The sequence below is a fragment of the Vreelandella zhanjiangensis DSM 21076 genome, assembly GCF_000377665.1.
Taxonomy (GTDB): Bacteria; Pseudomonadota; Gammaproteobacteria; order Pseudomonadales; family Halomonadaceae; genus Vreelandella; species Vreelandella zhanjiangensis.
In genome coordinates this window covers 57,672-115,342 of sequence record NZ_KB898651.1, presented here as the reverse complement: position 1 = coordinate 115,342, position 57,671 = coordinate 57,672, and the positions used below count along the sequence as shown (strand labels likewise).

The following is a 57,671-nucleotide window of genomic DNA, read 5'->3' as shown; positions in this document are numbered from 1 at the left end:
GTGATCGCCCGAAGTGAAGGTGAGCAGCTCAGCGAGACGCCTGTTGAAACAGACGAGACTTCCGCCACGGTCATCAGCAAGGCGTGAGCGGCTAACCTACAGGAGTATCCGCGATGAAGGCACAAGAGCAGATCTATCTGAACCGGGCCCTGGCGCTTGCAGAAGAGGCGCTTGAGGCGGGCGATGAGCCCTTTGGCAGTGTACTGGTCAGCGCCGAGGGAGAAATTCTGGCGGAAGACCGCAACCGCATTGCAAGCGGTGATGCCACCCAGCACCCCGAGTTCACGTTGGCGCGTTGGGCGGCCCAGCACATGACACCCGAGGCGCGTGCCAACGCAACGGTTTACACCACCGGCGAGCACTGCCCCATGTGCGCGGCCGCTCATGGTTGGGCCGGGCTTGGGCGCATCGTGTATATCAGTTCATCCGAGCAGTTAGGACGCTGGCTGGAGGATCTGGGTGTGGCACCGTCGCCGATCAAGGCCTTGCCTATCGGTCAGATAGTACCGGCGCTTGAAGTAGAAGGCCCCATCGCCAGTATGGATGAAAAGGTTCATGCCCTGCATCAGCGCCGCCACGCAGTCTAGGCTTTGTGCGAAAGCGGCTTACGCCCACCCAGCGATTTCTCATAACCCCCCCCCCCCGTGATTAAGTACCACACAAACGAAACAACCCGAGCCAATGGCTCGGGTTGTTAATAACGGGGTAAGCGTGGTTAGTGCTTCAAGATGACATAAAACGCGTGAATGACGCCTGGAATAAAACCAAACAGTGTCAAAATGATGTTGAGCCAGAAATGTCCCTTTAGGCCAACTTCAAAAAATACGCCTAGCGGCGGCAAGATAATCGCGAAAATCATCTTGATGGGATCTGTTGCAGTAAGCGCCATAAAGCCTCCTTTGCTTAATCGGTACGTTACTCCTTGCAAGTGTAGACGCAGAGTTCACACTTAGCGAACGCGTCTAGGCTTGTTAGACTTGGTGTTGAGATTGTGGTTCACCCAGTTACGCCGAATTATCAAAAACCGAATGATCAAGAAAACGATTATCAAAAAAAGGGAAGGGAATCCATGTATAAGCTGTTGCCGCCGTCGCTAATGCTGACAGGCCTTGCGGTCTCAAGCCCCCTTTGGGCGCAAAACGAGCCAGCATCGGTGCAGGCATTGCCTACGGTCGAAGTAAGCGCACCGCGTTTGGCACGTGAGCTTTACGCAACGCCGGCGGCGGTTTCCACCGTGGACCAGGAAACCATTGCCCAGGGCCAGCAGCGTGTTCGGCTGGATGAGACGCTGGTCGGTGTGCCCGGGGTTTTCATTCAGAACCGTGACAACTTTGCCCAGGGCCAGCGGATTGCCATTCGGGGCTTTGGTGCTCGCGCCCCGTTTGGGGTGCGCGGGATTACGGTGATGGTCGATGGTATTCCCTATACCTTGCCCGATGGTCAGGCGCAGCTGGACGCCATTGATCTGGATAGCGCCGAGCGTATCGAAGTGATTCGTGGGCCTTCGTCCGTGCTTTACGGCAACGCCGCGGGCGGGGTGATCGATGTGACCACCGCCGATGGTCGCGAAAATCCGGGTACACGCCTGCGTGTAGAGGCGGGCAGCGACGGATATCGCAAGGCATCCCTGCAAACCGGTGGTTCTCAGGGCGACTGGTCGCACAACGTCAGTTTTTCAGCGCTCAATGTGGATGGCTACCGCGATCAAAGCTCAACCGAGAAATACCTGCTCAATGCCAAACTGCGTCGCGAGCTGGGTAGCGAGCGGGCGCTGACGGCGATTGTGAATCTTCTGGAAAACCCTCGTTCGGAAGACCCCGGCGCGCTGAATGCTGGTGAAGTGGCAAGCGGGCGGCATCAGGCTGCGCCGAATTCGCTGGCGCTGGACGCTGGACAGAATGTCGATCAGCAACTTATCGGCTTGCAGTACGAGGATTTGTCCGCAGGGCCAGGTGAGTTCTACCTGAAAGGCTTTATCGCTCGGCGTGATTTTGAACAGCAGTTACCTTACGTGGGTGATAGCCGTTTGGGCTATCAGCGCGACTATATGGGCGCGAGTGCCGAGTATCATCATGAAATCGCCCTAGGCGAGCTGCCGTTAAGCTATGTGGCGGGGGTGGACGTGGCCCGCCAGGATGATGATCGCTTCCGGCGCAACGTTAATGCCCAAGGCGGCGTAGGTGAGCAGGTGGCGGATGAAACCCAAACGGCAACCTCTACCGGGGTGTTTGCTCAGGGTGATTTGGGGCTCACCGAGCAGGTAACGCTTTCCCTGGGTGCGCGCTTTGATCGTGTTGATCTGGATGTGAATGATCGGTACTTGGCTGATGGTGATCAAAGTGGCGAGCGTACCTTTAATGAGTGGAGTGGCTCCGCCGGTCTAAGCTATCGCTATCGCCCTCGGCATCAGGTGTATATCAACACCGGCACTGCGTTTGAAACGCCGACGTTCTCCGAGTTTGCCAACCCAATAGGTGGTGGCTTCAACCCGTCCATTGAGCCGCAAAAAGCCTGGAACCGTGAGGTGGGTACGCGGGGATATATCGAACCGCTGGCCATGGATTACGACCTCGCCCTGTTCTCGGTGCGCGTACGCGATGAGCTGGTGCCTTTTGATGAAGGTGGGCGTACCTTCTACCAGAATGCGGGCGATACCAACCGCGACGGCCTGGAACTTTCCCTTGGCTGGCAGTTAGCGGACCAGTGGCGTTTGAACAGCGCGTTAACCTTGGCTCGCTATGAGTTTGACGAGTTTGCCACGCCCAGTGAGCGCTTTGACGGCAACCGCCTCCCCGGCCTGCCCGAGCAGACTTGGGTTAACCAGTTAACCTGGGAGGGGCTGGCACACCGTTTTGCCACGCTTGAAACTCAGTATGTGGGCGACATGGTGGCCGACAATGCCAATGAAACGGAGATTGACAGCTATTGGCTGGTCAACCTGCGGGTAGGCGATGGCTGGCAACTGGGTGGCGATACGTTGTTAAACGCTTACGTGGGCGTGCGTAATCTGTTTGATGAAGACCACTATGCCAACGTGCGCTTGAACGGCACCTTTGGGCGTTTTTATGAGCCAGCGCCGGGGCGCAGTGTTTATGGCGGTTTGGAAGTGCGCTTTTAAGCTTTCAGAAAATAGTTTCCAGAAAATAAAAGTGGCAATAAAAACGGGCAGCCCTTGGGCTGCCCGTTTTCGTGTCGATCGACTATGTCGGTCGGTAAGCCTTACTCGGGTAAGGCATAACCGATCACGTAGTCACCCATCAAGGTACCAAAGGTGCCGTGACCACCGGCCGTTACCACAACGTACTGACGGCCGTCGGCGCCGGTATAGGTCATAGGCGTGGCCTGGCCACCTGCAGGCAGGCGAGCTTTATAAAGCTCTTCACCGGTGGTGATATCGTAACCCCGCAGGTACTGATCCAGCGTGCCCGACATAAAGGTAACACCGCCTGCGGTGGTCAGCGGGCCACCGAGTGCCGGAACACCCACGGGCAGGCCAATCGGCAAGCCAAGGGGCATGCTGTCGCGGGTGGTGCCGTTACGATGTTTCCAGACGACTTCCGCACTTTGCAGATCGATACCCGCTACATCGCCCCAAGACGGTGCTTGGCAGGGCAGATCAAAAATTGACAGCAGCGGGCCTAGCTCAACAGCATAAGGTGCGCCGGTATTGGGCTGAAGGCCCTGTTCGCTGGCCGAGCCCTGGCCCTCTTCCACTTCGTCACGCGGAATCAAACGTGAAACGAAGGCGAGGTACTTGGCGCCGGTGAACAGTGCCTGGCGTTCAGGATCAACCGCGACGCCGCCCCAGTTCATTACGCCGACGTTACCCGGGTAAATAATGCTGCCTTCCAGCGACGGCGGCGTGTACTGGCCCTCATAGCGCAATGAATTGAACTGAATGCGGCACATCATCTGATCAAAGGGCGATGCGCCCCACATATCGCGCTCGGTAAGCGGCGGTGGCAATAGGTTCAGCGCTGAGCGTGGCTGTGTTTCTGCCGTCCAGTCGCCTTCTACTGCGCCTTGAGGGACGGGGATTTCTTCAATCGGAACAATGGCCTCACCGGTTTCACGGTTGAGCACATACAGGCTGCCCTGCTTGGTCGGCTGAATCACCGCAGGCTGGGTGCCTTCATCGGTTGCAAGATCAATCAGCACGGGCTGGGCCGGCATATCCATGTCCCACAGGTCGTGATGAACAAACTGATAGACCCAAGCCACCTGGCCTGTTTCGAGCTCAAGCGCGACTAAGCCGGCACTGTAGGTTTCATCGTTTTCGGTACGATCCGCGCCGTACTGGTCGGGCGTGGCATTACCCATGGGCAGATAAACCAGGCCTAGCTCTTCATCAACGCTGATCGGCGGCCAGACGTTAGGCGAGTTGCGGGTATAGGTTTCACCCTCTTCGATAGGCGTGGTGTCATCCGGGTTACCGCTATCCCAGTTCCAGACCAGCTCGCCGGTGCGTACGTCAAAGGCTCGGATAACGCCGGATGGCTCATCAGTCGAGCTGTTATCAGTCACGTGACCACCCAGAATTACCAGGTTCTCGGTCACTGTGGCTGGGGAGGTAGAGTAATAGCCGCCTGGATCAAAACTGCCAATATTGCGGGTCAGATCCACCTCACCGTTTTCACCAAACCCTTCGCAGCGTTCGCCGGTATCCGCATTAAGCGCGATCAGGCGAGCATCGGCGGTAGGCAGGTAAAGGCGACGCGGGCACATGACGTCGGTTTGGCTGATAATCGCCGAGGGAGCATTTTCACCCTCATTCGCAGCGGTGGTTTCAAAGCCACCCAGCAGCGAAACATCGATGTCAAAAGCATCGCTGTCGGCAAACAGCGCGGAAGGCTCGTCGGTAGTACCGGTATCTGCGTCAATGGCAGCGTCGGCGCTTTCATCACTGGAGGCGTAGTTGGCTGCATCATAATAGGCCAGGCCGCGGCAGGTCATGTGCGCCCAGCCGGAGAAGTCGTCGGCGCCCTGGGTACTGATTTGTGGATCAAATTCCCAGATCGTTTCACCGGTTTCCGGGGAAAGCGCCATGGCGCGGCTGTGCGACGTGCAGATATACAGACTGTCGTTAACCTTCAGCGGCGTATTCTGGTTGGTGATTTCAGGCGGAGCGTTGGAGCCGGGCTCATCGCCGGTTTGAATGCGCCATACTTCTTCGAGTTCACCGATATTGTCTGGGGTAATCTGGCTAAGCGAGGAGTAGTGTGTGCCTGCATTGGTGCCGCCATAGGCAGGCCAGTCGTCACCGGCTACCTGGGCCGGGTTCACATCGCCACTTGTGCGGTTCTCTGCGAGGGTGCCCTCTATTTGGGCCGGGTCATCCATCAAACTGGCAATGGCCACCACGATGGCGGCGGCAATGCTGGCCGTCAGCGCAAGACTTCCGCCGCGTGAGTGGAGCGGTTTGCGCCACCAGGGCAGCAGCATGATAATACCGATGAGGGCAAGAATGGCGACCCGAGGCACCAGTTGCCACCAATCCAAACCGACTTCCCACAATGCCCAAAGCAGTGTGGCAATTAAAATCAGGGCGTAAAGCCAAAGCGCAGCGCCGCGGCGCATGGCAAGCAGAATGCCGGTAGCTGCAATGCCAATGCCGACAATCAGGTAATAGGCGCTGCCGCCTAAACTAAGCAGCTTGCCGCCGCCAATGGCGAGTGCCAAGCCTGCAATAATAAGCAAAAGGCCTAGCAGCAAGGCAGGCCATTGACCGCGAGTTCGCTTGTTTTCATCCATGAGAGTTCCCCTGTTAGCAACGTATTAAGGGCAAGCGGGCGATGGCGCCGGCTAACCGCTGGCAACGTGCGTTAACCCATCAGTCGGTGCAAACGATGGGTTAAAACACATTAGCTTGACGGTTATTTTAATTATCAATTCGCTTTTGGTCGAACTGATTTGAGAATAAATCCTGCCCAAAAAAAGCAGGGCCGCCCTTCAAGAGGGCGGCCCTGCACGTTACTCAAGCAGCGTAAGCTTAAAAACAGCGGTATCAGTCCGTCAATTTAACCAGCATCTTGCCTGTATTGCCGCCTTGGAACAGTTCCAGAAACGCATCAGGCGTCTGTTCCAGACCCTCTTTAACCGTCTCTTTATAATCGATATCGCCTGCGGCTACCTGCGGTGCCACTTCTTTAAGAAATTCGGGGTAATGCTCCCAGTGATCCGCCACGATGAACCCTTGCATCCTGGCTTTACGCACGACCATCTGCGACAGATTGCTGGGCCCCGGCGTGGGTTTTTCAGCATTATAGGTATCGATCATGCCACACACGGCAATGCGAGCGCCTTCATTTAGCTGGCTTAACGCCGCTTCCAGGCAAATACCGCCGACATTTTCGTAATACACATCGATGCCTTCCGGGCTTGCAAGCTGTATAGCATCGCTGAGCTCTTGGGCACCCCGATCCTTATAGGTAACCGGCTCCACGCCCAGCGATTCAAGCCAGGCAAGCTTGTGCGCGGCGCCGGCAATGCCCACTACATGACAACCTTTAGCCTTGGCCAGCTGAACGACCAATGAGCCAACGGCACCGCTTGCCGCACTTACCAGAACGTTGTCACCGGGGCGGCATTCGGCAATAAGATTAAGGCCGGTCCAGGCCGTCATGCCCGGCATGCCCAGCACTCCAAGATAAGCTTGCTCGGGCACCTTGGCATCAGGCAGTGGATAAACGCCTGCCGACGAGATTTGTGCAATATCGCGCCAGCCGCCCATGTGGCTCACGATGTCGCCCTCTTTCAGGCGCTCATCGTTTGAGGCGATCACTTCACCAATCGCACCGCCTTCCATGGGCTGGCCGAGGCGAAAGGGCGCAACGTAAGTGTGCTGACCGCTCATGCGGCCGCGCATGTAAGGATCCACGGAAAGCCAGCGGTTGCGAATGCGCACTTCGCCCGGATTGAGCTCAGGGAGTTCCTGGGTTTTTAGAGTAAACAGCTCGCGCTCGGGCAGGCCGTTGGGATAGTCGGTAAGCGTAAAATAACGCGATTGCATGGGTGCCTCCTGCAAAGCCATGTCGGATCAATGTACTTGCAGCATAGAGATCATTAACCTGCTTGCAAGTTCGTTATTTTTTTACAGTGTCGTTTTTTTGGCAAAAAAATAGGGCGCTCTCAAGAGAGCGCCCTATACGATATTGCGAACAGCGTGACTAAAACTTCGTTGAGCGCCTAAGGGGTATCACACACTTAGCGGGTGTGTTATCCGTTAATCCAGCAACGTGACCATAACAGGGGCCGTACCTCGGCGCAGCATACCTAACGCACGTGCTGCCCGCTTTGAGAGATCAATAATGCGCCCTTGAACAAACGGGCCACGATCATTAATCAGTACCTCTACTTCTTGCCCGGTATCAGGGCGTGTCACCAGCACTTTCGATCCAAACGGCAGGCTTGGATGAGCGGCCGTTAATGCCTGCTGGTCAAAGGCTTCTCCGCTGGCAGTGAGGGCGCCTTGAAAGCGGTCACTGTAGTAGGAGGCAACGCCTTCCTGTCCATCTATATCTATATCGTTTGCGAACGCGCTATTTGCTGTAATGGCTAAAAGCACTACAGCTAAACAACTCGTTCGGAGTCGTCGTTTAGGGGCTCCCATTGGAGTACCTCAGTTATTCGTGTCGAGAGTCTCGCAAGTTTCAATGAGGTGCCGGGTAGGCGAAGCGATGGTAACGCGCCTGGATAAGCTCGGCAAGCTTTAAGACGTTCGACGCAATTGGCCCCAAAATTACGGTTTTTCTGCTGTTTACGTTATGCCCTTTTATTTCAGCGGTTTAAAGAGACAAGTCAAAATATAAGTAAAGTTATTTTGGTACATTAAAATGATATCGCTCATTGAGCATTTTACTTACCATTGCATCTTAATAAGCACTGCTGAACGACCCATCCTCCCGTCATTGAACAAGGGCGTACTAATGGCTAAATCCTCTCCTTTTGCGTTAATAGCTGTTGCGGCAGGCGGTGCTGTTGTCGGCTTTTTAGTCGCTCAGAGCCTGCCTTCTGAAACGTTTGCATCTGACCCCGTACCGGCATCAGAAACGGCTGAACAAAGCGCGACACCTAGTGCACTGGCTGAGCTTGAAAGCGTGACGCTTGGCGAGCGGATGTCAGGAGAGATCACCTCCAGCGACATGCTTAACGGTAACGATGGCAGCCGCTACGACCGTTACGCAATCAGCCTGCAAGAGGGCGATCTGGTCGAATTTAGCCTGCGTGGCGCCTTGAATGGTGTGGTTGCGATTTATGATGATCAACTGCAGCTGTTAAGCAATGCGCCCACTGCCCGCCATCGTATTGAAGTAGATGGCGATTATATGGTGGTGGTCAGTGGTGCTGATGGACGCAGCTACGGACCCTATACGCTTAACAGCCGGGTGATTGAGCTAAGCGATGATAATGTCCTGACCGTTGATGCTCCTTTGGATAGCTGGCTGGATGGCTCAACAAGTGAATTTACCCTGACCATCGAAGAAGCGGGTATGTATCAGGTCGAAATGCGCTCTGATGAGTTTGATGCCTATCTGGTACTTGAAGGACCTAACGGCTATCGACGTGAAGATGACGATAGCGCCGGTAACCTTGACGCACGCATCTCTGACTTCCTGGCACCCGGCAGTTACACGTTGACCGCCAGCGCCCCTTATGGCGAAAGCGCGGGTCTTTTCACGTTATCCGCTGAGCCGCGCGAACTGCCAGGCGATGGCGAGCTGCGTAACGATGGCACGATTGCATCTAGCGACTCGTTAAACGGCTGGTTCAGTGGCCAAGAGCTTACCTATCAGGTAGAAGTTGAAGAAGCGGGCATGTACCAGATTGATATGGCGTCTGACGATATCGATGCCTATCTGGTACTCGAAGGTCCTAACGGTTATTACCGTGAAGACGATGACAGCGGCGGCAACCTGGATGCACGCATTGCCGATTTTCTTGAGCCGGGTACCTATCAGCTAACCGCACGTACGGCGTACGGCAACGATAGCGGCCTGTTTACCGTCACCATGGAGCCGCGCGAGCTGCCGGAAGGCGTTGAGCTGCGTAACGATGGTACGTTAACGCCGGATGAGACGTTAAGCGGCTGGTTTAACGGTGAGCCGCTGGCTTACCAGCTTGAGCTTGATGAAAGCTCATTGGTAACGGTGGATATGCGCTCCAGCGACTTTGATGCTTACCTGGAGCTTGAAGGCGAAGGCGTAGCTTACAGCGACGACGATGGTGGCACCGGCACCGATGCGCGTCTGCAGCAACAGCTGCTGCCGGGTACGTATACGGTCATCGCACGCGGCTTCAGCGGTATGAACAGCGGGCTTTTTGAGCTGGAAATAAGCGCTGAGCCAACGCAAATGCAGCCTAGTATGTAATTCGTTATAGCTTGAGATGATGACGCCCTTGTCCACTATGTGGGCAAGGGCGTTTACGTTTGGTTAGTCTCAATCTTAACTCGCGGCAAGAAGCCGTAGGACAGGGAGGTAAGGCATGTCAGGTTGGAAAATAAGTGTATTCCCCATCGCCGCATTGCTGTTAAGCGGTTGTCAGTCGGCCGAGACCGATATGAGCAATACCAGTCGCCTGGTATATCAGCCGTTGGAAAAGCAGTACGTGTCACCCGAATGCCAGGGTGAGCATTGCTCAACGGTGCAGATATCGGCATTCACGTTTCCAGATGCCCCGACGCTAACGGATGAGTTGCAAGCGCGTTTACTGACGCTTGCTATGGGCATCACGGATGGAAACGAGACACCAGCACAAGATTGGGATAGCTACGCCCAGGATTTCTTTGTGCGCGCTGACGAGGATCGAGACATACTGCCGCAATTCATGGCCAGCGAAGCGCAGCTGGAAGCGAGTGTTTACGCTCAGCACGATGATCTTTTAGTGCTTGAACTCACAAGCTATGTCTATCACGCCGGGCAGGCGCACGGTCTGCCATCCACGGCATTTATGGTCATTGATGAGCGCCAGCAGAGCGTGGTTGGTTTGAATGACATGCTGATAAGCGGTCAGCAGACAGCGTTTCAAGAAGCATTGGCCCAGGCCCACAAGCGGTGGCTGGCCGAGCTGGGTTATGACGATGAATATGCCAAGAGTTGGCCATTAGGCGAAAACCATAATGTGGCGCCGCTGGAAGATCGCTGGATGGTCAAATATAACGTCTACGAAATTGCCCCTTACGCCGCTGGCCAGCCAGAGCTCACGATACCCTTTGAGGCTTTACAAGGTGTGGCTAAGCCGCGCTATTTAGGCCAGTAAATTTACTCTAAAGCAGCTACGCTGAAAGGACGCTAAAGAGGGCAGGCAGTATCGAGCATGAAAAGGTTGTTTGAACGACTGCCTGGCCCATGAAAATAAATAGGCAGGGATTGCGATGACTCAATTTCAGGAAACACGCCGCTGGGTACGTTTAGTGATTGTTAACGCCGAGGGGGAGCTGCTGCTATTTGCCGGTCACGAAAAGCCTCAAGTGCCGCGCTGGTCAGTGGCTGGCGATGCTCTTCTACCCGACGAGGATTACCCCGCTGCGGCCATGCGCATTCTGGAGCAGAAAACCGGACTGCGTTGCCCACTTGGCCCGCTGTTACGCGAACATGAAGGTTCTGATCTCTCGGCTACTGATAGCACCCCAGACGTTTCAACTACCCAATGGTTTGAACGCTATTTTCTTGTCCGCTGCCCTGATGCCGTCGACATTGTGATTAATGCAGAGCTTGAAGAGCCAGCCGAAGAAAGCCAGGGCCACCCTCTAGAATATCGCTGGTGGTCCCTGGCTGACTTGTACAACGCTACTGATAATGCGTTTACACCGAGCTGGCTGCCTGAATTGTTGGCCAGCGTGCTGGTGAGCGAACCGCCGTTGTCGCCTTCTTTATCGGCCAGCGTTTAAGCAGCCAATAACCACGAGCAGGGCCGCAGTAGGTAAGCGCCAGTCGAGCACGCTTACCCCAGCGAGCACCAGCAAAAATCCCGCTAAAATGGGGACGCCATAAGCCAGGCTGCCGACTAAGCTGGCATGCCCCCAACGCAAGGCTTTATCCCAGGCCACCATGGCAACCCCGTACGGGCCCAAACCCAGCGCCACGCCTGCCAGCAAGGCTTCACTGCTCGGCAGAACAAGCTGACCTTCCATGCCGATACTGGCAATAGTGGCGATCGCACAGGCAATCAACAGCATGCGGGGAAGAAGAGGCGTAATCGAAACCGGTGCGGCCTGGCTTAGCCATGAGTAGAGCGCCCAGCAGCAGGCTGCCAGCAGGGCAAGCCCATAGCCTAACGTCGCGCCGCCCAGGCCGTTACTGATGGCCTGCGGTATCAGCAGAATAGCCGCGCCTGAAAAAGCGATTAAAGCCCCGGTAATACCTGCCAGGCGTATGCGGCCAAAGCGGCTCCATTGGCTTAACAGCACGAACAGTACCGGCCAGGTGTAGGTAATCAGCGCAGCCTCAGCCGCTGGAGCAAGGCGCATACCGATAAAGTAAGTGCTGACTGCACCGAGTATCAATAGCGGAATACCGACCCAGATACCCAGCTGCCAGTTCAGGCTGCAGCTTGCCACATTGACGCGGCGACTTAACGGTAGGGTGGCAAAGGCTCCCGCCAGCAGCGTCAACGCCGTTAGCTGAAGCGGAGAAGAGGTATGTGCAAGTTCGGCAAGTAGGGGCGCCACACTCCATAGGATGACGGCCACCAACGCGGCGCCAACACTATACCAACGAGGAAACACAATAGGGGAGTGAGTACGTTGCATGAGCGGTCTCCTTGCCTAGAACATGTGCAAAGCAGCATACTCGTCAATAACACATCACAATATCGATCTTTTGTGATTAATTTAATCAACAATGGTGATATATGCGTGCGCCAACGTTAGATCTCACCCTGCTGCGGACGTTGGTAGCGATTGCCGATACCGGTAGCGTCACGGCGGCGGCCAAACGGCTGGACTACACGCAGTCCACCGTGAGCATGCAGCTTCAACGGTTAGAGGCTCAATTGGCGCTCAGCCTGCATGAGCGCGAAGGGCGGCGTATTAGGTTTACCCCCGACGGTGAGCGCCTACTTACCCACGCGCGTCGCCTGCTGGCGCTTAACGACGAAGCGTGGGGCGATATGCAGGCCCAACAGGTGACGGGGGATTTGACCCTGGGCATTCCAGAAGACTACGCCTCGCTGTTGCCGTCGGTGTTTGCTTACTTTCATCAGCTTTATCCGGCCGTTGGGTTAAAGGTAATCTGCGGCACAAGCGCGCACCTGGTCGAGCAGGTTAAAGCCGCCGAGCTTGATCTGGCCCTGGTCACACGCCAGCGCAACTCGCCGGGGGGCGATGTTATCCGTCGTGAGCCGCTGGTCTGGGCAGTGGGGGTTAACCAGCAGCCGCTACTCAGCGACCCGATCCCGCTGGCGCTTTACTCACCAGGCGCTGACGTGTTTCGAGAAGTCGCCGAGCAGGCCCTGCAGGGCGCGGGGCGCAACTGGCGGGTGGCATATACCAGTCAGTCCATGGCGGGGTTGGCGCCTATCGTCATTGCCGGGCTTGCGGTCGTTGTGGTAACGCGCAGTATGTTGACGCCTTCACTACGCCCGCTGGATGAAAGTAGCGGCCTACCGGCCCTGCCCATGATCGAGCTGGCGCTACACCGTGCGCCCCATCGGCCATCAGAGCCCGCCCGGCGCTTGGGCGAGTTGATCCGCGAACAGCTAGCCGCCCCCACTGAGGCGCTATAAGATCAAGCACTAAGCGTTGAATGATTAATCGACTTAATATAGCTAGACTAAACATATCGCTAGACTAAACGCCATATAACGTTGCTGCTAGGAGTGCTCAATGCACGAGCTGGATCACTACATTTATCCACACCGGGTGCTGCATTGGCTGGTGGCGGGCGCTGTACTACTTGCCTTGGCCAGCGGCCTAACCATCGGACTGGTCGGCTATGAGCGTACGGTAACACTGGTGGGCAATACGCTTACTAATCTGCTTTATACCAGCCATAAAACTTTGGGTTTAACGATTTTACTGCTGATGACCCTGCGCATCATTACCCGTGTGGCGTTTGTGGTGCCGGATCATGATCCGCCCTTGAATGCGTTCGAGCGCATTGTCAGCACCAGCGTGCATCATCTGCTTTATCTGGCACTGGTTATTATGCCGCTGCTGGGTTGGGTTGCGACTGCCAGCGGTGGATACCCGGTTGAGTTTTTTCACTGGCATCTGCCCGCACTGATTAGCGAGCGCCCAGCGCTTTCTGACCAACTCTATACATGGCATGGGCGTCTTGGCTGGGCCATTTTGGTATTGATCGTACTGCACGTGGCGGGTGCGTTATTCCACTGGCGGATAAAGCACGACAATGTTTCTAAGCGTATGAGCCTATTTGACTAGGTTTTAAGCGACTAGGTTTTAAGCGACTAGGTTTGACGGGACTAAATTTCAAGCCCAAACCCTCGCAGGGAGCGATGATAGATGGGCCTGCAGATCGCCTTCATTATCGGTTTGGCTGCCGTGCATATCTTCGCCAGCAGGCTTCGAAAGCTGAGTGCTGTGCCCCGCAGCGCCTGGCTTTCGTTAGCGGGGGGCGTCTCTGTTGCCTACGTCTTTATCCATATCTTTCCTGCCCTAAGCGATGCCCACGAAACCATTAACGCCCACGGCCTGCTGGAAGTGCTGGAGCATAACGTCTATATCGTGGCGTTAATTGGCCTGGCGGTGTTTTATGGGCTTGAGCAGGTTGCCACCAAGTACTCGCATAAAGGTCAGCAGGATGAATCGGTTAATTTCCAAAAGCTGAAAAGCGTGTTTTGGATACATATTGGTTCTTTCTCGCTTTATAACGCGCTGATCGGCTACCTGCTGGTTTATCGTAATAATGAGCTTCCTGCGATTATCTTTTTCTTTTTGGCAATGGGCGCGCACTTTCTGGTCAACGATCAGGCGCTGGTGCGTCATCATCGGGATCTCTACTTGAGCAAGGGCCGCTGGGTGCTGTCCGCGGCGGTAATCGTCGGCTGGCTGTTAGGGTTAAGCGTTGATGTGAGCGACCCCATTATCAGCCTGCTTTATGCGTTTGTGGCAGGGGGCATCGTGCTCAACGTTTTAAAAGAGGAGTTACCTGAAGACCGCCATAGCCGCTTCTGGCCCTTTGCGTTAGGTGCGCTTAGCTGTACGGTGCTGCTGGTATTTTCCTAGCGCTTGTTGAAACGTCTAACAAGTGCTGACGCTAGGGCTGAGGCAGGCCTTTGAGTCATCGCAAGCAATATGAGTGGCCCGCCACACGGTGCTGGGCGTTGCACCCTGCTCAAAATCTGCACAGCTATCCACGCGTGTTAACACATACGGTTCGCAGGTGATCAGCAGTTTTCCCTGCTGGCTAGGCGTTTGCCATGCGACGTTGACCTGGCAGGCCGAAGGCGGCTCGATGGGCGTGATGCGACTTACACTTAGCTCACTGACAGGGCCGCAGTCTTTGAGCCAATTGAGTGCTGCGACCTGGGCACACTGCTGTAGGGGCGTAAGGTCTGCGCCGCCGCGATAGCAGGGCAGGAAAGGGCGATTGGCCGCTTCGGCATCCAGCAGGCGAGGCAGGTGTTCTTCACTGATTCGCCCATACTTACGACGCTGGGGAAATACGATAACGCTAGCGGCCAGCCGACAGCCGCCCAGATGAGTACTTTGCCAGACATCGAACGGATGAGCATGCTGCGGCGCCTGCTCGGCAAGCGCTTGATACGTTTTAAAACCAAACTTGGCACAGCACTTATCTTTTTTACCGTGGGTACAACACAGGATCAGTGAGCCCTGTAGCGATGATAAGTACCAATGTTCAAGCGTGGTGCTCTGGCTCAGCGCAGTTAGAAAGCCCAGCAGCTCATCGCGAGGCACGTCATAGATAGCCCCTTCGGGCAGCAAGAAGACCCTATGCTGATGGGATGGCTGGTCGCGACGATGAATGAGATTGATACGCCGCCCATCGTCCGCAATGCTATCCACCACTTCCTGCACTGCCTCTGACATATCGCTTGCGTGACGCATGCCACGCCCCCATTTCTTGCTAGGCCAGCTAATCAGTAAATTGCGTTCGGCGTGAGCGCCGTTGCCCGCCAATGGATCGCCTATGGCAGCACTTTCTACACTGCAAAATAGTGACGCCGCGCTCATAGCGATGCCGTGGCGGTTAACGGGTTATTCGGTAGCCGAGTAGGCGAGGTTGACCCGTGGCCAATGCTGGGTACGCAGACTAACCGCTGGCTGTAAGGGTCACGGATAACGTGAGCATCCAGATCAAAGACCTGCTTCAGGTTATTGCGGGTAAACACGTCTTCGGGCTGGCCGCTGTGAACAATTTCGCCGTTGCACAGCATTACCAACCGATCAGCATAAGCCGCTGCAAGGTTAAGATCGTGCAAAACCACTAGCAGCGTGCGGCCTTTGTCGTGGGCGAGGCGCACCAGTAGCTCAAGCACATCCACCTGGACTTTTAAGTCTAAAAAAGTGGTGGGTTCATCCAGCAGGATCAGCTCGGTTTCCTGCGCGAGCACCATGGCAATCCAACAGCGCTGGCGTTGGCCCCCTGAAAGCGCATCGATAGGGCGGTGGGCAAAGTCGCTGACGTCGGCCGTGTGCATGGCGTCCTGTACAGCGCGTTCGTCTTCCGCGGACCATTGACGAAAACGGCGTTGATAGGGAAAGCGGCCCAGGCTGACAAGCTCACGTACCGTCATGCCGTCAGGTGCCGTTGGACTTTGCGGTAAAATACCGAGTTTGCGCGCCACATCACGGGTGGCGTGCTGGTGGACATCTTGCCCATCCAGAATGACCTGGCCGCGGTCAGGTATCAGGGTGCGTGCAAGTGTTTTCAGAAGGGTCGATTTGCCGCTGCCGTTGGGGCCCAACAAAGCGGTAACGCGACCTGTCTCAACTGTGAAATCGACGTCTTTCAAGACAGATCGGTCAGCATAGCCGGCCGTCAGGTTTATACCGCTAAGCCGCTGTTCGAGCATGGAAATTTGGCGCCTTTTAGTGATAATCATTTGTATCTATGCGACCAAGTGTGGCATTGTCGCAAGCTTTCTGTCTACTCCAACGAGGCCCTCTTCATCAGGGCAGGGTGGGTCATGCGCTTTTTGTACGTAATGTTAGCCCTGCTTGGTGGTTTACTGACCAACGCTGCCACTGGCGATGAGCCCGCGCGGCGGGTGGTGCATCCGTTCGGAGAAACCCTTATCGAAGGCCAGCCTGGGCGGGTTGTATCGCTGTATCAAGGCGCAACTGATACTGCATTAGCCTTGGGCATTACACCCATCGGGGTCGTGGAATCCTGGGTCGAGCGACCTATGTATCACTATTTGCGCGATGCGCTGCCCGAAACGGTGCGCTATCTAGGCCTTGAAACCCAGCCTGACCTTGAAGGTGTAGCTGGCCTTCGGCCTGATCTGATAATCGGCGCCGACTATCGCCATGAGCTTGTTTATCCGCTGTTATCGCGGATGGCGCCAACCGTGATTGTAAATACTGGGCGCGATTTTAAAGCCCTGCTCACCCTGGTAGGGGCTGCAACCGACCGCGAAGACGCCGCACAACAGCTACTCACCCAATGGCATGCCCGGGTGGTGGATTTTAAGCGCCAGATCTCAGCCAAGCTGGGCGATGCCTGGCCCCAGCGAGTGGCGATTGTCAGCGTGAGAGCTGATCACGTACGGCTTTATTACCATGGCTTTGCGGCCAGTATTCTTGCCGAGCTCGGGTTCAGCCTATCTGACAAGCAAGGAGTGGATAGCTGGGGGATCAAGCTTAGCAGCCGCGAAGGCATACCCGCACTTGAGGCCGACGTCATGTTTATGTTCCTACAGGGCGCTGAGGAGCCGGTCGCGTATACCCTGGCGCAGTGGTCACAGCATCCTTTATGGCAAAACCTTACCGCCGTGCGCAATGATCAGGTGTTCAAAGTCGACCCCGTGACTTGGAATATGGGCGGTGGGGTTATCGCGGCAAATTATTTGCTTGATGAGCTTTACGCCCATTACCAGCTAGATCCTTTCCATCCTGAGGAGGGCGTAAGTGTTAATTACCCGTAGCGCTAAAAGTTGGGGGTTGCTGGTAAGCGCCACCCTGCTGCTGGTGACTTTCTGGCTGAGCCTTGCAATAGGCCAGACCGAGATGGAGTGGTCAGCTGTTTTCAACGCACTGACAGCTTACCAGCCGGGCAATATCGATCATCTTATTGTGCGTACCGAGCGTTTATCGCGCACGATCATCGCGGCGTTAGTGGGAGCAAGCCTTGCCGTGGCTGGCGCGTTAATGCAGACCTTGACCCGCAATGCGCTAGCCGCCCCCAGCGTACTGGGCATCAACGCCGGGGCCATGCTATTGCTGGTGGTGGCAAGCACTTGGTGGGGCTTGAGGTCGCCGTTTGCCTTGGTGTGGGTGGCCTTCCTAGGTGCTGGGGGGGCGGCATTTCTGGTGTATCTATTGGGGCGTAGCCCTGGGCGGGGGCTTTCTTCGGTACGCGTGGTTCTTGCCGGTGTGGCCATGACGGCGCTGTTTGTTTCACTCGCCCAGGGTGTGTTGATTGCCCATCAGGATCAGTTTGAAAGCCTGCTATTTTGGTTAGCAGGCTCGGTCGCCGGGCGCGAACTAAACGCTGTTATCCCACTGTTACCGCTGTTTGGCGCGGCATTGTTGCTCTGCGCTTTGCTGTGCCGTTCCCTTAACCTGCTGGCGCTGGATGATGAAGTCGCCACCGGCCTGGGGCAGCGCACCGGAGCCATTAAGCTTTTAGCCGGGAGCGCGGTGATCGTGCTGGCCGGTGGAGCGGTGGCTATCGCCGGTATGATTGGTTTTGTAGGGCTGCTTGTGCCACATATGGTGCGAGGGATTTTTGGCCGTGATCATCACTGGGTATTGCCGGGCTGCGCCGTATTGGGCGCAAGCCTGTTGATGTTGGCTGACACCGTCGCGCGGTTGTTGATGCCCCCACAGGAGGTACCTGTGGGGATCATGACCGCGCTACTCGGGACCCCGTTCTTTCTCTACCTGGCTCGGCGTCGGAGCCTTGGCTTATGACCGCACTTGCGCGCCTTTTCTCCTTGAAGCACAGCGGCGCACATCAATCGCGCCGCGTAGTGGCAATACTTAGCGTTCTACTCCTGGCAAGTCTGGTGCTTTCGGTATCGCTGGGCAGTCAGCCCACGGCTTTTATGGATGTACTGCACGGGTTGATACGCCCCCAACACAGTGATATCCGGCTCATACTGTATGAGCTGCGCCTGCCAAGAGCGTTATTGGCCATATTGGTCGGGGCAGCCTTGGCAGTCTCTGGGCTGATACTCCAGAAACTGGTGCGCAACCCCTTGGCTTCTCCAGATGTAATCGGGATCAGTAGCGGTGCATCGGTGGCGGCGGTGCTGGTGTTGACGTTGGGGGCGGGCGTGATCAGCGAGCGTTGGCTACCGCTTGCTGCCATGGCCGGGGCGGCACTCGTTGCGCTAGGTATCGTCACGCTTGCCTGGTCGCGCGGGGTAACGCCGACACGCCTGGTGCTGATGGGCATTGGAATTGCGGCGGCCTTGGGCGCCGTTACCACGCTATTGTTGATCTTAAGTACCGATACCTCGGCCATGCATGCGTATATCTGGATGACCGGCAGCCTGTATGCGACGCAGTGGTCATCGGTAATCGGCATGCTGCCTTGGGTCGCTTTGGGCTTGCCGCTGGCCTTCGTGATGGCGCGCCAGCTGGATGTATTATCGCTAGGAGATGAACTGGCGATTGGCCTGGGTTCACAGGTCACGGTAAGTCGTTTAAAACTGCTGGGCTTAAGCGTGATGTTAACTGGGGCGGCAATTGCCTATTCGGGAGGGCTAAGCTTTATCGGCCTGATAGCGCCGCACATCGCACGGCGTCTGGTGGCTAATCGCACAGCCTCATTGCTGCCGGTCACCGCGCTCGTCGGCGCCTTGTTGCTGCTGCATGCGGACTTGATCGGCCGACTTGCCTTTTTACCCCGCGACCTACCGGCGGGCATCTTTGTGGCCGGTATCGGAGCGCCATTTTTAATCTATCTGCTTTATCGCTGGCAGCGTCATTAATTCAAGCCATGTGCCTATGGGCAGCGCATAAAAAAAAGCGGCCCCAAAAAGGCCGCCAATCGATCGCTAGAAGGAAGGCGAGAAAGATAGGGTGGTTAAAAATCGACGCTATAGCCCAGCGTAAAAGTACGTCCGCGGCCAGTGAAATAGTAGTCGTCACTGACGCGCGCCGCCTGGGAATAATACGTCAGGTACTGCCGGTCAAACATGTTTTCGATACCGAAGCTCGCTCGGCCCAAGGGCAGTTGGTAAGTGAGAGCGGCATCCACCAGGCTGTAGCCATCGAATTCAAGCTCAGGGTCGTCAACGCTGCGGTTAAAGTAATGCGTGCCTTGCAAATGGCTTGATAGCTGCTTGTTCCAGATCGCCGACCAGGAGAGCTTGAGCGTACTGGGCGCGATATTGATTCCGGTCAGTTCGGTGTCGACCTGGCCATCGCCGGTAGTATCCGATTTGCCCTCGGCGTAGGTGTAGCTGGCGTTTAACGTATGGGCATCGGTAACCTGCATATCGCCGCTGATCTCAATGCCGCTGATTTCGGTTTTCTCCCGGCTGCCTACCCACACGCCGTTATCCTGGGTTAACCGCTCGCCGTAATCAGAGTTGGATTCGTAATAACTAAGCTCAAGCCCATAGCGCTCCCAATCAAACCGGGCACCGATTTCACGATTGTCGGTAACGATAGGCTCCAGCTGTAACAGGCTATCCACAGACTGGTTGGGGGTTGAAATACTGCGCAGCACGCGGCCAACGTCAGGCATGCCAAAGCCTTCCGAGTAATTAGCGTATAGCTGTGCCCAGTCGTTGACCTGAAAGACCAGACCCGCATTAAACAGCGTTTCATCGAAGGAGGGTTTTCCGCCTTCAACGCTTACCAGATCCTGAGTCACGTCGCTGCGGTCAAGCGTTGCAAAACTATCCACATCCAGTTGTGCATGCTCATGGCGAACGCCGGTTTGCAGCAATAGCCGATCCGTCAGATCCAGGTCGGTCTGCAAAAAGGCGGCAATGTTATTGAATTCGCTGTCCGGCACGTAGGTGCGGCCAGTATGGGTCAGCATCTGGCGTGTCTGGTCTTGAAGTAAATCCACCCCGGTGGTGAGCGTTAAGCGGTCATCCCACAGCCCGCCCCGGCTAAGCGTGAACTTGGCGCCCAGCTTGTCTGACTCGTTGCGCGTTTGATCATACAGCGTTTCGCCATTTTCACCGGGGTAGGGAAAGGTAGTGATGGTGTCGAACTGAGCCCGAAACTGCTGACTGTAAAGCTGGGCATCAAGAGTATTGCCGTACCAGTCGCTATGTGAGTAAGCCGCGCTAACCGTGGTGACTTCGTTATAGCCAGGCTCGCCCAGCGGTGTACCGCGCCTTGCGGTGGTAGGGATTCCTGCGCTACGGTCGCCCGCAACTGGCACGTAGTCATTATGGCCTTCAAGCTCGAAGCGATTGACCGAGAGTTCGATATTTTGATTATCGCCTAGCCAGTAGCCGACTTTCGCCAGCACGTCATAGCTGCGTGAGTTTTGCAGCTCGCCCGGGTAGGCAACGCCAATAAGCTCGTTGTTACCGTCGAAGAATACACCGCGCTCGTGGCGCGTAACCGCTGCCAGATAATCCCAGTTACCCTGCTGGCCGCTGAGCCGATAATCAATCTGATGACCAAATCCTTCCGACTCGAAGCGATCATCCGTAGTTAGACGAATGCCGGCATGCTGATTGAAGGAGCCGCTCTCTGCCCGGCGTGTCACGTAGTTAATAATGCCGCCTGTTGCTCCCAGGCCATGCTCGGCACTGGCACCATGGATAACCTCGATACGCTCGACCATGCTCAGGTCGATGGTATAGCTGTCTCGGGCGCTGTCGCGCAGCGGGTTGGATTGCGGTACACCGTCGATTAGAAACAGCGGTGAACGGCCTCGAAAGGTTTCTCCGGCATTGGAAAGCTTTTGGCGACTGGGCGAATAGGACGGAATCAAATTACTCAGTACTTGCCCCGGATCCTGAGTGATGGCTAGCTGCTGCTCGATCTGTTCACGAGTAATGATGGTGACTTTTTGTGCTGTTTCACCTGCGATGCTCTGATTACGTGTTGCCGATACCACTAACTCGGATAGTTCGTGGGTAGGCGGCTCCTGAGTGGATGAGTGGGCTGGCTGCGCCTGTTGGGCATTGGCTAACGCAGGCCATAAAAGCAGCGGTAGCAGGCGGGCGGGAGTAAACGTGGAGCGAATAAGCATGGCAATCGGGCCCTTACTGAGTAGCGTTTTTTTCGTTTTAATAAAGAGCAAATAGTAGTCTTTCAAGTCAATGGTAATGTTTATCATTGCCATATGTAAATGACGTTATTTTTTAGTGATCCGCAAGGGTAGTGGAAAATGTAAATGAAAATCACTTTGCGCATTGACTTGGCGGGGTAGTCCGTCACAATTCGCTGCCTATATCTCAGTCGGGAAGCGCTAATGGAGTTGCTGCAGGTTGTCTTTCGTCACTACCGATGGCCGTTTTTAGGTGCCATTGGTTTAAGCCTTTTGAGCGCGGGCTTGGGGGTCGGGGTTATTGCCTTTATCAATCAGCGACTAATTGAGGTAGGCAGCCCCATGTCGGCGCTACCCCAGTTTTTGGGATTGTTGGTGGTATTGCTGGTGGTGACCCTGGCGACCCAGTTAGCCCTTACCTTGCTGGGCCACCATTTCGTTTATGATCTGCGCTCAAGACTTGTCAAACGCATTCTGGATACGGATATCGAACGTCTTGAGCAGCTAGGTAATTCAACGCTGCTGGCGAGCCTTTCAAGCGATGTTCGTAATATCACCATCGGGTTTGTGCGCCTGCCTGAGCTTGTTCAGGGGGTAGTGCTAACCCTTGCCTCGGTTGCGTATTTGGCGTGGCTTTCACCGGAAATGGTGGTGATTACCATCGTGTGGATTGCTTTCACCATGGGTGTGGGCTGGGTGTTGGTATCTAAGGTATATCGCCACTTTAATCTTGTACGCGAAACTGAAGATCGTCTCTATAAAGACTATCAATCGGCGATTGAAGGACGCAAAGAGCTGGCCTTGAACCGCGACCGGGCGAAGCGGTTTTTTGATGACAGCTACACCGCTAATGCGCGGGACTACCGCTACCATATTATCCGGGCCGATACGTATCACTTGAGCGCCGGCAACTGGTCCAACATCATGATGTTGGGGGCCATTGGTGTGGTGTTCTTTATGGCTAACGGGCTTGGCTGGGCCACACCGGCTGTGGCGGCCACGTTTGCATTAACCCTGCTGTTTTTACGCACTCCGCTTATTCAGGCGGTAGGTGCCTGGCCGACTCTGATTAGCGCCCAGGTAGCGTTTGATAAGCTTGCAAGCCTCAAGCTTGCCGATTATCAGCCGGGTTTTGAGGTCGATGATGCCTTTGCATCATGGCAGCGTCTGGAACTTGTCGATGTGACCTACCACTACCCCTCTGGTGAGCAGGGCGAAGGGTTTCATGTCGGGCCGGTCAATTTAACCCTGACGCGTGGCGAACAGATCTTTCTGATTGGCGGCAACGGTAGTGGAAAATCTACCTTTGCGCGGCTGTTAACCGGGCTGTACCGTCCGCAAAGCGGGCAGATCAAGGTCGATGGGCAAGTGCTTACGCCTGCGCAGTGGCACGCCTTTCGGGCGCGATTTGCCAGTGTGTTTACCGATTTCCATCAGTTTGATCTGGCCATGAAAGCTGGCGGTGAAAAAGCCGACCCTGCACTTATCGACACGTGGTTAAACCGCTTGCAGATGCAGCAAAAGTTACAGTGGGAGGGCGACCGAGTCGTTAATACCCAGCTTTCCCAGGGCCAGCGCAAGCGCCTGGCGCTTCTATTAGCTATTGCTGAAGAGCGGGACATTTTATTGCTGGATGAGTGGGCCGCTGATCAGGACCCGCAGTTCAGGCGGCTATTTTATCGCGAACTGCTGCCCCATCTGCGTGATATGGGCAAAACGGTGTTTGCGATTAGCCACGATGACAGCTACTTCGTTCACGCGGATCGTTTGCTGGAAATGTCGCAAGGGCAGCTACGCGAGCTAACCGGCGAGCAGCGCGACGTGGCGAGCCAGGATGCCGTCGCCCAGATAAATCTTTAAACCCTATTCGTTTACGTTGACCGCTTGCGAGCCACGCGGTCACAGCCTTCCAGCGGACAGTTACTGCAGACGCTGAACTCATCCAGCAAGTAGCGCAGGCAGCAAAGCTTGCGCACTTGCTTCACCTCATCACTGCCTTTAGGTGTAAACGTGCGCACCGGCTGAAACAAAGGATTACGCTGCCCGTTAAGGTGGCGCGATTCCAGAAGAGCCCGTGCGGCAGTGAGCGCCGCTTGATTGACCTCCGGATGCTCTGCCAAAGCATTGATGTAGAAATTCAGATAGCCACCGGCATTGCTCCAGAATACCCGTGGGGCCGCGCCGGAGATGGCGGCCAGTCGTTCAATAAGCGGCGCCCAGTGTTGATCAATCAATTTGGCAAAGCGCTTACCCGGGTCTTGCGTATCCAACGGCACGCCTTCATCAGGGAGCCAAAGCTGCTTTGTACATCCCTGCTCATTAACGATCACATGTGCATTATCGAGCCCGACCGGTAAATCGCGGTTGAGGAGAAGTTGCGCCGCAAGGGTAGGCACGGTTAGCGCAACAAAGTGCCATTTCGACCACAGCGACGTGATCGCACGCTTATCGCCGCCTGGGTAGCGTGAGGCATAAAGCGAAATGTCTTGTTCTAACAGCGCAGGGTTGCGCCAGCGAGCAGCTTTAATCGCGCCTGCGGGTATTTCTGTGCCAATCAGCGGAGGTGTAAAAGGCGCCAAGGGCCCCGAGCCCTGGTAACAGTCGGCCAACGAGGGTAGGGCAGCAGCAGTCTGACGTAACGCAAGAGACATAACCGGACTCCAACACTGGGCACTGAGAAGCGTATATGTGGCGCAGTCTAAACGATAATACATATCAGTAAAACATCGAAACGATATTGAATGCGTCTATATATCAAATGAAAATGAGTTTGTTTTGTTGTAGCCTTTGCGCTCCTGCTCCGCTATCAGTCCTGTTTGCTCTTAAAAAATATAAGGAACTCGCATGTCGCTGCCGTCCCCCGCTTGGCGCTCGCTTACGTTTGTAATATTGGGCGCATTGCAGTTACCTAACACTGTCTGGGCGCAAGCGCCCAACGACGCCGCGCTTGAAACCGTTACTGTTATTGGTGAAGCAACGGCGCATGGCAATGCGCCGACTTCAGCGTTTGCCGGTGGGCAAGTAGCGGCTGGCGCACGCATTGGCACCTGGGGGCAGCGTGCGGCTGCAGATATACCCTTCAATGTGATCGGTTTTACCTCAGAGTTAATCGACAATCAGCAGGCAAAAACGCTGGCGGATGTGCTGATCAATGATGCTTCGGTACAAAGTGGTTTTGGTTATGGCAACTTCGCTGAAAAGTTTCAGATTCGCGGCTTTGAGCTTGATGGTGATGACATCTCTTATGGCGGTCTCTACGGCGTATTGCCGCGCCAAGTGGTTGCCACCAACCTTGCCGAGCGCGTGGAGCTGTTTAAAGGCGCCAATGCTTTTGCCAATGGCGTGTCGCCAAGTGGTTCAGGCGTTGGCGGGGCGATCAATATTGAGCCCAAACGCGCCGCAGATGAACCGCTCACCCAGCTGACTACCGCGGTGACCGACAGCGGCTATGTGGAAAGTGGCGTAGAGCTTGGACGGCGTTTTGGCGCCGAGCATCAGTTCGGCATGCGTGCCAGTATCGAGCGAGGCCGGGGGTACAGCGCAATTGATAATGAAGAGCAGCGTGCAACGTCGGCCGTTGTGGGGCTGGATTATCGCGGTGAGCGTGGTCGTGCTTCGCTGGATATTGGCCACCAAGCCCATACCGTCCAAAGCGGTCGTTCGGTGGTTCACGTAGGCGCTGGTATGGACAGTGTTCCCAATGCCCCTTCGGCAAGTACCAACTATGCACCCCAATGGGCCAATACACAGCTTAAGACCAACTTTGCCATGCTGCGCGGTGAGTACGACATGACCGACAGCTGGACGGCCTATGCAGCATTGGGTGGCAGCAATACCCGGGAAAACGGAACCTATGGATCGCCCACCGTCAATGGCGCGGATGGTGCCGCCACTGTCGGCCAGATGAGCGTGCCGTATCGCGCTGAGGGTGTCGGCGGGCAGGCTGGTTTACGCGGGGCCTTCAATACGGGAGTCGTCAGCCACCAGCTGGACCTGGGCTATTCAAGCATCTATCGCACCACTCGGTCGGCCTATGCAATAGCCTCCTCATCCTTGACGAATATCTACCAACCAGCCGACGTGGCTTTGCGGGAGCCTGGGTTGATAGGGGGTAACTTGGATAACCCGAATTTGCGCAGCCGCACGCGCAACAGCGGCGTATCGCTTTCCGATACCCTGGGGTTTCTGGATGATCGCCTACTGTTGACCCTGGGGGCACGCTATCAGGATGTCGAGGTTACCAACTATAGCTATCAAGGCGAGTTCGACAACCGGTTCAGCGATACACGTCTTTCACCGGTATACGGTATCGTGGTGAAGCCGACGGACTCTCTATCGCTCTATGCCAATCATATTGAAGCGCTACAGCCGGGTGATACGGCACCCACCACGACGGTGAATGCCGGGCAGAATATTGGTTTGATTGAAGCGGAGCAGAACGAAGTCGGTGCCAAGCTCGATTTGGGCAACCTGGGCGGCAGTTTGAGCCTGTTTCAGATCGAGCAGCCCAATGCCTTTGTTGACGCTGAAACCGGTATTTACGCCTACTATGGCGAGCAGCGTAACCGCGGCGTGGAGCTAAGTGTTTACGGCGAGCCGATGGATGGTTGGCGCCTGTTGAGCAGCGCGATGTGGATTAATCCTGAGCTCACCCACACTAACGATGGCACGAACCAGGGTAACGACGCGGTGGGCGTTCCCAACTATCGGCTAGTGGTCGGCAGCGAGTGGGATATTCCCCAGGCGCCAGGCTGGACACTCAGCGGTCGAGCAGTGCGTAACGGCAGCCAGTACCTGGACGCGGCCAACCAGCTGGAAGTCGATGCCTGGACCCGCTGGGATCTTGGCGTTCGTTACGCCATGCCGCTCAATGCGAATACCCTAACCCTGCGCGCCAACATCGAAAACCTCACCGATGAAAACTACTGGGCCTCGGCGACCGGTGGTTACCTGACCCAGGGCGAGCCGCGTACGGTCAAGCTTTCCGCTACACTGGATTTTTAAGCGGGATTTAATCGGTTAACAGCGCTTCACTGAGTAACTCAGCGAAGCGTTTGGCTGATGGAAACCCACCAAAACTCCATACGGCAGGTAGCTGAATAACGCGGTTCTCTTGCACTGCGGGCAGATGTTGCCACAGTGCATTGTCAGAAAAGTCATTATTCATGCTGTTAGGGAGCGGCTCGACTACTACCAGGGTGGCATCGGGATAGCTCAGCAGTTCCTCTAACGCCACCGTCGAAAAGCCCCACTGATTGGTTGGATGCTCCCAGACACTAGCCAGCCCCAAGCGCTCCAGCACCGCCTGAAACAGGCTGTTTTCACCAAATACACGCAGATGCCGCGCGTCGATAAACTGTACGACGAGCAGCGGTGGCTGCCCTGTTAACTGGGCTTTTTGGTGTTCCAGATAGGTTTCGACGGCGTCAATCAGGGTTACTGCTGATGCATTATCGCCGTTTAAGGCGGCTAATGTATGGGTGGTACGCGCCAGGCGTTGCCATAAAGGATCGCCTGGCTGATAGGTGACAAGCGCGGTGACGGGGGCAATGGTACTCAACTGGTCGCTTAAACGCATATACAGCGGTGAAAGCAGCACATGGTCGGGTGCCTGTTGAGCCATCAGTTCACGATTGGGTTGGGCGCGCAGGCCGACATCCACAACATTGCCGGGTAACTGGTCAGCACCCACCCAGCGTTGATATTGGGGGATCTCCGCGAGTCCTACCGGTGGATTGCCAAGCGCAATCAGCGTTTCGGCAATCGTCCAGTCCAACGTCACAATATCGGTTGAAGCTGCCACTTGAAAGGAGGTAAGTGCACTAAAGCAGGCCAGCGCTAACTGGCCGCAACGCAGGCGACACATCATTGCGCAACGGCGATGTTGTGCTCTCCGTTAGGATGCTTCATGACCTGCATGGGCAGCCCATAAATAGCTTCCAGAGTGCTATCACGCATCATGTCGTTTGGAGTGCCGTGGGCGAGCAAACGGCCGCTATGCAGGGCCATCAGTTCATCGCAGTAGCGCGAGGCCATGTTGATATCGTGCAGGACGATAATGACCCCAAGTTCTAGCTCATCGCAAAGCTTTCGTATTAGTGCGAGAACTTCCATCTGGTGAGCGATATCCAGCGCAGCAAGTGGCTCATCGAGCAGCAAGAAGCGGCTGCCTTGGGCCAATAGCATGGCGAGCCAGACACGCTGGCGCTCACCGCCAGAAAGCGTATCGACCAGGCGGTCTGCGAACGCCTCGGTGTGGGTAAGAGCGATGGCGCGCTCCACGGCGTCTTTATCTTTTTGCGTATGGCGGCCCAGCAGGCCATGCCAGGGGTAACGGCCGAAGGCGACCAGCTCACGCCCGGTTAAATTTTCGGCGCTGGGCAGATGTTGCGGAAGATAGGCAACCTGGCGCGCAAACTCGCGATTGCCCCAGTCGCTCAGCGGGCGCTGGTCAAAATAAATATCACCCTGGCTGGTAGGCTGCTGCTGGGCCATGAGCTTTATCAAGGTCGACTTGCCAGAGCCGTTATGGCCGATCAGGCCGTAAACCTTACCCTGCTGAAAGGTATGTTCAATGGGCTGCAAAAGGGGCTTGTCATTGATCGCGAAAGTAGCGCCTTTGACCTCGAACATGAAGGACTCCTGACCGTCAGAAGATGGTAAGTATAAAGCGCTGATTGTATCGTTAATGGTTATCATTTAATAGCGATTGATAGGCTCCGCCATGCGGGATAGCATCTTATCCTTGAATCCAAAGTGATGCATCAGCGCCATTGCCACATGCCCAATCCCCAGCGCCAAAAGCAGCCAGGCGAGTGGGCTGTGCACCAGATTGGCGATGTTGATCATCCAGGGGATTTCGCGCTCGGCCGCATTGAAGAGCGGTAGGCCATAGACATCCAGAGCGCCGCCTCTGCCGTACTGACGTAAGATGGCGAGGGTCGGCAGAGCGATCAACAGCGCGTAAAACGTTAAATGCACCGTGTGCGCTAAAGCACCTCTAAGTCCTGCCGCGGGCGAAGGGCGCTGTTGCCGGTTTAAAAACGCCCATCCCGCGCGAAGCAGAGTAATCAATAAAAGCAGAACGCCCAGCGAGCCGTGGGGGCCGATGTTTGAGAGGGTTAAGGTAAACGAAGTTTCCCCATACCCGCGCCAGGCCAGTACCACGCTGAATTGAAGCAGTACAATGGCTGCCGTCAACCAGTGCAAAGTACGGCTGATGAGCCCATAACGGGTAGCGCTATCGAGTAAATAGGAACGAGGGCTCGCCAGTAGGGCAGAGGTGGTTATATGGGGCATTATCGGGTGTCTCGTTTGTTTAGCTGTTTTCTTTACCTAGGCGCCAATAGCCCATGCTCGTCACATACTGTTTGGGCAAACCGCATTCGTTGACTAGATAACGGCGCAACCGACGGGCAACCTTGGTTTCGGCCGCAATCCAGGCATAAAAAGGCGCGCTGTCGTTAACCGCCGCGGGTTCCCAAAGCGGCTCTTCACTATCTTCAATACTGTCTCCAATACTATCTTCAATACTGTCTTCAATATTACCGCTGGCCACTTTGCCGGGTTTTCCGTCGAGTGCTTTAATTTCCTGCGCTAAATCAATGTCGCGTACTGCTCTCAATAAAAGCTCGCCGTACTGGCTGGTTGGGTCGGTGTCTCTGGCAAGCCAATGCATCTTGGCAGCGCTTGGGAGTGCCTGCGCGTCATCACTGCACGGTACTTCAAGCAGCGCCTCAACCTGAGGGTGGTCGGGAATATCATGCAGCGCTTCAAGAATGCCCATCGCCGCGGGTACAGCCGTTTCATCGGCGATGATCAGAATGCGCCGAACGCCCTTCGGCGGCTTCCACTCAAAACCCAGATGCGGGCCGGGGGCGCCAATTACAGGGGCCGTCATCCCCAAACGGTCGCCTGGGCGGGCGTTCATTGCCCAATGGGAAGCCGGGCCATTATCGCCGTGGAGCACGAATTCGACATCCACTTCGGCGCATTCAGCACGTAACGCACGAATAGTGTACGTACGCATTGCAGGACGCTGAGTCTCGGGTAACGCGCGATACGCCTCGTACCAGTCATGGGATTGTTGTTGTACTACGCTAAACAGCGCATCCAGGCTGCTTTCATTACCGGGAAAGAACAGCTTGATACGCTGATCCGGGGCGTAGGTTGCCATTTGGTCAACGTGCGGGCCGGTAAACGTGAACCTGACAATTGAAGGGCTGATTTGGGCGCGTCGCAATAATGTGACGTCAAACAGCAGGTAGCTCGGTTTTGCGGCCATAGCGGGTTGCTCCGATAACGAGGGTACCAATTGTAGTGCTAATCGTTATCATTTAAAATCACGGCTTTCTTATCCCGCTGTTACCGCCCAGACAAAGCTAAGGCTCTGAAATGATCGTGCTGCCTATCGCGTTGCCCATTGCCCACGGTTGGGTAACTATCCGAAATAACTCGTTATGATCAGTACCGCCGTCCTTAGCCAGAAAAAGCGCGGCATGTCGCCTGCCAAAGTTTGCTTGTTACTTAGTTTGCCTTTACTGGTGCTGTTTGCGATGAGCCTAAACGGTCAGGGCGGCATTCTCACCGGGCTTGATGCGCTTTTTGCGCCTGCGTTTGAAAATACCAATGAAGTGTTACTTTACTATGCCTGGTGGCCACGGCTGTGTGTCGCGCTGCTGGCTGGCGGCGGCCTGGCGCTTGCCGGGGTATTGATGCAGCAGGTATTGCGTAACCCGCTGGCCTCGCCAACCACATTGGGCGTGGCATCTGGCGCCAACCTGGCCCTTATGGTGGCAACGCTGATGGCGCCAGGCCTGCTGATCATCGGTCGCGAGTGGGTCGCGTTAATTGGTGGCGGCTTGGCCGTTGGCTTGGTATTTGCGATTACCTGGCGACGTGGGCTTGCCCCCGTTGTAGTGGTACTGGCTGGCCTCGTGGTTAATTTGTACCTGGGCGCACTTTCCACCGCGCTGTTGCTGTTCAACCATGAAACGCTGGCAGGCTTATTGATTTGGGGAGCGGGCTCGCTTGCTCAAAACGGCTGGGACGGCGTCGCCTCTTTATGGCCTCATCTGGCAGTAAGCGCCATAGCGGCGGGGCTGTTGCTACGCCCGTTAGGCGTGTTGGAGCTGGATGATGCCAGTGCCAAGAGTTTAGGTATATCGCTTAAATATCTGCGTTTCGCAGGCCTTGGGTTAGCTGTCTTTATCACCGGTAGCGTGGTGAGTGTGGTCGGAATCATCGGTTTTATTGGCCTTGCGGCGCCTAACATCGTACGTATGGCCGGCGCCCGTCGATTAAGCTCCCGTATCCTGTGGTCCACCCTGCTAGGGGCAGTGTTGCTCGCAACCACTGATCTTCTGCTTCAGCATTTCTCCGGCATGGTGGCCACACTGATTCCTACCGGTGCCGTGACGGGCGCGTTAGGCGCGCCTTTGCTCATGTGGTTAATACCGCGCTTGAAGTTGCAGGGCGACCGGCCACCACGTGCGGCGGGGGTATTCATGAATCGACACCCTGCACCGCATCGCCTGGCCGTAGGGATTATGCTGGCACTTTTCGCGTTTAGCATTTTAGGCCTGCTTTTAGGTCAGGGGGCCGACGGATGGTATTGGATATCGCCCGCTGAATGGGACGTGCTGGAGTGGCGGTTGCCACGCGTTATGGCAGCGGCGGCCAGTGGCTTGATGCTTGCGGTCGCGGGAACCGTACTGCAGCGGCTTTCCGCCAACCCCATGGCAAGCCCCGAAGTCTTGGGCATTAGCGGTGGCTGCGCCATTGCGCTGATTTTAGGGATTTATTTTTTACCCACTCCCAGCAATATTGTCCTGATTGGTATCGGTACATTAGGCGCGATGGCCACACTATTGGTGCTGGTCGCCTTAAATCGTAAAAGCGGTTTTGTACCTGAACGACTTTTACTAAGCGGCGTTGCGATAAGCGCCTTGTTCGATGCGGTGCGCAGCGTGTTATTGGCGGGCGGCGACCCACGTGGGCAGCAGGTTATTGCGTGGCTGGCGGGCTCGACGTACTACGTTGACGTGACGAGTGCCGTGGTGGTCGGCAGTATTGCCGTCGGGTTAGCGCTGATCACGCTACCGTTCAACCGATGGCTGGATATTTTGCCGTTAGGCGCACCAACCGCGCGCTCGCTGGGCATTAATCTAAATCGTGCGCGGCTCGCGCTACTGCTGATGGTCGCTCTGCTAACCGCCTGCGCCACGCTGGTGGTTGGGCCGCTTTCGTTTATCGGGTTGCTGGCGCCGCATATGGCGCGGCTGGTAGGCTTCTCTCGTGCCCGCCAGCACCTGTTAGGTGCGGCGTTGATCGGCATGTTGCTGATGGTAATCGCCGATTGGGTGGGACGTCAGATCATGTTTCCGTATGAGATACCGGCAGGTCTTGTCGCGTCGCTCATTGGCGGGGCTTACTTTATGTGGGGTCTGCGGCGGTTATAAGCCACTCGAACAGGTATAAAACGCGCGGTAGGCGCTTGATCAATAAGTCTTACCGCGTGTTCGACCGTTCCCAAACTCAGTACAAAAGCTCAGTGACAAAGCTCGGCACGTTACTTAACGCTGGCTAAAGTACGCATCCATCACCTCAAGCACTTTATCGATATCGGCATCGTCAATATCACGGTGAACGACAAGGCGCGTGGCATATAAAAGCTCAATTAAAATGCCGTGTTCTTTAAGCCAGGCTGAAAGAGGCGTTACGTGTTCGTCCGGAATGCTGACAAACACCATGTTGGTGGACTGCGAGATAATCTCGATACCCGGTAGCGTTGCCAGACCCTGGGCTAAGCGCGTGGCGCGCTGATGATCTTTTGCCAAGTCATCCATATGATGATCAAGCGCGTATTGGCACGCCGCCGCAATAATTCCTGCCTGGCGCATACCGCCACCCACAACTTTGCGCCAGCGCCGGGCGCTTGCGATAAACGCTTGAGAGCCTACCAGGGCAGAGCCAATGGGTGTCCCCATACCTTTTGAAAAGCATAGCGAGACGCTGTCGAACGGCGTGCAAAGCTGTTCCAGCGGCGCTTGAGACGCCACCGCGGCGTTAAACAGGCGTGCGCCATCCAGATGCGTTGATAAACCGCGCGAACGGGCAAGTTCGGTTGCCTGGCGCACGTAATCTGCAGGCAGCACCTTGCCGCCAATGGTGTTTTCCAGTGTTAACAGGCGCGTACGGGCAAAGTGAAAATCATCGGCTTTAATCGCCGCGCTGATTTTTTCCAGTGGCAGGCTACCGTCACTTGCGTTCTCAATGGGCTGCGGCTGAATGCTTCCCAGTACCGCCGCTCCGCCGCCTTCATAGCGATAAGTGTGGGCGGATTGGCCTACGATATACTCATCACCGCGTTCGCAGTGGGCCATCAGGCCTACCAGATTACTCTGCGTGCCGCTGGGAAACAGTAGCGCCGCCTGTTTGCCAGTGACCGCTGCCAGATTTTCTTGAAATGCATTTACCGTCGGGTCATCACCCCAGACATCGTCGCCTACCTGTGCGCTCATCATGGCTTCCAGCATGGCCGGAGAGGGGCGAGTTACCGTATCGCTACGCAAATCGATCATAAAACTTTCCTTTTATAAATAAGTGATTTCTACGACAAGCAACTATTGTTAAAGCTATCGATACACACTCTGTAAAGGGAATAAGATGGATCTTAAAAGCGGCTATCCGTTTTGGGCAGTAAAGAATGGTCTGTTGACTACTTTCCCACAGCTCACCCGTGACCATCAATGCGATGTAGCAGTGATTGGTGGCGGAATTACCGGTGCATTGATCGCTAACGAATTAAGCCAGCATGGCCATCATGTGGTAGTGCTTGAGCGTCGTGATGTGGGGTGGGGAAGTACGTCTGCAAGCACCGCGTTGTTGCAGTATGAGATCGATACGCATATGACGGAGCTTGCCAAGCAATATGGCGAAACGAATGCAGTCCTTGCCTACCGCGCCTGTGCCGATGCGATTATGGATCTTGAAGCCTTGGCCGCGGGGCTTGGCAACGTGGAGTTTGAGCGTCAAAAGAGCCTCTATTTTGCAAGCAGTGAAGAAGACGTAGCGTCCTTGAAAGAGGAACTGCTGCTGCGCCAGAAAAACGGCTTTGAGGCCAGCTGGCTTGAGCGGGAAGCTATATTAGAACACTATGGCTTTGAAGCGCCTGGGGCTATTTTAACGGAGCTTGCGGCAACCATGGACCCTTATCGAATGACCTATCAGCTGTTTAGCAAGATAGTCACACGGGGCAGCGAGGTGTATGACCGTACCCAGGTTGCGCACATGGCTCAGCACGATCAGCATATAGCGCTTAAGCTGACCAATGGCGCAACGCTCACCTGCCAACAGGTCGTGATTGCCGCAGGCTATGAATCCCAGGCGTGGCTGCCTGAACCCGTAGCGAAAAACCGGAGCAGCTATGCGTTTATTACCGACCCGCTGACGCCTGAAATGCTGGGCGAGCTGCAACGCACGCTAGTCTGGGAATCGGCGCGGCCGTATCTTTATCTGCGCACCACTCAGAATGGCCGTCTGCTGGTGGGTGGGGATGATGATGAGCAGGATATTCCCAAGCGCCGCGATGACCGGGTGTTGGAAAAAGCCCAGGGGCTGGCTGATAAGGTAAGGGCACTCTGGCCGTCATTAACGATTAATCCTACTTTTAGCTGGGCGGGAACCTTTGCAGAAACCAGCGACGGACTGCCTTATTTTGGACCTCACGACGCCCATGGACCCAACGTGCACTTTGCGATGGCTTACGGCGGCAACGGCATCAGCTATAGCATGATTGGCGCAAAACTATTGCGTGCGTTAATCGAGGGGAGGGAGCATCCTCTGGCCGAGCTATTTTCTTTTAAACGTCACATTTAAAATACCCACTGGGCTACTCTATACCTAGTAGCCCCATACAAGCGCCATTACATGACGAGAGTAGTAATAATGAGTCATAGGCTTTTCTTGCGTGCGCTGGAGCGTAGTGACCTGCGCTTTGTGCATGAATTAAATAATAATCAAAGCATCATGTCGTACTGGTTTGAAGAGCCGTACGAATCCTTTGATGAGCTGGAAGAACTTTACAACAAGCATATTCATGACAATGCCGAGCGGCGCTTTGTGGCCGAGGACAGTGCGGGCATCGCGATTGGTTTGGTTGAGTTGATTGAAGTCGACTACATCCATCGCAGCGCGGAATTTCAAATTATTATTACCCCGGATCATCAGGGCAAAGGATTTGCACGCTCGCTGATACGTCAGGCGCTGCACTACTCGTTTACCATTTTGAATGTGCATAAAGTGTACTTAATCGTGGCGGTGGAAAACATCAAAGCGATCCACCTTTATGAAGAGAGCGGGTTTGTTGAGGAAGGGCATTTGGTGCAGGAGTTCTTTATCAATGGCAAATATCGCGATGTAAAGCGCATGTATATTTTGCAGGATGTGTATTTGTCACAATTGGAAGAGTAGTCAGAAGTACATAGTGTCTGAGTCAGTATTGATAAGACTATTATTGGCCGTCAACGCCAGTGCTGACGATAACTTATGCCCCTGTCAGGCAAGTTATTCTGACAGGGGCATAAGCGCTTGGCGATAGTTTAGAGCGAGGATTCGAGACGGTTAGCTCGATCACCGGCGGCAGGGTGGCTGGAGAAGAAACTGCTGCTGTTACCATATTTGGCTTCAAGTTTACGCAGAGCAGTTATTGAAGCTTCAGCATCCATGTCATGCTTTTGTAAAAGCTCAATGGCATAATCATCAGCTTCGTTTTCCTGACGTTGAGAGAACTGGGCATTAATAAGCTTTTCACCCAAATCGCCAAGCTCAGATGTGGATAGAACGGCGGCGGTAGTGCTGCCACTGGATGCTGCGGCTTCACGTGCAGCAGAGGCAGCGTAAGCTACCTGGAAAGCCCGTTTGGAGTGTCCTAGCGCAACATGGCCGATCTCGTGAGCAATAACGTAACGCACTTCATCGTCGTTCATTTCATCCATCAAACCGCTGTAGAGACGGATAGAGCCATTGGGTACCGCAAATGCATTAATTTCGGAAACCTGATAGACGTTAAAGTCAAGCGTATTTCCATCGACAACTTCCCAGCCTTGAGTCAGGTTTTTCAAACGCTCTGCATATTGACTGTTAGTAGCCACAAGCTGATTTTCATTATCAAGTTGGGCAATGGTTTGATCGCCCATTTGCTGTATTTGCTGATCTGACATCATTGCAGCGCCCGCCATATTGGAGCCTGCTGATACCAGACCGCCAAAATCAGCGCCTGATTGGCAGCCGCTAATGGCAAATGTTGCCGCTAAACTTAAAGCACAAAATGTTTTACGTCCTAGAAAAGGTGTTTGCATTGTCAGTTCCTTGGTCAATGTGCACATATACAAGTAAGGTATGCGTTTAAAAGTTACTGCTTTTAATAAGCCTAATTAATATTAGAGTAATTCGTTGCGTAACTCCATACCTGCTGGTAAAAATGGCTCGTAAAATCCTCGGCTTACTAAACAGTATAAATATTAAGTAAGTGTGTTGGATCGTGGTGGTGAAAAATATCAAAGCGATCATCTTTATGAAGAGAGCGGGTTTGTTGAGGAAGGGCATCTAGTGCAGGAGTTCTTTATTAATGGCAAATATCGCGATGTAAAGCGCATGTATATTTTGCAAGAAACCTATTTAAATGAGCATTTAAACGATGAAAGCAATGGTGGGTAGCGGTTACCGGACGTGCTTTGACTAACAGCATCAAAATAATAACGCCTCAACATGTGAGGCGTTAGCTTTAGGCAAACGAGTACAAGTAACAGTGAAGCACTTATCGCTGGCACATATAGGCTGCGATGGCCTCAAACGCCGCACGCTGCTTTAGAGCACGTTGCGCCCATACTTCCATGATGTCGGCGCTTGTTGCCGGAAATTGAGCTGCTGAGTGTTGCATGGCATGCACTCCTTTCGAGTAGTTTATCCAATATTCTTATTTTAAGATTTCTTTTGTGCGTCGCAGCATAGGCTGGCGAAGCTAGATGGTAGGCGTTTTTTAAGCCCAAGGATAGGCCAAAAGGTGTAGGTAAAATGCGATGCCATGTAAGCTATTGCTTACAAAATTAGTCGGCAATTGCTTACATCGTTGAATGAAAAAGCTTTTCATAAAAATCAAGGAAGCCATAAAACCCTTTAGCTCCCTTGATTATTTTTTTACACACTGCTTTTAAAACCAGATATTTAGCCTAGATATTCCTTCAATGCATCCATAGCGGCTCGCTGCCATAACGCTTGAAGCCTCCAGAAACACAAAACATCACCATCGTAGGCAGTAAGACATAGAGGTAAGGCCATTATGTAATCTCCTGATAGGGCACCCTGTAAAGTATAGTGGTTATTTGCTGCGATGCAGCATGTGTCTAAAAGATCGGTCTTAGCGACGTTGCGCATACGTAAAAGGAGCAAAGGCGGCAAAAAGGTATTTCACCCGCTAGGCTTTGTAAGCGAGAAACCTTTTTATCTCTGCGAATGGAGTCGCGTCATGAGCGCCAATGTTGCCGAAATAATGGTTGATACGTTACAAAATGCCGGAGCTAAGCGCTGCTACGGGGTAGTGGGGGATACGCTTAACCACTTCACCGATGCGCTACGCCAAAGCGAGATCGAATGGATCGGGGTACGCCATGAAGAAGTCGGTGGTTTTGCGGCAGGTGGTGAAGCCTATTTAACGCAGGAGTTAGCCCTGTGCGCCGGTTCCTGTGGTCCTGGCAGTCTTCATTTTGTAAACGGATTGTTTGATGCCCATCGCAACGGAGCCCCAGTTGTTTTAATCGCCACGCAAGTGCCACAAGAGGAAACCGGAGGCAGCTTTCCTCAGGAAGTGGATCAGGTGCAGATTTTTAAGCAGTACAGCGTGTTTTGCGAAACCCTCGCTTCTCCTGAGCAGGCTCGGCGTATGACCGCGCTGGCGGCACAGGCAGCGCTCGCCAAAGGCGGCGTTGCCGTGATTATTGTGCCCGGCGATGTCATGACGAAAATCCCAGAAAGTGAGCTTGCTTACCGCACGCATCGGTTTGATTATTCGCTGCGTCCGAGTGCCAATGCGTTTGTGCCAGCAGTTAAGGCGCTGAATAAGGGCGGCAAGATTACGATTTTTGCCGGTGCAGGCTGTAGTGAGGCGCGCGAACAGGTAATTGCGCTGGCTGAAAAGCTGCAGGCGCCTGTTGCCTGGACCTCTCGCGCTAAAGATTTTATCGAGTACGACAACCCCTACCAGGTAGGCATGACCGGCGTTTATGGCCTTGAAGGGGGTTACCGCGCGGTTTCCGAGTGCGATACCTTGCTGATGCTAGGCTGCAGTTTTGCTTTTAAGCAGTTCTATCCCGACAGCGCCACGATTATTCAGGTAGATAGCGACCCCACCCAGATTGGCAAACGTTACCCGGTGGATATTGGTATTGTGGGTAGCGCACGTGATACCTGTGAAGCGCTCTCTCAAGTGGTTAAAAGAAACGACAATTCCCGCTGGCTGGAAAAATGCCGCAAGCATTATGCAAAATCCTTGGAGAAGTCGGCGCATGAAAGCCGCGACGATGCGCTTATTCACCCGCAAGAGCTGACGCTGGCAATTGATCGCTTGGCCGCTGATAACGCGCTGTTTACGGCTGATACGGGAAGTGTGACCGTGTGGATGTTGCGCCACATTCTGGCGTCTGGGCAGCGTCGCACGCTGGCAAGCCTACAGCACGGGACGATGGCCAACGCTTATCCCCAGGCATTAGGCATGCAGCTGGCTTACCCGAACCGCCAGGTAATTGCCATGTGCGGTGACGGTGGGTTAAGTATGCTGATGGGCGACCTGCTGACGCTAGTACAGCGTCGTATTCCGCTCAAAATCGTGGTGTACAACAACCGTTCGCTTAGTTTTGTCGAGCTGGAGCAGAAAGTGGAAGGGTTGCTGGATGCTTATACTGAGCTTGAAAACCCTAACTTTGGCGAGGTCGCAACGGCCATGGGACTTTGGGGGCAGCGCGTCGAGCACGAAGATCAGTTGGACGCCGCTATCGGTCAGTGGTTGGCACAGCCAGGCCCCGCGCTTTTGGACGTTGCCGTCAACCCCATGGAGCTGGTGATGCCGCCCAAGGTGGAGGCCGGGCAGGTAGCATCAACCGCGCTTTATTCGGCCAAGGCCGTATTGAGCGGACGCATGGATGACGTCGTGCACTTGGTAAAAAGCAACTTCTTAAAACGCTAAGTGCTCATGCGCTGTTTTGGTGAACAGTTGCGGTGAATTTCGCGGACAGTTTTGGCGTGCTATGTTGTTTTAGGTGCATCATCTAGCTTTTAAAACATTTTAAACAAAAGCCTTAACAACAATAGAGTTACACCATGGCCTCATCAATCACTTATCGCGACCACTGGGTGGACTCGCCCGGTGGTCGCTTGTTTACACGTAGCTGGGAGCCCCTAGCGCGAGTTTCTGATACGCCAATTATTTTATTGCACGACTCCCTTGGCTGTACCGCCTTATGGCGCAGTTTTCCTGTAGCACTATGCGAAAAGACCCGGCTCCGCGTTATCGCCTATGACCGGCTTGGGTTTGGTCAATCAAGCGCCTGTCTTGAGCCGCCACCGTTGAGCTTTATTGACGATGAGCCCGGCACTGATTTTGCCGCTTTATGTGCAGCGCTTGCGATAGACCGCTTTATTGTATTGGGCCATAGCGTGGGCGGCTGCATGGCCATTCACTGTGCTGGCGCTTATGCGTCACGGTGTCTGGGGCTGATTACGATTGCTGCTCAATCGGCTAACGAGGCGCGTACACGTTCTGGTATCGAACAGGCTAAAGCCGCTTTTAAAGCGCCAGAACAGTTCGCCAAGCTGGAGAAGTATCACGGTCATAAAGCCCGCTGGGTGCTAGATGCCTGGGTTAATACGTGGCTGCATCCAGACTTTATCAACTGGTCATTGGTACCCGCGCTTGAACGCGTGCATTGCCCCACATTGGTATTGCACGGCGAGAAAGATGAATATGGCTCGCACCGCCAGCCGGAACGTATTGCTCGTTATATCCAAGGCCCGGCGCACTGCGAAATACTTAAAAACCTTCACCACACCCCTCACCGCGAAGATGAAGCGCAGGTGATCAGGCTTATCGACTCGTTTATCGAAGAGCTTTCCCGTTAAGGAGATTGGATGCGTCTGCGTATTTTATCCGACCTGCACTTGGAGCACTTTGCGGACAGCCGCCCGTTATCCGATGTAAAGGCCGATGTTGTGATGTTAGCGGGGGATATTCATCATAAAGCTGAAGGCTTAATCTGGGCACGGGCGCAGTTTCCCACGCTGCCAATTCTGTTTGTGCCGGGGAACCATGAGTTCTATGGCACCTGTATGCCGCTGATGCGTGAAGAGCTTAAGCAAGAGGCCAAGCGGCTTGATATCGAACTGCTGGATAACCGCGCCGTCACGCTCAACGGCGTACGCTTTTATGGCACGACCCTATGGACCGATTTTGCGCTTTACGCCAGTGATCCAACGAAAAATCCAGCCCATACCGAGTCCAAAGCGCTGCGCTACATGCCCGATTTTAGAATCATCCAAACTTCACCGGGCACGACGTTGACACCCCAAGCGAGTCAGCAGTTGCACACTGAAGCCCTCGCTTGGCTTGAAGGCGAGCTGTCCAAGCCGTTTGATGGCCCCAGGGTAGTGATCAGTCATCATGCGCCGCTTCACCACTGCATTCCTGATCAGTATTTAGGTGATGCGCTATCCCCAGCCTTTGCCTCTCATCTTCCGCAGTTGATGGGCAAAATGGATCTATGGATACACGGTCATGTTCATGAACCGGTGGATCTTATATATGCCGGTACGCACGTGATTGCCAACCCTGGCGGATATCCGGATGAGTTTAATTCACCGCTTTTTAAGCCGGATTTAATCATCAATATTTGATGCCTACCGATATTAAGTTGGTTCCGGCAAAATTGCTTAGGGGCTATTGTTCTCTATGAAGGTGCACCTTCTAGGGCAAAATATTGTTTTTATTGCTTTAAAAAATTACTGGGTTTTTAAAATATATTTTAGACGCTAGCACTTTGGTCGAAGCTTAAAGATTTTTACTTGCAGGCGTTGCGCGTGTTGATTATTTTCTAATTTGTATGATGTATGACAAATTGCTAGTTTACTACGATTTGACCTATCGCCATGTAATTAAACATGGATGAGAAAGCATGAGGACGTTTCTGTGAAATTTTCCAAACAAGAAGTAATACAAGCAGTTGGAGATGGACTACTGTCATTTCCCATTACCGATTTTGATGAGAACGGAAAATTTGACGAAAAAAGCTACCGCGAGCGCTTAGCGTGGTTTATCAGCCACGATATTTCTGCCGTGTTTGTCGCTGGTGGCACGGGCGAATTTTTCAATTTGACGCTTGAAGAGTATCGCCAGATTGTTCGTGTAGCGGTGGAAGTAGTCGACGGTAAGTTGCCGGTAATCGCAAGCGCTGGATTAAGTGTTGAAGCGGGCAAGGCCTTCGCTGATGCTGCCTCTGAAGCCGGTGCCGATGGTATTTTGTTGATGCCCCCGTACCTGACAGAGTGCCCGCAGGATGGGTTAGTCGAGTATGCACGGCAAATTTGTGATGCCACTGATATCAACGTCATTTACTACAACCGTGGTAACGGCATTCTGAATGCCGAGTCGGTGCAAGCGCTCGCGGATGCCTGTCCGAACCTTATCGGTCTAAAAGATGGTAAGGGCGATATCCAGGCGCTCAACAAAATCATTAAAACAGTCGGTGACCGCTTAGTGTATGTGGGTGGTGTGCCTACGGCTGAGATTTTCGCAGAAGCGTATCTATCAATTGGCGTTAACACCTATTCGTCTGCAGTATTCAATTTTGTACCTGATATGGCGGTTACGTTTTATAAAGCGCTTCGCAAAGGCGATAAAAACGTTGTTAAACAAATAACGAACGATTTCTTTATTCCATTTATCGATTTGCGTGATCAAAAAGCTGGTTACGCAGTTAGTTTGATTAAAGAAGGTGCGGATATTATCGGCCGCCCGGCAGGCAGCGTTCGTGCACCATTGACTATGCCAACCCAAGAGCAACGCCAGCAGTTAGAGCGCCTGGTAGGTGTAGCGCGTTCTTTCTAAAAGCTGAAAAAAACCACAAGTAATAATAAGAGGTTTTAAGTGATGAAAACAAAAACTATCCGTCGCCAAGCGCTGTTTGTCCTAACGGGTGTATCGCTGGTAGCTGCTGCTGTCTCTGCCCAGGCCGATAACTGGCGTGGCTGGAATATCCATCCTGATGGTTATCCCAATACGGTAGCGCTTGAAGCGTTTGCCGAAGCAGTCAAAGAGCAGACAGAAGGACGTGTTACTCCGCGCGTTTACAATAATGCTGTATTGGGTGATCAGTCTGACGCGATTGAGCAAACCCGCAATGGCGCGTTGGATTTCGCCAACTTTAATATGGGCCCCATGGGACCCATCGTTAAGGAAACGAACGTTTTCTCGCTGCCTTTCCTGTTTACCGATGTAGATCATATGCATACGGTGATGGATGGCGAGATTGGCCAGCGTTTTGCTGATGCGTTGGAAGATAAAGGTCTGGTAGTGCTTTCCTGGTTCGATTCAGGTGCCAGAAGCATTTACAACACCAAGCACCCGATTAATACCCCTGAAGATGTTCAAGGCTTAAAGATCCGGGTCATGAATAACGATCTTTATGTCGAGATGATGGAAGCACTTGGCGGCAACGCGACGCCAATGGCGTATGGCGAGGTCTACCAGAGCTTAACGACCGGTGTTCTGGACGGTGCTGAAAATAACTATCCCTCCTTTGAATCCAGCAATCACTACGAAGCGGCAGAATACTACTCGTTAACCGAGCATTTGATTATTCCCGAGTGCTTGTGTGTTGCTAAAGCCAGTTGGGACAAGTTATCCGAAGAAGACCAGGAAATTATTCGTGAAGAAGCAATGAATGCTTCCGTCATGCAGCGAGAGCTATGGGTCGAAAGCTCTCAGGAAAGCCGTCAGATTATCCTGGATCATGGCGTGGAAATTAATGAAGTAGAAGATAAAGCGGCTTTTCAGGCATTGATGGAGCCGATGTATGAAAACTTCATCGCCAATAACCCGGGCACGGGTGAGCTAATCGAGGAAATCAGGGCCGCTCAATAATTTTCTTATGTCTTCCTTTCGGCGGCTTAATGCCGCCGAAAGATTAAAAGGAAATGTGTCGTGAGTATAGAAATTGAAACACCCACCAATAGAAAAAGCACGACAAGAGAAGGCTCTGTAGACCGCGTGTTAGACGGCATGGCTGAACTATGCGTGCTTGTAGCGGGTATCATGCTGGTCGTTCTTATTGCTACTTTTGGTTGGCTGGTCTTTGGGCGTTATGTGCTTAACAACACGCCAACCTGGGTAGAGCAAACCTCCCTCGTATTAGTGGTGTATATCACCTGCTTGGGCGCCGCTGCTGGCGTCAGGTATCACAGCCATCTGAATATCGACTTTGTACGTGAGAGTTTCCCTCCTTTTCTGCGCGGATTACTACACCACATCTCGGATCTTTTCATCCTTGTATTTGGTGGTTTTATGGCGGCTCAGGGTTGGAAGCTGGTCATGACAAACATGGAAAGGGCCATTCCGATGATTGGTCTCTCTGAAAGCTGGCGTGCAGCCCCACTAGTGATTTGTGGCGTGCTGATCATGCTGTTTGCAGGGGCGGATATAGTGCAACGATTACTGTCTCGAAACGCTGAGAGGGCATAAGTCATGGGGCTGATGATACTGTTTGGAATTTTCTTTCTCGGCCTTGTCGCAGGTGCACCGGTCGCTTTTGCCGTTGGGCTGGCCGCTGTCGCTACATTTATGTATGAAGGGTTGCCGCTGTTTGTCGCCTTTCAACGCATCTTATCCGGCATTTCCGTTTTTTCGCTACTAGCAATTCCCTTTTTCATTTTTGCCGGTGAGCTGATGCTTCACGGCGGAATTTCAACCCGACTTGTTCGCTTAGCCTCCGCCATGGTGGGAAGGATGCGCGGCGGGCTGGGGATGGTCAATATTAGCTCTTCGATGCTGTTTGGCGGCATCTCGGGCTCGGCGGTAGCCGATACGTCTGCCCTGGGTTCAATTCTTATCCCAGCGATGAAAGAGAAGGGCTATGACGCGGACTACGCGGTTAACGTCACAGTAACTTCGTCGGTCGCCGGTGTAGTCATCCCGCCCAGCCATAACATGATTCTTTATGCTGTAGCAGCGGGAGGCGGTATTTCCGTTACCCAGCTGTTTATCGCCGGTATCGTTCCCGGCATCCTAATGTGCTTGAGCCTGGCCGTGGCCGCTTATGTTGTGGCCGTTAAACGTGGCTATAAAGGCGAGGCATTTCCCGGCTGGCAAGCCCTGCTATTTAGTCTTGTCGCCTCGCTGCCTGGCTTGATGACGGCCGTCATTATTGTAGGCGGCGTTCTTTCAGGCATCTTGACGGTAACCGAGTCCGGTGCCTTTGGCGCCATCTACGCCATTATTGTGACCGGGCTTGTCTACCGTGAGCTTAAGTGGTCATCCTTCAAGGCTGCGGTTATTCAGTCAGTTAAAACCACATCACTGGTCATGATTTTGGTGGGCTGTGCGTCGGCTTTCTCTTATCTGTTGGCGCTCTATAACGTGCCTGAAATGCTGACTACCGGGCTAATGACGATTTCAGATAAGCCTGTTGTTATCTTTTTGATGCTTAACCTGATTCTACTGGTATTGGGCATGATCATGGATATGGCGGCGTTAATCCTGATCTGCACGCCGATCTTCCTGCCGGTCGCCATGCAGTTTGGCATGGACCCCATCCAGTTCGGCATCATCTTGATGATGAATCTGGGGCTGGGATTATGTACCCCGCCGGTAGGCGCGTGCCTGTTTGTGGGCTGCGTGATCGGGAAAATTAAAATTGAGCATGCAGTCCGCACCATCTGGCCTTTCTTCCTGGCGCTGTTTGTAGCGCTAATGCTGGTGACTTACATCCCGGCAGTTTCATTAACGCTACCTGGCCTTTTTAGATAACGCCATGACAGGAAAACAGCCATGAGAATAGAAGCGGTCAAGACTCATATTCTGGATCACAAGCTTGAAACAGCGTTTGAAAGTGCCTCGATGTCGTTTACGCGCCGCCAGCACTGTTTAGTTGAAATCATTTGTGAAGACGGCACCGTGGGGTGGGGAGAGTGTTTAGGTCCCGCACTGCCCAATGCGGCGGTGGTTCAGGTATACGCTCAGGCACTGCTGGGTGAAAACCCGCTGGAAACCGAAAAACTGTGGCTAAAGCTTTACAACCGTCTACGTGATCAGGGCCAGCGTGGCTTAACCATGACTGCCTTGAGCGGCATCGATATTGCGCTGTGGGACATCAAGGGCAAGCACTTCGGCGTACCTGTTTCCACGCTGCTTGGTGGGAGGTTCCGTGAATCTGTGCGCGCCTATGCCACCGGCTCGTTTTGCCGCGAGGGTGTTGAGCGTGTCAGCGACGTAGCGGCGGAAGTGGCGCGCTATCGTCACGAAGGCTTTCATGCAGTAAAGATCAAGATTGGCTTTGATGTTGAAGAAGACCTGAAAGTGATTGAGGCCGTGCGTGAGTCAATCGGACCGGATGTGCGCCTTATGATTGATGCCAACCACGGCTACGACTACCTGGAAGCCATCGAGGTAGGCCAGCGTGCGGCAGCGTTTGGTATCGACTGGTTTGAAGAACCAGTACTGCCTGAACAGATCGATACCTATGCGGCCGTCCGGGCTGGGCAGCCTATCCCAGTGGCTAGTGGTGAGAACTGGCATGGGCGCTACGCCATGCACGAGCCGTTGGCGCGTAGAGTCGTCGATATCGTACAGCCAGACATTTGCGGCGTGGGTGGCTTTAGCGAAATTCGCCGAGTAGCAGACATGGCTGCCATGCACGGCGTAAGGCTAGTACCCCACGTATGGGGTACAGCGGTGTGTCTGGCGGCTAGCCTTCAGTTTATGGCCGCACTCGCGCCTAACCCACCGCGCCGAAAACCGCTTGAACCGATTATGGAATTTGATCGTACTGAAAACCCGTTTCGTCAGGCGGTAGTACAAACCCCCATTGAGCATCAACACGGCGTGATGAACATTCCCGACGGCCCGGGGCTAGGTATTGAAATTAATCGAGAAGCGCTTGCGGCTTATGCGCTAAAGGAAATATAGCGTGCTTGTCTAACCAATAAGCCATTAATCGTAAAGTCTGTTCTGGCTTTGCCTTCAGCTAATCACGGGCGCTACTAGTCGAAAGATTAATAGCGCTTTATTGTGTATATGAAAGCAGCCATAAATTATGGTTGTTAACCATAATTTAGACTAATGGAGAGGTGCAGAGGATTTTTATTAGTAATAAGCTGTTTTAAACATAATATGTATTACTAATTATAAGGCTGCTTATGAATATTGCCGCAATTAATGCATTAATTAATATAAAAAAATCTTGCAATTATACCGGAAATTCCTGGGTAACTAAAAATAGAGATGTCAGCGTGCCTGTAAAGGTTTTTTTGGACTTTACTAAGTGTACTGGAGAGTAGTATGGGTACCTATATCAAATATATGGTCGGCCTGGTGATGCTATTGCTGACCACCGTGGCATATTCTAATACGCCCAGTGATCAGCTTATTATTGCATTAAAGATGAATAATATATTATCACTGGATCCTGCTGCGGCTACAGGTAATGATATCGCCTTTGTTAATGCCAATCTTTATGACACGCTCATTGAACTAGATCCGCGCGATCCAACTATTATCCTGCCCGCAATCGCAAGCGATTGGGAAGTCGCCGATGATGGCATGTCGATTACGTTTATTCTAAACGACAATATCAATTTCCATTCAGGCAATCCGCTCACTGCAGATGACGTAGTTTGGACACTGGAGCGTGTTCTGAGGCTCAATCTAGCGCTTGCGACAACTTGGAAGGCCTTGGGCTATACCCATGAAAATATTTCTGACCTGGTTAGTCAGGTTGGAGAGTACGAATTGGAACTCAAGTTTCCGCGTGAGCTTGATCCGAAACTGGTTATATATACGCTGGCAACCAGCCCCAGCGCCTTTATTATTGATAAACAACGCGTTCTAGAGCATGAACAGAACGGTGATCTAGGCCACCGCTGGCTAACCACCAACTCTGCAGGAAGTGGTGCTTTCACGCTCGATCAGTGGATTCCCCATGACCGAATCATCATGACCAGAAACAATCAGTACTGGGGCGAGCAGCCCAGCCTAGAGCGCGTGGTCATGCGCAATTTAAAAGAGTCTCAGACGATGCGTCTGATGATTGAGCGTGGCGACATCGATGTGGCCATCGGCATGTCGGTTCCTGATATCCGCTCATTGGAAGGTGCCGAGAATGTGGATATTCAAACTACCCCGCGTGGCACGCTCTATTATGTAGCCGTTAGTATGCACAATGACATTCTGGCCAATAAAGAAGTTAGAAAAGCTATTAGGGGTACCATCAATTATGACGGTATCAACAACAGTATTATGCCTTACTACGGCATTTTTCATCAGCGGCCAATAAAGCTTGGCTTGCCGGCGACTCTACCTGAGCCCATGTATTCGGTATCAACAGAGAAGGCGCGAGAGCTGCTGCGCAGTGCCGGTTACGAAAATGGGTTTACTACTACCATAAGAGCGCTTAATGAATCTCCTTTCATTAACGTTGCTATCAATCTACAAAACAATCTTGAGCGCATAGGTATTAACGCAGAAATCATTAGTGGAACCGGTAATCAGGTATATGGGGCCATGCGTGATCGACGCTTTGATATTATCGTAGGGCGAGGAGGCGGTGGTTTTGCACCGCATCCTGATTCCAATCTTACTCCGCTTCTACTTAATCCAGATAATTCAGATGCTGCAAAGCTTACAAACTTTCAGGGCTGGCGAACCGGCTATCAGAATGATCGTATCAATGAACTCATTACAAGCGCAGTTTCTGAATCTGATAGTGCTATACAAAATAGTCTTTATGAAGAAGTCCAAACTATTTATGACCAAGATGTTGGTGCTCTGTTTCCTTTTTCTCAAATGGTAAATACGGTAGCCGTTAGAAGTGAAGTTGAGGGATATTTGGATGATCCCGCCGCCATGACTCGCTTGAGATCAGTTACCAAAAGAGGTGAGTAACCAAATTTATTTCTACTTAAAAAAACGGAGCATATAATAATGATAAGATCACGCTGGTTAGGCGCGGCTAAAAAGCTAGGCGTTATCTTTATAACCCTGTTTGGCCTTTTAACGATGACGTTTGTTATTGGCCGGTTAATGCCAATTGACCCTGTATTGGCGGTCGTTGGCCCCGATGCCGACTCATCGACTTATGAACAGGTTTTTCTGCAAATGGGACTTGATCGTCCTATCTGGGTTCAATACTTCTATTATCTTCAGGATATGCTTTCAGGTGACTTTGGGTATGCCATTTTAACCGGAAGCCCTGTCGTTAACGATATCATTCGTGTGCTGCCCGCCACTATAGAGCTGGCCTCCGTTGCCATCATATTTGGCGTGGGGCTTGGGGTTCCCTTAGGTGTATATGCGGCAACTCATCGAGGCCGATTAGGCGATCACCTGACTCGAATTATTACGCTGTTCGGGTATTCAACACCGGTGTTCTGGGTGGGGATGGTCGGGTTGATAATCTTTTATGCCTGGCTTAACTGGGCTGGAGCCGCAGGAAGAATCGGGTTTGCCTATGATGGAATGTTCGTAAGCTATACCGGTTTCTATCTGATAGACACGCTGCTTTCTGGAAATATCGACGCCTTTATTAGCGCCCTGCGCCATATTGCCTTGCCCGCCTTGATCCTCGGCTTGAATTCAGTCTCTTTCCTTGGACGAATGACGCGCAGCTTCATGCTGGAACAGCTTTCTCAGGAGTATGTGAAAACGGCGCGCGTGAAAGGCCTTTCCGAGCGCAGCGTTATTTGGAAACACGCGTTTAAAAACATTCTAGTGCAGTTGCTGACAATCGTGGCGCTTGCTTATGGCGGCCTGCTGGAAGGGGCAGTGCTTATTGAAACTGTATTTGCTTGGCCCGGCTTTGGGCAGTATCTAACTGATAGCCTCTTGATGGGTGATATGAATGCCGTCATGGCCTCCGTTCTTTTCATTGGCCTTGTATTTGTTTTCCTGAATCTATTATCAGACGTCCTATACAAGCTGTTTGATCCGAGGACTAAATAATGAGAAATGTCGAAACAATCAAAAATCCTGATTACGGTATGGGGCTTCGGGTTAACGTTGAGCCTACTCGAAAAGCGCTGTTCGTTAAGTCATTCAAAAAGCTTTGTAAAAATCCTCTGAGTGCTTCTGGGGTCGTCATCGTTACCTTGCTGCTTATTCTGGCTATAGCAGCACCGCTGATTGCTACCCACGATCCTCTCCAGCAGGATCTGGCCCGCACGCTATCAGCACCTTCCATCGCACATTGGTTTGGTACGGATGAGTATGGACGAGATATTTTTAGCCGCATTGTGTATGGCTCTCGGGTAACGCTGTACATCATATTTCTGGTGACCATCATTGTCGGGCCTATTGGCTTATTGATAGGCACCATGTCCGGCTATTTTGGTGGCTGGATTGATAGTGCTTTTATGCGCGTCACTGATATTTTTATCTCCTTCCCAAGCCTGGTGTTGGCATTGGCATTCGTCGCGGCGCTTGGGCCAGGGCTTGAGCATGCGGTTATCGCTATAGCACTTACCGCATGGCCACCGGTAGCACGCCTTGCCCGTGCAGAAACGCTTACGTTGAGAAATTCAGACTATGTTGTGGCGGCCCAGCTACAAGGGGCTTCATCGTTTCGCATACTCTTTCATTACATCTCATTGATGTGCCTGCCTTCCCTGATCGTCCGCTTAACCATGAACATGGCAACGGTAATCCTGACCGCAGCAGCACTTGGCTTTTTAGGGTTAGGTGCTCAGCCGCCGCTACCTGAGTGGGGCTCCATGATATCAACAGGGCGTAGTTACATGCTTGAGAGCTGGTGGTTAGTCGCTTTCCCAGGGGCCGCCATCATGCTTGTCAGTCTGGCTTTTAATTTGTTAGGTGACGGCCTGCGTGACCTTCTAGACCCACGGACAGAGTGAGATAAGTCATGGATGTATTAACGGTTGAAAAACTGAATGTCTCTTTCCGTACCGATGAAGGTTTAAAACATGCGGTTCGCGATGTCTCTTTCACGCTGAAAAACGAAAAGTTGGCAATTGTTGGCGAGTCGGGCTCAGGAAAATCGACAGTCGGAAAAGCCATCCTGAAGCTGAACCCGTCGTCTTCGATCGTCACGGCTGACAAGCTGCAGTTTAAAGACTGCAATATTTTAACCTGCAATGATAGGCAGATACGTTCAATACGTGGTCAGCATATCTCGATGATTATGCAGGATCCGAAATTCTCGTTGAATCCAGTCATGACGGTAGGTGATCAAATATCCGAGGCGCTCAGGGTTCACCAGAAAATAACTCGGCACGAAGCTAAGAAAGCTGCCATAAAAATGCTTCATGAAGTGAGTATTTCAGACCCTGAGTATGTATATGGCCAGTATCCTCATGAAATATCTGGAGGCATGGGGCAGCGGGTAATGATTGCCATGATGGTAATACCCGAGCCTGACATCATTATCGCCGATGAGCCGACGTCAGCGTTGGATGTGTCAGTGCAACAGGATGTGCTGAATATATTAAATGAGCTCGTGGAAAGAAAAAATATCAGCCTCATATTTGTCAGCCATGACCTGAATCTGGTGAAAAAGTTTTGTGACCGCGTTTTGGTGATGTATGGAGGAAAAGTGGTTGAATCCATAAAGGCCAATGCTCTTTCTAATGCAACCCACCCGTATACCCGTGGGCTGATGGAGTCACTTCCCAGCCTCAAGCATAGACGTGACGTGCTGCCGGTATTGTCTCGAGACCAGCAATGGCTTGCTTAGGAGAAACGCTATGATTTCTATTGATTCGCTATCATTCAAAATCTCGAGTTTGACAAAATCAAAGCGTATTTTAAGTAATATCAACCTCAATATTGAGCGCGGCGAAGCGTTTGGTTTGGTCGGGGAGTCGGGGTCGGGTAAAACCAGCATTCTTAAATGCCTGGCGGGCCAGTTTCAAGGGTGGGAAGGAACCATTCATGTTCAGGGTAAGTCGATTGCCAAGGCATCCTTAAAAGAACGAAGCAACACCATGCAAATGGTATTTCAGGATCCCTATGGTGCTCTTCATCCGCGGCATACTATTAGAAAGATTCTAAATGAACCGCTGGTAATCAAGGGCCTGCAAAATAAAGAGGAGAGGATCGTTGAGGCTTTGGAGCAGGTGGGGCTTGATGAAACATTTCTATCACGCTATCCCCATCAGATATCCGGCGGTCAGCGGCAGCGCGTGGCGATAGCCAGGGCCATCATACTGGATCCTGATATTATTCTGTTGGATGAGCCTACCTCCGCGCTGGACGTTTCTGTTCAGGCCGAGATACTTAATCTTTTAGCGAATTTACGTGCCCGACACAATTTGACTTATCTCATGGTGTCGCATGACCTTGGGGTTATCGCCCACCTTTGTGATCGCGTTGCGGTGATGAAGGCAGGAGAGGTAGTCGAGGTCGTGACCAGAGAAGAGCTTATGGAGGGGAATATAGCCCATCCATACACGCAAACCCTTTTGCAGCATGCTTTTAGTCGCGAATAAAAACCTGAGTCAATAATCAGTGAAGGCGGAGATTCCGCCTTCACTGGTAGCGTATTATTTCTTAAGTTTTAAACAGTTAGATGTTGAGGTACAGATAAGAGGGCGCGTTATGCTAAAACGTATCATAAGATCGCTGAAGTGCATTATCTAATCTGCTCGTCCAGCCAATCAAAAGCAGCATCCTGCATATCGGCCGTAAAGGTATGCGCCTTGCCTTCCCAGAGCCGGGTAGTCAGCGGGGTATCTGATCCATAGGCATCCCAAACCGCCTGCATTTTGGTCATCGCCGCCTGTACGCCGCTTGCCGGGAAAAGCGGATCCTCTTCACCAACGTAAACCAGCATGGGGTTAGGTGCTGCCAGGGCCGCTACATCAGGAAAATCAAGTAAGCTGAGCAGCCCTGGGTGAAGCATGGTAAATGCCGACTGGCCACGCAATTGATTATTGCCCGGCGCCATCAGACTCTTGCTTTCCGCCATCCACCCGTTAGCTACGGTAGCGCTGATAACCGGCGAAAGCGCTGCCACTTGCCAGGCTCTGAACGCGCCCATGGAAAAGCCAACTGCCGTCACTTTCTCCGGGTCGGTTTCCGGCAGGCTGGCGAGAAACTCCGATGCCCGTACGTCCTCGAGTGCCATCAGCCCAGCCATGGACGACCCCAGATTAAAGAGGTTGGCAGCCAGCGCCTGCTGCGCTTCATAACCGTTGCCTTCTCTGTCCCCCCAGCCAAGTGCATCGGTAGCCAGTACGACGTAGCCGCGTTCGGCCAGCCCATCGCCTGGAAACCGGCCGGAGAAGTACTTATCCGACCACTCGGTGGCCGAGACCAGCCGGTCTGCATCGTACCAGGGGCTGATCCATTTCTCTTTGCCAATATCGAAGCGTGAACCATGGTCATGCAGCATCAGCGCCGAGGGAAAAGGGCCTTCTCCTTTTGGGGTCAATAGCAACGCTGTTATGCGGCTTTCATCGGTGATGTTGAAAGCAATGCGTTGAGCGGTATAAGTGCCACGGTCGACTGCGTCAATGACCTCCGCCTGGTAGGGGCGCATGGCGTCATAGGGGAGTATTAGCGAACTCACCTGTGGAAGCACCCGCTCGCGCCACGCGGCTGGATCGCCGCCGTCATAAGCCAGCGGAAACGTCATTCGATCTTTTAATGCTTCAAAGAAATTTGGCAGATTATCTTCCGTTACGCCTCTATTCTCTACCGCGCCAGCTTGGCCTGCGGCAAGCAGTAGTGCCGCTAACAGTACTCTTTTCATTGCTCTTCCTCTGGCATGACGCCTATCTGCGTCATCCACTGGGTTAACAGGCGCGGCCAACCGGCCACCGGCTTGTTCTGGGCACCCGCGATGCCAAAGCCGTGCCCACCGTCACGGAAGATGTGCAGCTCGGCCTTTACTCCCGCTGCGTGAAGCGCGCTGTAAAACGCCACGGCGTTTGCAGGCGGCACGGAAGGGTCGTCGTCGGCCAGTACCAAAAACGTTTCAGGCACATCAGCGTCTACGTACTCTTCAGGAGAATAGTCGCGCTTTTGTTGCGGCGTAGGGCTATCGCCTAGAAGGGCGGCGCGTGAGCCTGCGTGGACGCCTTCATCCTGCATGGTGACAACCGGGTAAATTAGCGCGACAAAATCTGGCCGTGCCGAGATAGCCTGCTCATCGCTATCGGCCGGATACGCTTCTCTTGCATATCCCGTAGCAAGCGAGGCTCCAAGGTGTCCCGCGGCTGAAAATCCCAGAAAGCCGATCCGGCCAGGGTCCAGGCCCCACTCATCAGCGTGCCCGCGTACCAGGCGCATTGCGCGCTGTGCATCGGCCAGCGGTGCATCAGCGCGATTGTCATGTCCTTCACCGGGTAGGCGATAGGTCAGAAGAAAGCTGGTAACACCTAGCGGTGCCAGTGCCTTGGCAATTTCAATACCTTCCTTATCCAGCACTACCCGCCGATAAGAGCCACCCGGGGCGATAATAATGGATGTACCATTGGGATGTTCTGGGATCCAGGCGGTGATACTGGGATCGGCAATGCCGGTAAGCGCACGATCTGCACGGAATAGGTTGCTTGAGCGCTCTTCCACCACGGGTGCCAGGTCGGGTGGTGTGCCTTCAGGGCGCTCGTCCCACAGAGGCAGCACCGCTTCATGCTGTAGCGTCTCGGCCATGGAGGCTCCTGTATTCATCAAGGCGTACAGGGCCAGCGCTAGCCCGACGGATGTCATTATTGTTCGCTTGTGCATTGTTAACGGCTCGCATCGTCAGCTGTGTGAAAGTAGCTTAAGCACGCAGTCCTTAAACATCTGGCGCATAAAAAAAGAGTGCTTGTGGCCAACGGTCACCTCAAGCACTCAACCCTACCCATGCTTAATCGAATACTAGCTTTTGAATAGCCAGTGCCCGTTCCCGGCGCTCGCTTTCTGTGCTGGCTTGCTGTTGAAGCAGCGCCTTGATCTCGTTGAGTGTTTCTTCGTCGTAGGGCGATGATTCAGCCTGCGAACTTTCATCCTGGATAAACCAGTTGTCATCATTGATATCGCCGTGGACGCTGTCCAGGTAATCGCTTTCGCTCTCCAGGCGCAGCGATACGTTGCCTGCAAGCTTGGCGGACTCCAGCTGGTCGCCGTAAGGGCTCTGGCGAACAATGAAGTTGAAGCGCTTGTTGTCGATGGCCACGTTGTCGATGATGGATAAAGCGCCCGAGTTGAAGTTATCGGTGAAACCATCCATACCATTATTGAATGAAAGGTTGCCCTTCACCGTGTGGGCGACAGGCAGGCCTTCGCCGCCCAGCTTGAAGCCATTGCCCAGGTTGCCGCCGGTCTGCTGGGTGTTGAAGGTCTGGCCATTGTTGAAAGCAATGGAATTGGTAATGGTTACGGCACCGTTGGGGCCATCCTCTACCTTGTTAAATAGATCCCAGCCATCGTCGATATTGTGGTGCGAGATACAGTGATCGAACGAGTTACCCTCACCAATACGCATCTTGGCGGCAAAGCCGTCGGCGTTGATGCCGGAGGCGTCCTCGTTGTTATAGCTTTCGCTATAGCGCACTGTGTTATGACTTGCCCACAGGGCGCGGCCAACATCAGCGGGCGAGGTTATCTGAAAGCCGGTATCCGGTGCGCTGTGGGTCACGATATGCTCGAACACGTTATGGCTGCCATGAATGATCAAGCGCTCGCCATCGACCTCCAGGTGATCCAACTGCCAGTAATGGGCATTATGCGAGACCATGCCGGTAAAACGCACATCGGCATCTTCGCCTGAAAGCCGCTTAAGTGCGTCTGGCGTGCCGCTGGCGGTCAGGGGGATTTCAATGGCGCCATACTCTCCGTCAGCTAGATGAATGGTGCCTCCAGGGGCAACCAGCGAGATAGCCGATTCCAGGTCCAGCGGATTATTGAGGTCGCCTGGCTGCCCCTCACGTCCGTCCGGTGATACGTAAAGGTTGTAGGGGTCAGAAACGCTTATCGGCTCCAGTGTCAGGGTGGTGTGCTGGGCTTGGGTATCCGGCCCTTCAGAGGGCGAAAAAGTAACGTCCAGCTCGGTGGGCTCGTCTATCTCGAGCGGAAAATGAAACAGTTGGCCGGCTTCTACTTCTTGTGCCTCGCCAAGCGTTTCGCCATCCCGGGCGATGCTGAAGGTACCAGCGTAGTTGGCCAGTGCTTGCAGCGTATAATCCGATGTCGTCACGACGCTGGGTGAGGCGAGTGACCACACAAGCGGCGTTTCTAACGCCTGATACGCCGCAGCTTGCTGGGTGTCGGCATCAGACAGCTCGATGGTGATATCGGAAACGTTGAGCCGGGCATTGCGCGAGGCAAAGAAACCCACGTACTGGTTTTCCGGGTCTTGTACCTCGACCAGGTTGGCTGGCGCCTCGCTTAGCTCATGGCGGTAGGTTTCATCACCATCCTCCAGGGTGACGCTGAAATGTTCGTCGCTGCGCGCAAGGCTCATGCGGTAGGTGTGTTCGCTGCCGTGGGGTATACCTTCAGCATAGTCTTCCCGGCTCAGCAGATTGCCCGGATTTCCCCATGGATCCTGAATACCCTCGCGATATACTGCCGTTGCATTTGCCAGTCCATCGTTCTCCCGCGTATGCGAGCGCATCAAGTTCATGACCATGTTGGAGGCGGCGGGAAATTCTTCATGCCCAGCAGGTTGGGGGTTGGCGCGCGGCGCGCCAATCACATCGCGCACGATAATGCCGGCGCCTTCCTGGCGATTGGGCGTCGCCCCGGTTTCCGGCCCTAGCTGCTCTAATGTAAGCGTTGCTGTGAGTACGAAATTCTTGTCGGTTGGCAGGATGGTGTAATAGAAGGTGCCGCCCTCATGGGAGTTTGCGAGCTTCCCGCCCCGGCTTTCGATCGTCACGTGGTCGAGTAGGGCGCCGGAAGTGACCGGCCCACCGTCGTGGGTCACCTCATTGGTGCCTACTTTTTCAGGCAGAATCGTGGATCCAAAGTTCAGATCAGTTGACTGTCCAAAAGTAATACTCTGCCAGATAAGTTCGTGCGCTTCATCGGCAAGCACCAGAGAGGTGCCGAAGGCAGGCGCGATAACCGTTAATGCAAGCGTCGCTATTTTTTTCATGGATGAACCTTATTTTCATTATGATTATTCAAGCGAGTCTGCTACCTGATAAGGCAGAGCAGAAAAAGTAGATAGACATATAATGGCACTAAAGATAATACATAGTATGTTTGATATCAAAAATTGGCTAAAAGTATTACGACCAGCTTAAACAATATAGAGCCAAGCTAGAGGGTTTACTTATAGCATTTCAATCCAATCGGGGCTCTGGCCTACCGCTATACGATTAATTAACTGTAAATAGCCAGTTTCAGGGTTAATCCGATAACTTGCAATATGATGTGAAAATTGGCCTGCTGCTATGAGGTAATTACCGTCAGGTGTAAGAGCAAATCCTCGGGGGCGGTTTTCTGTAAAAAAATGTTTCTCAAACTCAATGCTTCCATCCAGCGCAACCTTGAATAAGTGTAAGGTCGAGGTTGCCTTTTCTGATGCATAAAGGAAGCGACCATCAGGTGTGATATGGATATCAGCTGACTGAAATGCTTCTTGCTGATCAGGCAAATGAGCTGTTTGAATATGGGTTAATCCTAAAGCGTTATAACGTATAGAATTGATGGTGCCGTTTCTTTCGCCAATAATATAAGCAATAGAGAGAGTCGGGTGATAGGCAATGTGTCTGGGCCCGGTTCCCTCGGAGAGCTGTAGCTGATCAATTCTCTGTAGAGGAAGAGAGATTTTTTCATTGGTTTGAGAAAGCGTCCATTTCCATTGATATATAACGTCTTTACCCAGCCCTGTGGCCAGCACGGTCGAGTTGTCAGGGCTCATGGAAAGCATGTGGGCATTGGCAATATCATTGATATGCTGGGCTGTCTTACCTATACAGCGATCTTCCTGCACTGGATAAATAGAAACATGATGGTCAATAAAAGAGGCGCTTAATAGATGGCTATCGTCGACGCTTGTCTGGATATAGGCCAGATTGGTTTCAATAGGCGTATTGCCTATATGCTGTAAGCTGCCATGTTCATCGATATTATAAGAGGCAATAAAAAAAGGATTTCCTCTGGAAACGGCATACAGTGTCTTTCTGTCACGAGATATAGTAAGTGGCATTGCGCCACCAGGTTTCTGCAAGCCGGGTAATTGTTCGTGGGCACAATATGTGAGCTCACCTGTTGATACTGATAGTTGGATAGTGTAAAGCTCACCACTTAATGCACATCCCACATATAATGCTTGCATTTTATCGTTCATTTGTACTCCTCAGGTCATGGGCTTATTAGTCGGTATATAGCTTAAATCCATATCTATATGTCTCATACTGGTATTGCTAGTGTGTCTTAGTATATTCATACCATTGTCTATATTGTTGTCAGCTTGAGATGTCTCTAATATCAAACATATTATGTATTACCTTAAGTATTCATTACAAATGTACACGCATGCTACCTGCGAGGGCACAAAGCACCATGAAAATCGAATCCATATCTGTAGACGTGATCCGCTATGAGACCAAGGTAGGACGAGACAGTGCAGGCCATGCCCATGCCGGTAAACCCAGCGATGCATACATTGCCATGCTTTCTGTCACCGCCGAAGACGGCGCCAAAGGCTACGCTTTCGCACCTCAGGAGTTGATCCGTCCTTACATCGTTGAAAACTACTTCAAGAAGGCAGCCATCGGTAAGCCTGTGCATGCGCGGGAGCTTATCTGGCAGGATCTTTGGTTACGCCAGCGGGGCAGTGGGGCGCAGCTCACAGACCGTGCCATGGCTATTCTTGACCAGGCGCTTTGGGACCTGGCAGGCCGACAGTTGAACGTACCTGTCTATCAGCTGCTGGGCGGCGCGCGGAATAAGGTGAAAGCCTATGCCAGCACCATGTGTGGTGATGAAACGCAAGGCGGTCTCTCCACGCCGGAAGAGTACGCCCAGTTTGCAGAAACCCTGGTTGCGCGCGGCTATCAAGGCATCAAGCTGCATACCTGGATGCCGCCGGTAAGCTTCGCACCCAGTGTCGAGATGGACATTCGCGC

51 protein-coding genes and 1 pseudogene (2 of these 52 cut by a window edge) are annotated in these 57,671 nt (G+C 53.3%); 32 read left to right on the top strand and 20 right to left on the bottom strand.

What is annotated here, in order from left to right; genetic code table 11:
* Positions 1 to 87, top strand: the 3' portion of a protein-coding gene (locus D467_RS0112850) for a dicarboxylate/amino acid:cation symporter (protein ID WP_018917929.1). 1,188 nt of this gene lie to the left of the window's left edge; only the last 87 of its 1,275 coding nucleotides appear in the window; the start codon falls outside the window, past its left edge; it ends in the stop codon at positions 85 to 87.
* Positions 88 to 113: 26 nt separating this feature from the next.
* Positions 114 to 587, top strand: coding sequence for a nucleoside deaminase (locus tag D467_RS0112845; RefSeq protein WP_018917928.1), 474 nt, complete (start codon positions 114 to 116; stop codon positions 585 to 587).
* A 128-nt stretch (positions 588 to 715) separates the two neighbouring features.
* On the opposite strand, the gene D467_RS19720 is transcribed toward D467_RS0112845, so the two are convergent.
* The gene (locus D467_RS19720; protein WP_018917927.1) at positions 716 to 889 is read right to left on the bottom strand and encodes a YqaE/Pmp3 family membrane protein; all 174 of its coding nucleotides are present in this window, start codon (positions 887 to 889) and stop codon (positions 716 to 718) included.
* Between the two features lie 180 nt (positions 890 to 1,069).
* Between D467_RS19720 and D467_RS0112835 the strand changes: the two genes are divergently transcribed.
* Entirely contained in the window at positions 1,070 to 3,118 is a 2,049-nt protein-coding gene (locus tag D467_RS0112835) for a TonB-dependent receptor family protein (protein ID WP_018917926.1), read from the top strand.
* A 101-nt stretch (positions 3,119 to 3,219) separates the two neighbouring features.
* Here the strand turns inward: D467_RS0112835 and D467_RS0112830 are convergent, their stop codons facing one another.
* The 3 genes from D467_RS0112830 to D467_RS0112820 form a co-directional block, all read right to left on the bottom strand.
* Positions 3,220 to 5,751 (bottom strand): glucose/quinate/shikimate family membrane-bound PQQ-dependent dehydrogenase, encoded by a 2,532-nt coding sequence (locus tag D467_RS0112830; RefSeq protein WP_018917925.1) that lies wholly within the window; start codon positions 5,749 to 5,751, stop codon positions 3,220 to 3,222.
* Between the two features lie 253 nt (positions 5,752 to 6,004).
* The gene (locus D467_RS0112825; protein WP_018917924.1) at positions 6,005 to 7,009 is read right to left on the bottom strand and encodes an NADP-dependent oxidoreductase; all 1,005 of its coding nucleotides are present in this window, start codon (positions 7,007 to 7,009) and stop codon (positions 6,005 to 6,007) included.
* Between the two features lie 213 nt (positions 7,010 to 7,222).
* A complete protein-coding gene (locus D467_RS0112820) occupies positions 7,223 to 7,609 on the bottom strand; it encodes a septal ring lytic transglycosylase RlpA family protein (protein WP_026285759.1) in 387 nt (128 codons plus the stop codon).
* A 316-nt stretch (positions 7,610 to 7,925) separates the two neighbouring features.
* Here D467_RS0112820 and D467_RS0112815 point away from each other — a divergent pair, with 316 nt between their 5' ends.
* From D467_RS0112815 to D467_RS0112805, 3 genes are all read left to right on the top strand, one after another.
* Positions 7,926 to 9,368, top strand: a complete 1,443-nt coding sequence (locus tag D467_RS0112815) for a hypothetical protein (RefSeq protein ID WP_018917922.1) — start codon at positions 7,926 to 7,928, stop codon at positions 9,366 to 9,368.
* A 115-nt stretch (positions 9,369 to 9,483) separates the two neighbouring features.
* The gene (locus tag D467_RS0112810) at positions 9,484 to 10,257 is read left to right on the top strand and encodes an RsiV family protein (protein ID WP_018917921.1); all 774 of its coding nucleotides are present in this window, start codon (positions 9,484 to 9,486) and stop codon (positions 10,255 to 10,257) included.
* Positions 10,258 to 10,372: 115 nt separating this feature from the next.
* Positions 10,373 to 10,888 (top strand): NUDIX domain-containing protein, encoded by a 516-nt coding sequence (locus tag D467_RS0112805; protein ID WP_018917920.1) that lies wholly within the window; start codon positions 10,373 to 10,375, stop codon positions 10,886 to 10,888.
* Here the strand turns inward: D467_RS0112805 and D467_RS0112800 are convergent.
* Entirely contained in the window at positions 10,871 to 11,749 is an 879-nt protein-coding gene (locus D467_RS0112800; RefSeq protein ID WP_018917919.1) for a DMT family transporter, read from the bottom strand. The genes D467_RS0112805 and D467_RS0112800 overlap by 18 nt on opposite strands.
* A 101-nt stretch (positions 11,750 to 11,850) precedes the next feature.
* Here D467_RS0112800 and D467_RS0112795 point away from each other — a divergent pair, with 101 nt between their 5' ends.
* From D467_RS0112795 to D467_RS0112785, 3 genes are all read left to right on the top strand, one after another.
* A complete protein-coding gene (locus tag D467_RS0112795; protein WP_018917918.1) occupies positions 11,851 to 12,723 on the top strand; it encodes a LysR substrate-binding domain-containing protein in 873 nt (290 codons plus the stop codon).
* Between the two features lie 100 nt (positions 12,724 to 12,823).
* A complete protein-coding gene (locus tag D467_RS0112790) occupies positions 12,824 to 13,381 on the top strand; it encodes a cytochrome b (protein ID WP_018917917.1) in 558 nt (185 codons plus the stop codon).
* 81 nt (positions 13,382 to 13,462) lie between these two features.
* Complete coding sequence (locus D467_RS0112785; protein ID WP_018917916.1) at positions 13,463 to 14,185, top strand: hypothetical protein; 723 nt, start codon at positions 13,463 to 13,465, stop codon at positions 14,183 to 14,185.
* Positions 14,186 to 14,200: 15 nt separating this feature from the next.
* Here the strand turns inward: D467_RS0112785 and D467_RS0112780 are convergent, their stop codons facing one another.
* Both D467_RS0112780 and D467_RS19205 read right to left on the bottom strand, forming a co-directional pair.
* Complete coding sequence (locus D467_RS0112780) at positions 14,201 to 15,154, bottom strand: ferredoxin family protein (RefSeq protein ID WP_018917915.1); 954 nt, start codon at positions 15,152 to 15,154, stop codon at positions 14,201 to 14,203.
* On the bottom strand, positions 15,151 to 15,996 hold the full coding sequence (locus D467_RS19205) for an ABC transporter ATP-binding protein (protein ID WP_018917914.1): 846 nt from the start codon (positions 15,994 to 15,996) through the stop codon (positions 15,151 to 15,153). The genes D467_RS0112780 and D467_RS19205 overlap by 4 nt, the downstream gene beginning before the upstream one ends.
* 114 nt (positions 15,997 to 16,110) lie before the next feature.
* Between D467_RS19205 and D467_RS0112770 the strand changes: the two genes are divergently transcribed.
* From D467_RS0112770 to D467_RS0112760, 3 genes are read left to right on the top strand one after another with little or no spacing between them, the layout of a single operon-like run.
* Positions 16,111 to 17,070: an ABC transporter substrate-binding protein gene (locus D467_RS0112770; RefSeq protein ID WP_018917913.1), complete on the top strand. Its 960-nt coding sequence runs from the start codon at positions 16,111 to 16,113 to the stop codon at positions 17,068 to 17,070.
* Positions 17,054 to 18,058 carry a FecCD family ABC transporter permease gene (locus D467_RS0112765; RefSeq protein ID WP_018917912.1) on the top strand — a complete coding sequence of 335 codons (1,005 nt, stop codon included), beginning with the start codon at positions 17,054 to 17,056 and terminating at the stop codon, positions 18,056 to 18,058. Before D467_RS0112770 ends, D467_RS0112765 begins: the two co-directional genes overlap by 17 nt.
* Complete coding sequence (locus D467_RS0112760) at positions 18,055 to 19,083, top strand: FecCD family ABC transporter permease (RefSeq protein ID WP_018917911.1); 1,029 nt, start codon at positions 18,055 to 18,057, stop codon at positions 19,081 to 19,083. The genes D467_RS0112765 and D467_RS0112760 overlap by 4 nt, the downstream gene beginning before the upstream one ends.
* A 95-nt stretch (positions 19,084 to 19,178) precedes the next feature.
* On the opposite strand, the gene D467_RS0112755 is transcribed toward D467_RS0112760, so the two are convergent.
* Positions 19,179 to 21,317: a TonB-dependent receptor gene (locus D467_RS0112755; protein ID WP_026285758.1), complete on the bottom strand. Its 2,139-nt coding sequence runs from the start codon at positions 21,315 to 21,317 to the stop codon at positions 19,179 to 19,181.
* Positions 21,318 to 21,539: 222 nt separating this feature from the next.
* On the opposite strand from D467_RS0112755, the gene D467_RS0112750 reads away from it, so the two are divergent.
* Positions 21,540 to 23,195, top strand: coding sequence for a multidrug ABC transporter permease/ATP-binding protein (locus D467_RS0112750; RefSeq protein WP_018917909.1), 1,656 nt, complete (start codon positions 21,540 to 21,542; stop codon positions 23,193 to 23,195).
* Positions 23,196 to 23,206: 11 nt separating this feature from the next.
* On the opposite strand, the gene fhuF is transcribed toward D467_RS0112750, so the two are convergent.
* Positions 23,207 to 23,986 (bottom strand): siderophore-iron reductase FhuF, encoded by a 780-nt coding sequence (gene fhuF / locus D467_RS0112745; RefSeq protein WP_018917908.1) that lies wholly within the window; start codon positions 23,984 to 23,986, stop codon positions 23,207 to 23,209.
* 193 nt (positions 23,987 to 24,179) lie between these two features.
* Here fhuF and D467_RS0112740 point away from each other — a divergent pair, with 193 nt between their 5' ends.
* Positions 24,180 to 26,339, top strand: a complete 2,160-nt coding sequence (locus tag D467_RS0112740; protein ID WP_018917907.1) for a TonB-dependent receptor — start codon at positions 24,180 to 24,182, stop codon at positions 26,337 to 26,339.
* 7 nt (positions 26,340 to 26,346) lie between these two features.
* Here D467_RS0112740 and D467_RS0112735 read toward each other — a convergent pair whose 3' ends face one another.
* From D467_RS0112735 to D467_RS0112720, 4 genes are all read right to left on the bottom strand, one after another.
* Entirely contained in the window at positions 26,347 to 27,204 is an 858-nt protein-coding gene (locus D467_RS0112735; RefSeq protein ID WP_040460479.1) for an ABC transporter substrate-binding protein, read from the bottom strand.
* The gene (locus D467_RS0112730) at positions 27,201 to 27,968 is read right to left on the bottom strand and encodes an ATP-binding cassette domain-containing protein (RefSeq protein ID WP_018917905.1); all 768 of its coding nucleotides are present in this window, start codon (positions 27,966 to 27,968) and stop codon (positions 27,201 to 27,203) included. The genes D467_RS0112735 and D467_RS0112730 overlap by 4 nt, the downstream gene beginning before the upstream one ends.
* A 66-nt stretch (positions 27,969 to 28,034) precedes the next feature.
* Positions 28,035 to 28,634, bottom strand: a complete 600-nt coding sequence (locus D467_RS0112725) for a cytochrome b (RefSeq protein WP_018917904.1) — start codon at positions 28,632 to 28,634, stop codon at positions 28,035 to 28,037.
* A 19-nt stretch (positions 28,635 to 28,653) separates the two neighbouring features.
* Entirely contained in the window at positions 28,654 to 29,619 is a 966-nt protein-coding gene (locus D467_RS0112720) for a siderophore-interacting protein (RefSeq protein ID WP_018917903.1), read from the bottom strand.
* Positions 29,620 to 29,833: 214 nt separating this feature from the next.
* Here D467_RS0112720 and fhuB point away from each other — a divergent pair, with 214 nt between their 5' ends.
* Complete coding sequence (fhuB, locus tag D467_RS0112715) at positions 29,834 to 31,795, top strand: Fe(3+)-hydroxamate ABC transporter permease FhuB (RefSeq protein WP_018917902.1); 1,962 nt, start codon at positions 29,834 to 29,836, stop codon at positions 31,793 to 31,795.
* A gap of 114 nt (positions 31,796 to 31,909) precedes the next feature.
* On the opposite strand, the gene ltaE is transcribed toward fhuB, so the two are convergent.
* Positions 31,910 to 32,917, bottom strand: coding sequence for a low-specificity L-threonine aldolase (gene ltaE, locus D467_RS0112710; RefSeq protein ID WP_018917901.1), 1,008 nt, complete (start codon positions 32,915 to 32,917; stop codon positions 31,910 to 31,912).
* An 85-nt stretch (positions 32,918 to 33,002) separates the two neighbouring features.
* On the opposite strand from ltaE, the gene D467_RS0112705 reads away from it, so the two are divergent.
* Both D467_RS0112705 and speG read left to right on the top strand, forming a co-directional pair.
* Positions 33,003 to 34,214: an NAD(P)/FAD-dependent oxidoreductase gene (locus D467_RS0112705; RefSeq protein ID WP_018917900.1), complete on the top strand. Its 1,212-nt coding sequence runs from the start codon at positions 33,003 to 33,005 to the stop codon at positions 34,212 to 34,214.
* Positions 34,215 to 34,283: 69 nt separating this feature from the next.
* Entirely contained in the window at positions 34,284 to 34,808 is a 525-nt protein-coding gene (gene speG, locus D467_RS0112700; protein ID WP_018917899.1) for a spermidine N1-acetyltransferase, read from the top strand.
* A 128-nt stretch (positions 34,809 to 34,936) separates the two neighbouring features.
* Here speG and D467_RS0112695 read toward each other — a convergent pair whose 3' ends face one another.
* Positions 34,937 to 35,695 (bottom strand): M48 family metalloprotease, encoded by a 759-nt coding sequence (locus D467_RS0112695; RefSeq protein WP_018917898.1) that lies wholly within the window; start codon positions 35,693 to 35,695, stop codon positions 34,937 to 34,939.
* Positions 35,696 to 35,874: 179 nt separating this feature from the next.
* Here D467_RS0112695 and D467_RS0112690 point away from each other — a divergent pair.
* Positions 35,875 to 36,053: pseudogene (locus D467_RS0112690) on the top strand (spermidine acetyltransferase); the annotation flags it as partial.
* A gap of 100 nt (positions 36,054 to 36,153) precedes the next feature.
* Here the strand turns inward: D467_RS0112690 and D467_RS20145 are convergent.
* Entirely contained in the window at positions 36,154 to 36,276 is a 123-nt protein-coding gene (locus D467_RS20145) for a hypothetical protein (protein WP_018917897.1), read from the bottom strand.
* A 585-nt stretch (positions 36,277 to 36,861) separates the two neighbouring features.
* On the opposite strand from D467_RS20145, the gene D467_RS0112680 reads away from it, so the two are divergent.
* From D467_RS0112680 to D467_RS0112620, 13 genes are all read left to right on the top strand, one after another.
* Entirely contained in the window at positions 36,862 to 38,574 is a 1,713-nt protein-coding gene (locus D467_RS0112680; protein WP_018917896.1) for a ubiquinone-dependent pyruvate dehydrogenase, read from the top strand.
* Between the two features lie 134 nt (positions 38,575 to 38,708).
* On the top strand, positions 38,709 to 39,506 hold the full coding sequence (locus D467_RS0112675; RefSeq protein WP_018917895.1) for an alpha/beta fold hydrolase: 798 nt from the start codon (positions 38,709 to 38,711) through the stop codon (positions 39,504 to 39,506).
* Between the two features lie 9 nt (positions 39,507 to 39,515).
* Entirely contained in the window at positions 39,516 to 40,277 is a 762-nt protein-coding gene (locus D467_RS0112670) for a metallophosphoesterase (RefSeq protein ID WP_018917894.1), read from the top strand.
* 292 nt (positions 40,278 to 40,569) lie between these two features.
* On the top strand, positions 40,570 to 41,487 hold the full coding sequence (gene kdgD / locus D467_RS0112665; protein WP_018917893.1) for a 5-dehydro-4-deoxyglucarate dehydratase: 918 nt from the start codon (positions 40,570 to 40,572) through the stop codon (positions 41,485 to 41,487).
* 42 nt (positions 41,488 to 41,529) lie between these two features.
* Entirely contained in the window at positions 41,530 to 42,522 is a 993-nt protein-coding gene (locus tag D467_RS0112660) for a TRAP transporter substrate-binding protein (protein ID WP_018917892.1), read from the top strand.
* A gap of 60 nt (positions 42,523 to 42,582) precedes the next feature.
* Positions 42,583 to 43,119 (top strand): TRAP transporter small permease, encoded by a 537-nt coding sequence (locus D467_RS0112655; RefSeq protein ID WP_018917891.1) that lies wholly within the window; start codon positions 42,583 to 42,585, stop codon positions 43,117 to 43,119.
* Between the two features lie 3 nt (positions 43,120 to 43,122).
* Positions 43,123 to 44,403, top strand: a complete 1,281-nt coding sequence (locus tag D467_RS0112650) for a TRAP transporter large permease (protein ID WP_018917890.1) — start codon at positions 43,123 to 43,125, stop codon at positions 44,401 to 44,403.
* Between the two features lie 21 nt (positions 44,404 to 44,424).
* Positions 44,425 to 45,561: a mandelate racemase/muconate lactonizing enzyme family protein gene (locus tag D467_RS0112645; protein ID WP_018917889.1), complete on the top strand. Its 1,137-nt coding sequence runs from the start codon at positions 44,425 to 44,427 to the stop codon at positions 45,559 to 45,561.
* Positions 45,562 to 45,933: 372 nt separating this feature from the next.
* A complete protein-coding gene (locus D467_RS0112640) occupies positions 45,934 to 47,535 on the top strand; it encodes an ABC transporter substrate-binding protein (protein WP_018917888.1) in 1,602 nt (533 codons plus the stop codon).
* Positions 47,536 to 47,574: 39 nt separating this feature from the next.
* A complete protein-coding gene (locus D467_RS0112635; RefSeq protein ID WP_018917887.1) occupies positions 47,575 to 48,591 on the top strand; it encodes an ABC transporter permease in 1,017 nt (338 codons plus the stop codon).
* Positions 48,591 to 49,499, top strand: coding sequence for a nickel transporter permease (gene nikC, locus D467_RS0112630; RefSeq protein ID WP_018917886.1), 909 nt, complete (start codon positions 48,591 to 48,593; stop codon positions 49,497 to 49,499). Before D467_RS0112635 ends, nikC begins: the two co-directional genes overlap by 1 nt.
* An 8-nt stretch (positions 49,500 to 49,507) precedes the next feature.
* Positions 49,508 to 50,338 (top strand): ABC transporter ATP-binding protein, encoded by an 831-nt coding sequence (locus D467_RS0112625; protein WP_018917885.1) that lies wholly within the window; start codon positions 49,508 to 49,510, stop codon positions 50,336 to 50,338.
* 10 nt (positions 50,339 to 50,348) lie between these two features.
* Positions 50,349 to 51,092, top strand: a complete 744-nt coding sequence (locus D467_RS0112620) for an ABC transporter ATP-binding protein (protein ID WP_018917884.1) — start codon at positions 50,349 to 50,351, stop codon at positions 51,090 to 51,092.
* Positions 51,093 to 51,235: 143 nt separating this feature from the next.
* Here the strand turns inward: D467_RS0112620 and D467_RS0112615 are convergent, their stop codons facing one another.
* The 4 genes from D467_RS0112615 to D467_RS0112600 form a co-directional block, all read right to left on the bottom strand.
* Positions 51,236 to 52,357, bottom strand: a complete 1,122-nt coding sequence (locus D467_RS0112615; protein ID WP_018917883.1) for a dienelactone hydrolase family protein — start codon at positions 52,355 to 52,357, stop codon at positions 51,236 to 51,238.
* Positions 52,354 to 53,259, bottom strand: a complete 906-nt coding sequence (locus D467_RS0112610; RefSeq protein ID WP_018917882.1) for an alpha/beta hydrolase — start codon at positions 53,257 to 53,259, stop codon at positions 52,354 to 52,356. The genes D467_RS0112615 and D467_RS0112610 overlap by 4 nt, the downstream gene beginning before the upstream one ends.
* 199 nt (positions 53,260 to 53,458) lie before the next feature.
* Positions 53,459 to 55,690, bottom strand: a complete 2,232-nt coding sequence (locus D467_RS0112605) for a right-handed parallel beta-helix repeat-containing protein (RefSeq protein ID WP_018917881.1) — start codon at positions 55,688 to 55,690, stop codon at positions 53,459 to 53,461.
* A 180-nt stretch (positions 55,691 to 55,870) separates the two neighbouring features.
* Positions 55,871 to 56,890: a lactonase family protein gene (locus D467_RS0112600; protein WP_018917880.1), complete on the bottom strand. Its 1,020-nt coding sequence runs from the start codon at positions 56,888 to 56,890 to the stop codon at positions 55,871 to 55,873.
* Positions 56,891 to 57,105: 215 nt separating this feature from the next.
* Between D467_RS0112600 and D467_RS0112595 the strand changes: the two genes are divergently transcribed.
* On the top strand, positions 57,106 to 57,671 hold the beginning of the coding sequence (locus D467_RS0112595; RefSeq protein WP_018917879.1) for a mandelate racemase family protein. Its footprint extends 589 nt past the window's final position; the window shows 566 of its 1,155 coding nt (coding positions 1-566); its start codon is at positions 57,106 to 57,108; its stop codon lies beyond the right edge, outside the window.

Coding starts and splice junctions, on each gene's coding strand:
- D467_RS0112845 (WP_018917928.1), top strand. CDS start 114: ATGAAGGCACAAGAGCAGATCTATCTGAACCGGGCCCTGGCGCTTGCA.
- D467_RS19720 (WP_018917927.1), bottom strand. CDS start 889: ATGGCGCTTACTGCAACAGATCCCATCAAGATGATTTTCGCGATTATC.
- D467_RS0112835 (WP_018917926.1), top strand. CDS start 1,070: ATGTATAAGCTGTTGCCGCCGTCGCTAATGCTGACAGGCCTTGCGGTC.
- D467_RS0112830 (WP_018917925.1), bottom strand. CDS start 5,751: ATGGATGAAAACAAGCGAACTCGCGGTCAATGGCCTGCCTTGCTGCTA.
- D467_RS0112825 (WP_018917924.1), bottom strand. CDS start 7,009: ATGCAATCGCGTTATTTTACGCTTACCGACTATCCCAACGGCCTGCCC.
- D467_RS0112820 (WP_026285759.1), bottom strand. CDS start 7,609: ATGGGAGCCCCTAAACGACGACTCCGAACGAGTTGTTTAGCTGTAGTG.
- D467_RS0112815 (WP_018917922.1), top strand. CDS start 7,926: ATGGCTAAATCCTCTCCTTTTGCGTTAATAGCTGTTGCGGCAGGCGGT.
- D467_RS0112810 (WP_018917921.1), top strand. CDS start 9,484: ATGTCAGGTTGGAAAATAAGTGTATTCCCCATCGCCGCATTGCTGTTA.
- D467_RS0112805 (WP_018917920.1), top strand. CDS start 10,373: ATGACTCAATTTCAGGAAACACGCCGCTGGGTACGTTTAGTGATTGTT.
- D467_RS0112800 (WP_018917919.1), bottom strand. CDS start 11,749: ATGCAACGTACTCACTCCCCTATTGTGTTTCCTCGTTGGTATAGTGTT.
- D467_RS0112795 (WP_018917918.1), top strand. CDS start 11,851: ATGCGTGCGCCAACGTTAGATCTCACCCTGCTGCGGACGTTGGTAGCG.
- D467_RS0112790 (WP_018917917.1), top strand. CDS start 12,824: ATGCACGAGCTGGATCACTACATTTATCCACACCGGGTGCTGCATTGG.
- D467_RS0112785 (WP_018917916.1), top strand. CDS start 13,463: ATGGGCCTGCAGATCGCCTTCATTATCGGTTTGGCTGCCGTGCATATC.
- D467_RS0112780 (WP_018917915.1), bottom strand. CDS start 15,154: ATGAGCGCGGCGTCACTATTTTGCAGTGTAGAAAGTGCTGCCATAGGC.
- D467_RS19205 (WP_018917914.1), bottom strand. CDS start 15,996: ATGCTCGAACAGCGGCTTAGCGGTATAAACCTGACGGCCGGCTATGCT.
- D467_RS0112770 (WP_018917913.1), top strand. CDS start 16,111: ATGCGCTTTTTGTACGTAATGTTAGCCCTGCTTGGTGGTTTACTGACC.
- D467_RS0112760 (WP_018917911.1), top strand. CDS start 18,055: ATGACCGCACTTGCGCGCCTTTTCTCCTTGAAGCACAGCGGCGCACAT.
- D467_RS0112755 (WP_026285758.1), bottom strand. CDS start 21,317: ATGCTTATTCGCTCCACGTTTACTCCCGCCCGCCTGCTACCGCTGCTT.
- D467_RS0112750 (WP_018917909.1), top strand. CDS start 21,540: ATGGAGTTGCTGCAGGTTGTCTTTCGTCACTACCGATGGCCGTTTTTA.
- fhuF (WP_018917908.1), bottom strand. CDS start 23,986: ATGTCTCTTGCGTTACGTCAGACTGCTGCTGCCCTACCCTCGTTGGCC.
- D467_RS0112740 (WP_018917907.1), top strand. CDS start 24,180: ATGTCGCTGCCGTCCCCCGCTTGGCGCTCGCTTACGTTTGTAATATTG.
- D467_RS0112735 (WP_040460479.1), bottom strand. CDS start 27,204: ATGATGTGTCGCCTGCGTTGCGGCCAGTTAGCGCTGGCCTGCTTTAGT.
- D467_RS0112730 (WP_018917905.1), bottom strand. CDS start 27,968: ATGTTCGAGGTCAAAGGCGCTACTTTCGCGATCAATGACAAGCCCCTT.
- D467_RS0112725 (WP_018917904.1), bottom strand. CDS start 28,634: ATGCCCCATATAACCACCTCTGCCCTACTGGCGAGCCCTCGTTCCTAT.
- D467_RS0112720 (WP_018917903.1), bottom strand. CDS start 29,619: ATGGCCGCAAAACCGAGCTACCTGCTGTTTGACGTCACATTATTGCGA.
- fhuB (WP_018917902.1), top strand. CDS start 29,834: ATGTCGCCTGCCAAAGTTTGCTTGTTACTTAGTTTGCCTTTACTGGTG.
- ltaE (WP_018917901.1), bottom strand. CDS start 32,917: ATGATCGATTTGCGTAGCGATACGGTAACTCGCCCCTCTCCGGCCATG.
- D467_RS0112705 (WP_018917900.1), top strand. CDS start 33,003: ATGGATCTTAAAAGCGGCTATCCGTTTTGGGCAGTAAAGAATGGTCTG.
- speG (WP_018917899.1), top strand. CDS start 34,284: ATGAGTCATAGGCTTTTCTTGCGTGCGCTGGAGCGTAGTGACCTGCGC.
- D467_RS0112695 (WP_018917898.1), bottom strand. CDS start 35,695: ATGCAAACACCTTTTCTAGGACGTAAAACATTTTGTGCTTTAAGTTTA.
- D467_RS20145 (WP_018917897.1), bottom strand. CDS start 36,276: ATGCAACACTCAGCAGCTCAATTTCCGGCAACAAGCGCCGACATCATG.
- D467_RS0112680 (WP_018917896.1), top strand. CDS start 36,862: ATGAGCGCCAATGTTGCCGAAATAATGGTTGATACGTTACAAAATGCC.
- D467_RS0112675 (WP_018917895.1), top strand. CDS start 38,709: ATGGCCTCATCAATCACTTATCGCGACCACTGGGTGGACTCGCCCGGT.
- D467_RS0112670 (WP_018917894.1), top strand. CDS start 39,516: ATGCGTCTGCGTATTTTATCCGACCTGCACTTGGAGCACTTTGCGGAC.
- D467_RS0112660 (WP_018917892.1), top strand. CDS start 41,530: ATGAAAACAAAAACTATCCGTCGCCAAGCGCTGTTTGTCCTAACGGGT.
- D467_RS0112650 (WP_018917890.1), top strand. CDS start 43,123: ATGGGGCTGATGATACTGTTTGGAATTTTCTTTCTCGGCCTTGTCGCA.
- D467_RS0112645 (WP_018917889.1), top strand. CDS start 44,425: ATGAGAATAGAAGCGGTCAAGACTCATATTCTGGATCACAAGCTTGAA.
- D467_RS0112640 (WP_018917888.1), top strand. CDS start 45,934: ATGGGTACCTATATCAAATATATGGTCGGCCTGGTGATGCTATTGCTG.
- D467_RS0112635 (WP_018917887.1), top strand. CDS start 47,575: ATGATAAGATCACGCTGGTTAGGCGCGGCTAAAAAGCTAGGCGTTATC.
- nikC (WP_018917886.1), top strand. CDS start 48,591: ATGAGAAATGTCGAAACAATCAAAAATCCTGATTACGGTATGGGGCTT.
- D467_RS0112625 (WP_018917885.1), top strand. CDS start 49,508: ATGGATGTATTAACGGTTGAAAAACTGAATGTCTCTTTCCGTACCGAT.
- D467_RS0112620 (WP_018917884.1), top strand. CDS start 50,349: ATGATTTCTATTGATTCGCTATCATTCAAAATCTCGAGTTTGACAAAA.
- D467_RS0112615 (WP_018917883.1), bottom strand. CDS start 52,357: ATGAAAAGAGTACTGTTAGCGGCACTACTGCTTGCCGCAGGCCAAGCT.
- D467_RS0112610 (WP_018917882.1), bottom strand. CDS start 53,259: ATGGCCGAGACGCTACAGCATGAAGCGGTGCTGCCTCTGTGGGACGAG.
- D467_RS0112605 (WP_018917881.1), bottom strand. CDS start 55,690: ATGAAAAAAATAGCGACGCTTGCATTAACGGTTATCGCGCCTGCCTTC.
- D467_RS0112600 (WP_018917880.1), bottom strand. CDS start 56,890: ATGAACGATAAAATGCAAGCATTATATGTGGGATGTGCATTAAGTGGT.